Source organism: Phormidium sp. CCY1219, assembly GCF_055795085.1.
Genome location: NZ_JAYFEQ010000479.1, coordinates 1 through 57671, shown reverse-complemented (window position 1 = coordinate 57671; position 57671 = coordinate 1). Strand labels below are relative to the sequence as shown.

Below are 57671 nucleotides of genomic sequence, written 5' to 3'. Positions count from 1 at the left end.
ATTTCCGTTCCCCTTTCGAGAACTGGTCTCCTTTCCCATAAATCAAATCCGCGATCGCCCCACTGGTAAAACGAAGCTGGGCCGTACACAAACAAGCGGTATAGTAGTCCGGTTCCGACGCTTCCCAGAACCTTGCCTGAGCGCTTACCGTAGCCACAGAGCCAAATAAATCCGTAAAGCGATGCAGGCGGGAAAGCGCCCCGACGAAGGGAAAGCCAAACAGATTGAGATTGTAAGTCCACTTCAGGGGAACCGGGCGTTGCGGGGTGATGGTGGCGTAGCGGGCATAGGTGACTTCTCCGGCTTCGGGCAAGGAGGCTTTCAGGGCATTATGCAAGCCTCCCAAGAGTTCGATATGCTCCACATGCAGCAGTAATTGGCGCTGACTTGCCAGAGAAATTAATTCTTTGGCGGCGATCGCGTCGAGACAGAGGGGGTATTCCACCACCACATGCTTGCCGGCTTGCAGCGATCGCGCCACGATGTCCCCATGAGCGGAATTAACCAGGGAAATCATCACCAAATCGATATCGTTGCGTTCCACCAGTTGTTGCCAGGATCCGATCGCCTCCGCTTGGTAAGTTTGAGCGAATTGTTCGGTTTTCATGGCGGTATGACCTGCCACCGCCACCAGGGTGGCGCGATCGTCTCCTTGCAGGGTCTCCGCGCGCAATTTGGCGGCAAAACCGGTCCCCACCAACCCGACTCGAACGGGCAATGGCAGGGGTTTCACAGGAGAACTCGTTGCAGCGCTGGGATGAGAATTGGTGTTCACGGGCTTTTTCTGGGTTGGTGCTTGCAGTTGATATTCCGGGACGGGAGTGGCGATCGCCCCCCTCGCGATCGCGATCGATTTTACCACGCCCGCCGTGCCCCCCCCAGGTCCTCCCCCCAGAGGCGATCGCTGCCAAACCCTCATTTCGTAAGGGTTTTCCCCTAGGTATAAGTAATCAGGATGAAATTAGAAATTTTTATAATAAATTTTGTTGAAAATATTGGGAAAATCGGTGTTGCAAGCTTTGTTTTTTCCCGTAATATCAGAGATAGGCTTAACCTATAAGCAGTGTTGCAGGTTAATCAAGACGCAACATCTGTATTAGGAGAACTTATCTTTTAACCAGTCGATTACTTGAGAGGATCGCGAAATGGCAACTTACAAAGTTACCTTAAAAATGCCCGATGGCGAGCAGACCATTGAAGTGCCCGATGACGAGTACATTCTCGACGTGGCCGAAGAACAAGGTCTGGATCTGCCTTATTCCTGCCGTGCAGGCGCTTGCTCTACTTGCGCGGGCAAACTGGACGCTGGCACCATCGACCAGTCTGACCAGTCTTTCTTGGATGACGATCAAATCGAAGCGGGTTATGTGTTGACTTGCGTTGCCTACCCCACTTCTGATTGCACCATTACCACCCACCAAGAAGAAGAACTCTACTAGAAATTAACAATTGGAGTTCGATCCCGAGGTTTCCTCGGGATCGAACTCGTAGATCGGCTCTAGAGAGGGGAAATCAAAGCCTCTCGACTCCAGCCTGTTTCCAAGAGCGAACAAATTAATTTCCTCAAAGGGACGCGCGATCGCGCGCCCCTTTGCTGTTGCTACCTCACCCTTGGGATGCAGTGGGCGGGAGAGACTCGAGGGGGTCGCGCCAGAAGATAATGTCTTCATGGAGGGTCTCGATTTGAGTTCCGGGATAGTAAAATTCCAAAATGCGTACGCTCGACCACCCCAACTTGGCTAATTTGTGGGATCCGGTTTGACTCAATCCCACCCCATGTCCGAATCCACCACCCACAAAGGCATACCCTTTTAACGTTTTATCCGCACCGTAAACCCGTTCCACGTAAAAAAAGGTACTCAACGGCGCGTAAAATGCACGGAGAATTTCGTCTTTCCTGAGGATGATGCTTCCTTTATCGGTGGTGGCTTTCACCGCGATCGCCCGCCCGGCCCGACTGCGCTCGACTACCTCAATTCCGGTTACAGTATTAAAATTCGCCAGGGCATGTTTCTTTTCGACCAAATACTCCTTCAGGTCTTCATTGGTCTGTGCCAAGGGAGAGAATTCCCGCCAGCGAAATAAATCCCACTCCTCTTCATTAAATCCTTTTTCCAAGCTGAGAAACCGTCGGAAGTTTTGCTCGCTTGCCAAACTGTTGCGCGATAAGTCCCACAGATTGGCTACGGAGTCGATGACGGCGGTGAGGTAGGGTCGCCCTTCTCCGTCCCACATGTCGTTATAGGGGGAGGTGATTCCCCCGGTGGTGGAAGAATACAGGGCGTCTACTAATTCGTTGTTGTAGGTCAGCACTTTTCCCGCCGTGGCGGCGATCGCGATATCTGCTGGTTCCCAGGTTTGCCCCAGACCCTTATAAACCTGGCACTGGGTACTGGCGCATAGTTCGTAGTTGTCGATCGCAAATCGTCGCAGGTTCCGCAAGGCATAGGTGCGCGCGATGATCGCTTGCGCTTCTACCGCCGCATCTGGGGCATTGGCTCCAATTTCATGGGGCACCACGCCGCGCAAGTAGGTCTCCATCTTCACGTCATTCACTACGGTGAAGCTACCGTAGGCGTCGGGTTGCACCCGCAATGTCCCGCCATATAACCGGGGATTGCGATCGTCTTTCCCTTTGCTGACTTGAATTCGATTGTTGTTCGCGAAAATTTCTAGCCGATCGCGGTGGTAGCGAAATCCATCCACTACCCAGGTGGGTTGAGGCACCTGCTGCCGGATCTCGGTGTCTAAAAATGCCAGTTCGTTCCCTTGCGCTTGCAGGCTTTGCAGCAGCAACCGCCGCAGTAATGGGGTGCTGTAAACTTCCCGCTTCGCCCATACCTGCCAACGCCCGGGGTAGGCAAGTTCGACTTCGAGTCCCTGTTTGCGCCAGTCTTGGGCGCTTTGTTCGGCATTCTCAAAGCTGCGATGGGTACTCAGCACTAACCGCTCTTCGACAATGGGTTGTGCGAGGGGTTTCATCTCGATTTCTAGTTCCAGTTCGTTCACTGATTGGGTGACGGGGGTGCCGTCTCCTCCCTCAAACCGGACAAATAAGCGATCGCCGCTCATGGGTTTGAAGATCAGTTTATCCCTGGCTTCCCTGCCAAATCGCTGCACCACCCCCACTTGCAGTTCTCGGTTGGTGATGCTATTCCCCCACACTCCCTCGGTAACGACTCCCCACCAGCAAATTGCACTCAGCAGGGTGCCGGAAATTCTCCTCAACCACTTTCGGGTTGTCGGTGTCTTGGGGTCGATCTCGCGATCGCCAATCGCAATTGGTTCTCTGACGCTTGTTTTGCCAAAAGCCATAACGCTCGCTCTGTGTTTGATGGGCTGGGTTTTTTTTGCCCGGGTCTGGTGGTTCGATCCGGTTTGCTCCTACTTTACCCAATCTCGACAATTTGTATTGTAAAAAGGGGGGACTTCTATCTAACCTCTATTCTCCCCGGAACCTGCGATCGCTTCGGTAGTCCAGATGACGATTTCCCCGATCGCTCCTCCTCCCCTCCCCTCTTCCCCCTTCTCCCCTAGCTACTTCTACTCATGGCAAGTCGAAGTCATTATGAGTATGATTTAGTAAAGCACTTAAAATAGAGAAAAACCTGCTGATGAGAATCGAAGAAATTCCGATTGACAAGATTCGCCGCCCCTTACCGCGAACCAACGACCCGGAGAAAGTCGCCGCCCTGATGGAGTCGATTGGGCAAGTAGGCTTACTCGAACCGATTGACGTGCTAGAAGTGGATGGGCAATACTACGGCTTTTCCGGATGCCATCGCTACGAAGCTTGCCAACGCTTAGGCCATGAAACCATCCGGTGTAAAGTTCGCCGCGCCCCGCGATCGGTATTGAAAATGCACCTAGCGTAGCCCAGATTGGTCATCACCTCTTCATCGTTTGATGAGAAAATAAACATATTCTCGTTTTTTGGAGGCTTGCCTCATGGGCAAAGATAAAAAGAAAGCGCCGCAAATCAATCTCGGCATTGACGAAAAGGATCGCAAAGAAATCGCCGAAGGGTTATCGCGGGTGCTTGCCGATACCTACACCCTTTATTTGAAAACCCACAATTTCCACTGGAACGTCACCGGTCCGATGTTCCAGACGTTGCACCTGATGTTCGAGCAGCAGTACAACGAACTGGCATTGGCGGTGGATGGAATTGCCGAACGCATTCGCGCGTTAGGTTTCCCAGCTCCCGGGACTTACAGCGAATTTAGCAAGTTAAGCTCGATTCGAGAAACCGAAGGGGTGCCTTCCGCCACCGAGATGATTAAGCTGCTGGTGGAAGGTCAAGAAACAGTGGTCAGAACCGCGCGATCGGTGTTCCCGATCGCCGACAAAGTTAGCGACGAACCCACTGCAGACTTATTGACCCAGCGAATGCAGGTTCACGAAAAAACCGCTTGGATGTTGAGAAGCCTGCTGGAAGACTAGAGGAGGAGTAGGGTGGGCAAGTCCTTGCCCACCCTACAGCTACAGCTTTTGTCAAGTAGGTTGAGGCGATCGACCTACTTTTTTTTGCAGCCCTAACCCCGGAAACTTTATAAGGTAGAATGACCATTGAAATACAACCAACCTTGGGCTTAAAAGATGCGATCCAACAGCGTCGCGCGGCCAGAGCATTTCATCGAGATCCGATTCCCCCGGCAATTTTAGAAGCCATTTTGCGCTTGGGGGTGCGATCGCCCTCGGGGTACAATCTGCAACCGTGGCGATTTATTGCACTTCGCGATCGCGACAATCGAGAGAAACTAAAAGCCTGTGCCTTTGACCAAAGACAGGTGGGCGAGGCCCCGGTGGTCTTGATTTGCTGTGGCGATCGCCGAGTCACAGATTCCGAGTACATCGAATCGGTGATTCAACTGGGCAAACAAACCGATGCGATAAACGAACAATATGCCCAGATGATGCGAGAAGCGATTCCGCAACTGTTCGAGAGCCGCCCTTATGCATGAATCCGTCGAAGCCTGGACCAACCGCCACACCATGCTGGCTGTAGCGCATATGATGATTGTTGCCAAAAGCTTTGGTGTAGATAGCTGTCCGATGGAAGGATTTGCCAGCGATCGCGTCAAAGAGGCATTTAACATCCCCGAGGAAGTGGATGTTTGCTGCTTGCTAGCCCTTGGATTTGCGACCGAACCATACAAACAGTATGGCGGACGGTTCGATATCGATCGCGTTTGCTATAGCGAAAGTTTTGGCGAACCGTTTGTCCTCTAATTGGCGATCGCCAATGGTTGGTGATTCCCACTTTCGGGAACACTTACAATTAATTGCTAAACCGTCTGCTTCCCCCTTAACCATGATCGATCCACAACCAACCCTCAACCCTCAATTCCCCACGGAGAGTGACGCTGTAGATTACAGCCAAAAGTTGCAAGGGTTGATGCAACAAGTGGGAATTTCCAGTTTTCGCGCCCTCTCTCGCGCGGCGGAGGTTTCCCACTGGCAGGTGCGACAGCTTCGACGGGGGCAAGCGCTGCAAATTCGCGGGGAATATTTGCTCAAATTAGCGGCGGCCCTGCAAGTGTCGGTAGCGGATCTGCTGGCTAACTTTTCTCCGGGCGGCGATCGCCTCTTGGTGGAAAGCGCCGCGTCAGCAGAAGCACCCCTCCCCACTACGCACAGTGCCACCGACAGTCCCAAAGCCGCCAATTTCGCCGAATTGCAACGAGAGTACGAACAACTGCGCTTGGCCATGCAGCAGCAGCGGGAGTCTGTGATGCTCGAATTTCAGCAAGCGAGTTTGGAAACCCTGGAATCTTGGTTGCGACAATGGCCCACGGCGGCTCGTGCGGCTCAGAAAAATCCCGAGGTTCCCGCCACCCGTCTGCTACCCTTGCTCGGTCCGCTAGAACAGTTGCTCCAGCAATGGGAAGTGGTACCGATCGCCGCCGTGGGTTCCCAAGTCGCTTACGATCCGCAACACCATCAGCTCATGGAAGGCACCGCCCAACCGGGGGATCCGGTGCAGGTTCGTTACACCGGCTACCGCCACGGCGATCGCCTCCTTTTCCGCGCCCAAGTCAGTCCGCTGCCGTAGACTTACCACAAAGTTAGAAAAAAGTCAAGAGTAAAATTACTCATTTTTTGACTTTTTTCTAAACTTCAGGGTAACAGGTTAACAACAATCGATGACATTAAAGACCTGGAGGGTGGGCAACAATTTGCCCACCCTACCCGCGTGGGTTAGGTGAGGGTGTCCGGAATCGGTGAGGTTAAAGTGGATTGAGCCAGCGAAGGATTTCGCGCGTGAGGCCCTGGGGTTCGCGGTAGAGTTCTTGACGCAACCATTGAGCGATCGCATCTAAGGGAGAGAACTCAATCCCCGGTTTCCACCCCGGATCCTGACTCAAAGGCGTCAGATGGTTACCCGGGAGGGTGAGGATCGTCACCATATCCGGGAAGCGAGTTTCCAGGACCGGGAGCAACAGTAAAGTTTGGTCGATGGTATCCTCCTTAAATTTAACCACAAGATTGCGCCGGACCTGATAGCCCGAGGCAATAATTTCGTTCGTTTCTTCTGGGTCTGGGGTAAATTCCACCGCAAAAGACGAGGGAACCGTTTCTAACCACTCTAAAAATGGAATCGAACGACGTGCCGGATAATTGTTATAAGAAATCAGCACATTACCCGCGCGATCGACATCAAACAAACTCCCGATTAACAAATGCAGTTAAACTAAGCAATTTCGTCACCGAAACTGCTCGTCTTCAGAACCCTGCGTGAAAGTTTCCCTTCACAAGGCTCCTCTTTTCGATACTCCGTTTCATCGGCACTTCTCGCAGCATGGCACTCCGAAGTCGTAGGGTAAGCAATATCCAGCCTAAATTTCTTCTGGGGTTAATTGTTGTCCCGATAATGGGCCAGATTCCCTCAGTCGCGGACCCCAATAAGACAAATCCCCATCATAAGGAGAAGCATCTCCCCGGACTTTCAGATGACGGACAATGGCAGTTTCGGCATGTAACGCCAATCGGTCGTGTGGATGAGAGGCAAACACCGAGTTTTTCGACCCGATCGCCTGCCAATATTTTTGCTTCACCCAAGCATTAGACTTATGCGGATGGCGGCGTTTTGCCCATCGTTTTAGCTTCAGGTGAAGGTCGTAATCCAGGGAAGAAAAGGTTTTCTTTGAACTCACACTACAGAAATAGCCACACCAATGATTGATGAGCGGATTCAGACAAGCGATTAAAGTAGATTGACTGGCCGCTTGATGGGCTTTAATTGCCGCCTTTATCTGTTTTTTGTGAGCTTTAACCGCCGAATTAGAAGGCTGAATCAGGGTTTTGAAACCCAGCTTCGAGTGATATTTTCCCACCGGATACTGGCGGATATGAAAGCCTTGGAAATCAAACCCTGGTGGCGTTGCTTCATGGGAGTCGAGGGTATGAGCCAGACGAGTGTTTTCATCCCGCAGAGATAAACCCATTGTTTGCAACCATTCGCCAGCGATCGCCCGACACTGCAGGAGAACCGCTTTATCCGGATGAAGGAGAACCAACTGGGCCGCATAGCGCACCACAGTCAAGCCAGTTTGGGTGTCCCGATCGGGGACAAATAGAGTATTGGCCAACTGCATCAGGTGATTTTCCAGACCATCCAGGGCGATATTCAGCAGCAAAGGGGCGAGGATTTGAGAAGGGAAAAAAGCAGACTTTGAGGGATTGAATTCGAGCGGTTCACCTACAGCAGACCAAGCGATCGCCCCCGTTTTTAACCAAGCTTTCACCAGGCGTCGAATTGGGGAAACAGCGGCCATTTTCTGCGCCAGTGCTTGCGGGTCGATTTGGGGTAAATTGACAGACAAATCTGCGGTCAGCACATACTGGGGTTGAGCCTTAATGCTGGCATAAATTGCCGCGATCGCATCCTTGTAACTTCTGCCCGGACGGAAACCATAGCTATTTGGGTCAAACTTTGCCTCCCATTCCGGTTCCAGTGCAAACTTTACCAGATATTGCAAGGCGCGGTCTTTCATCGTGGGAATTTGCAAACGTATTTTTTCCCGACCATTGGGGAGAGAAACTTCCAGCGAGCGAAGCGGTTGTCCGCCCGTTAACAATTCCAGTTCCTTAACCAGGGTAAATCGTTGAGCCGCGCCCAAAGAAGTTAGGCCATCAATTGCCGGAAATTGCCCATTAGAATTATCCGCACAGACTTGAGCCACGGCAAGAGTTTTGGCCGCGCGAGACTTCAGCAAGAGCCGTTGTAAGCGGCGGAGTGATTTAAGATTGCCAGAGCGAGAAGCGTGATAGATTCCCTTTTGTAGGTGGAAGAGTTGCCGTTCCAACTGTTTCCAGGGAAGGGTTTTCCATTGTTGGCCAGCGGAGTTTTCTTCCAAACTACCGTCATCAGGTTTACTGTCCCGAGCGTTTGCGTTCATATCTACGAAATTCCGAGTCTATCGATTATCGAAAAGTCGGTACGTCAGCCTATCTCGTTCGTTACGAATCGAGCATTTGCTTCTTACCGAATCCTACACCTCTAACAACCTCCGAGATGGAGAAATTGCCTCTTGGGTGAGTACGCAATCCGAGAAAGGGATTGAGAGTCGCTAGAGGGTTTCCTCGTTCCGAATGACCTTTAATCGAGGGGTTAGGGCGGTACTTTCCACCGGGTTTATGGAAGTGCGTGATGGTCAGACAAACAACTGCCATCTCCAGATATCCAGTGCCGTTTGGCTCCAGCTTTTTTTGTGCCTAATTGAGCTGGTGATGGGTGACGATGGTTCGGACGTACCTTCGGAATCTACCCATATCCTCTTGCTTGAAGGGTACCGAGTTAGGCCCTCGGGATTGCCTCCTTTCATCCCCGCTTTCCGGAGTGATGCCCAGTCGTTACCGGAGGGGAAGTGCTGTCAGCGCTGCACCTGCGCGGCAGGATTTTCACCTGCAAGGTCATTCAGTTGTCAAGGTTCTATTGGGGAACCTTGCTAGCATTCCAATGCCCGATTTAGGGGCAAATTTCAGCTAAACGAGTCGCACGTTTGCATCCCATACTGTGTCCGATGCCGTAAATTGGAAGATAGCGCTTGGGTAATTTGCGCGATAAGCGAAGTTGTTCGATGCACCATTCAAAGCGATCGAGAACCTGGTGGGCGATCGCCGCATGATCCAGGGTATTGACAAATGGAGTGGCGACAATCGCATAGCCTTTTAGGCTAAGCTGTTCGAGTAGCCATCGGTAGGTGACTTGCGGGGCCGCCGCCACGAAAGCGCCGCCAAGAAAATGGACGATACCCTTCGGGTGGGGTGGAATATGAACCCAGTTCCCAGAAATTTCTTGCCAGTTCATGCCAAAGTCTCTTTGTTAGTTGAATCCGCGATCGAGATTTTCATTTTTTATTTTAATGGATTCGCGCACAGCAGGATATTCGGTAATTGCGTTTCCAGGCTTTTGTGTAGTTTGCAGGAGCAACCAAGCGGGGAATCTTACCTCAGAAAACAAGCCAGGGGGAGAATTGGACGGACTTTTTCCCGTCAAAGGGGATAAATGAGGGTTGGTAAGGGGTAGACTGATTGCTACAATTGAAGGATAATCAGAGAAACTATTTTTGGCAAAGGGGAGTAAGACGATGGAAGAGACAGGGAGGTGATTTGAGAAGGGAGGCGCAAACCTCCACTTAGAGCACAGAGATGGGGGTAAGGATGAGTACACTTGATTGGAGAATTTTCCCAGCGATCGCTGCTGCGGAAGCAATCCAGGGGCAATCCACCGCGCGATCGCATCGCCGACCCCGGAGTAATGGTAAATTGAGAAATTTTACCGATTCTTGGGAGTTTTAGGTAAAATCTATCGAAAAATACTCGACTGTCTATTTTATAGCCACTAACAACAAACGAGCTGTAGCTGTTGCAATGATGAGCCAATCTTTTATGGTTTCTATTAGTCAATCTTTGGCGAATAAACTTGATGTAATCCTTGAAAAATGGAAAGAAAAAGTTCGAGAGGATGCGAAAATAGAAAGTTCAAAAAATTTATCCGAACCAGCGTTACAGAACTTAATTCCTGAGGTACTTAAGGCGATGGTTTCCGCTTTGGATTATCCGGAAGACGATGATTTTGAAGTGGTGGCGCAAGCCAGTTTGGGTCATGCAGTGGAACGGGCGGAAAATGGATATGATGCGGAAGAGATTGCCCGAGAATATCGCTTTTTGCGGCAAACGATATTTTCAGCATTAGAGGAAGATTTTTTAAAACTGACGCCCCAGCAATCCTATCGGGCATTTCGGATAATCGATGCGGCGATCGACCAAGCTAGCGCCTATTGTTTTCAAAGATTCGTGAAAGAGCGCACCAAAAAGCTAGAGCAGATTCAGCAGCAACTCACCCAAACGAATGAAGAACTGACGCGGTTGCTGAATTTGAGTCAGCAGAGCTTTTCGCAACTGGCGCACGAGTTTAAAACGCCGTTGAATTCGATTATGGCTTATTCGCAAATGCTTTTGCGCCAGCAACAGGGGAAAACCGAGTCGGATGCGTTGAATATCGATCGCATCGAGCGCGTGTTGCGTTCTTCGCGACAATTACTGGAAATGGTGAATAATTCGTTAGAATTGTCCCGGGTTGAAGCGGGAACTGCCACGTTGAAACTAATCGAAGTGGACGTGCAAAGTACCCTGGTTACCGCAATTGAAACCATCGAACCCCTGGCACAAAAAAAAGGATTGGAGTTACGAATTTTTAGCGATTTGGCACCGGAACGAGTGGTAACGGATCTGTCGCGCTTGCAGCAGATTTTGATTAACCTCTTGAGCAACGCAGTGCGTTATACCGATGATGGTTCGATAAGCATTTCTTGCGAAACTTTACCCGAGAACAAATGGTTGCTCAGCATTAGGGATACGGGAATTGGAATTTCGCCAGAAGATCGAGAAAAAATCTTTCAGCCCTTTTCGCGGGTGGGAGTGAATATCGCGCCAGAAAGGGAAGGAAGTACGGGGTTGGGATTGGCGATCGTGGCGCAACTGGTGAAACTGCTGCAAGGAGAGATTCACATGATCTCGGAAGTGGGGGATGGATCGGAATTTAGCGTGGTTTTTCCCATAGAAGTTAGCGTAACCAATCCTGAAAGTTAAGCGGATGATGGAGAAAAAGTGCCCACCCCTGAGCGATCGCGCCAGGGGATTGCAGGGGAATAGCGGGGTTTGGGTTAGGCAATTTGACAGAAGCGATCGGCAATATCCACTTCTCCAGAAAGCAGTTTAGCCAGGAGTAAGGCGCGGGTGCGTTTTAGGGTAGAATTTTTGGCTTGTAAGGCTTGAATTTCCGAACACAGAGGGTCGAGGGTGTCTATAAACTGACGATGGATGTGGCGATCGGGAAGTGCGATCGGCAACTTGCGAAATCCACTCAAATTAATTTCTCGATACATCAACCCCGACGCCAAACTAAAAATCCAGTCTCGATTTTCTTTAATCCAAAAATAGAGATAATATGCCGAAAGTTGTTCGTTGGGAATGCAGGTAATAAACCCTTGATTCGTGGAAGCTTCTGTGGTATTGATTGCCACCACCCCAATAGTTGCCCGGGAAGTCATCATCACCGAATAGGGCGGAAAAACCCGAATTTTGCTGTTGCGTCGCCCCAAATCAGTAATTTTGTTGGCAGATTCGGAAATAAACATGGTGCCCGACGCGGTTAAATCCGTGGTTCGATACCACATCAGGGTGCCATTCGCCCAATATTCCGGTTTTTTCTTCGAGGGAGTATCGCCGCCGATGGTATCCACCACATCCCCGATCGCCTCCACTTTCCATCCCACGGGAAACATCTCTTTACCCGTGACTTCTCGTTCCAGATCCGTTGCCCGACGCATTTCTAAATGGGGCAAATTCAATTTAACAAACCACTCATAATAAACCGTTTGCGCCATTGTTTCCAATAACTGAATTCGGCGATCGTTATTGGCAATTAAACTATCGTAGTCCGACAGAATCTCGGTAATCTTGTACTGAGTGGGCAGATCGGGATAGTAAATTGGCAGGGATTTCAGCGACTCCAAACTAACATAAGACTGCACCACGCCAGCTTTCAACCCGTGCAAAGCATTTTGAAAAATCGGAGTTTTTACCCAGTAATAAAGATAAAGCGGCGAGATAAGATGTTGATTGGGGCGTAAAATAGCCACACTGCTAGAAATGCCAAAATAATCTTCCGGTTGCACTAAATACGGTTCGCCAATACTGCCGATAATCCCGAATAAAACATCTCCTGCTTCGGGTTTGCGGATCGCTTGAATATTTCTACAGAAATGTCTCTCAAAATCCTGGCCAGAAATATAGTCAACTTTTGACAAATTCAAGCTATTGGGCTTGAGATTTTTAGCGGTTAAATAAAGCACGCCGCTATCTTGTCGTTTAACTTTGGCGTGGATGCCATCTCCCACGAGACAACACTCGCCAATGCGTTGCACGGTCCAATTTTGATTTGGCTTGACGGGGAACTTTGAAAATGTAGTCACATTCACACCTCTAGCGCGTCGATTCGGATTCAAACGGAACCCATTAAAAAAAATGGGGAAACGAGAAGGAGAGAGAATCAAATGTTCGGGAAAGAGAAAGAGAGAAAAACGACGCCAAAAGACTGACGATGGGAAAATGTTGCCCTTCAAGCTACAGATATTACACGACTCGTTTCACCTTGTCAAAATTATCTGTTTTCCTTGCTTCAGTGGTTTGGAGTAAATGAACCACTGTTTGAGAAATGCGTTGTTCCAGTTCTCGGGATTGAGTGCTGAGGGTTTCGAATTCTTCATTGAGTTGCTGGAGTCTTTCGCTAAAATCGAAATCATCTTCCGGTTTAGGTGGAACGCCAACATAACGCCCTGGATTGAGACTGTAACCTTCTCGTTCGATTTCTGCCAAAGTCGCGATGCGGCACAATCCGGGAACGTCTCGATAGATGTTGTTGGGAAAGGTTTCTTCCCAATCGGGTAAAGTGCCGTAAGCGGGAACGGCGGGATTTTTTCGAGTGTGTTCCGGTAAAGTTTCCACCGATTCAACCGTTTGACCGCGATACATGCGGACGATGTTGGAGAGGAAGTGAATTTGTTCCGGGCTAAATTGACGATGGGAACGATAAACATGCTGGTAAAATTGACGGGCGTCGATAAACAGCACTTTATCTTTGCGCGGAGAATAGACTTTCGCGCGATCGAGAAACCATAACGTACAAGGCAATCCGACACTGTAGAAAAAGTGGGGACCGACGGCGATGATAACATCAATTGCCCCAATTGACAGGAGTTTTTGGCGGAATTCCAATTCGGAACCTCGGGCATCGCTGGCGGAATTTGCCATAACAAATCCGGCGCGACCTTTGGAATTGAGGGCGCTATAAAATAACTGAATCCACAGGTAATTGGCGTTGTCGATGCGAGGCAGACCGAAGGGGAAACGGGAGTCGTTTTTGAGTTTTTCTTTGTCTACTTTGTCTACGTTAAACGGGGGATTGGCCATGACAAAATCGAATTTGCCCAGGCAATTGTGGTCGTCTTCATAGTAGGTATTGCTTTGGCAGATATTGCCGGCGAGTCCGTGAATGGCGAGATTCATGCGACACAGACGAACCGTTTCGCCGATGCGTTCTTGTCCGTAAATGCCGATTTCGGTGTTGGGATTTTGCTGATGTTTTTCGATGAAAGCTGCACTTTGAACGAACATGCCGCCACTGCCGCAGGCGGGGTCAAAAATTTTGCCGTGAAAGGGTTGGAGAATTTCGACAATCAGTTTGACCAGGGAGGTGGGGGTAAAGAATTCGCCGCCTTTTTGTCCTTCACTCATGGCGAAGTGACTGAGAAAGTATTCGTAAATTCGGCCAAAGGCGTCGCCTTCGATGTCGAGGGCGATCGCGTTAAAGCTGGTCAGCAATTCTCGCAGGATGTCGTTGCCCAGACGATGGTAAGTTTTGGGCAAGACGTTTTTGAGCGTGGGATTTTCTGCTTCGATCGCCAGCATTGCTTGATTCATTGCTTCACCAAGATTGGCGTTTGGCGGCAGATTTAGCAAGCTATCGAACCGCGCCTCTGGGGGTAGGTACAAGAAATTCCCCGCGAAATTGAAAGGGCGATCGCTGCGGCGATATTGCTGCACTTGTTTCGCAAAATTATGGTCGGCATACCGCAAGAATATCAGTCCTAGCACGGGCAAGGAATATTCCGACGGTTTGAGTTTTGAATTTGCTCGCAATCGATCGGCGGCATCCCATAGCCGCTTTTCAAGTTCGTAATAGTCTGGCATTTGTGATTTGAGTTTCCAATTGACGTCAAGGCGATAAGTGGAACACTATCGCTCAGTCGGGTGTTGACAAAAAGTTTATTATATGCTAAGAATCATGCTGAGTAAAGTCCATTTTCTCCACCGCCGCGTCTGCATCGGGTAAAAATAGCGCGATCGAGACGCCCGCGAGATTGCCCGAGTTGAGGAGAAAATAAGCCCCTGACCAGCCCTAACCTCCGCCCCAGCAAAATCTAGGGATGGAAACGGCTGCCAGTGTCGGAAAAATCCGGAGTAAAATACCGCCTTTTCAAGGGATAACAATTTCTGTAGGCGCTATTTTTAGCGCCCATCGATGGGATGACCCGCGTCAATTGTCTGAGGACACAGATGGCAGAATCAGCAAATTTTAGCCATTCAATCAGAATGACTTAACGGTTAGATGACCCAGGCAATTGCAGCTCAACTGGGAAAAAACGCCAGGGTTGCCGATTGGCAAGGGCGGGTTGCCGAGCTGAGGCAGCAAAGTCCCGGGTAAAAAATGATAAAATTGACAGTAAATAAAGAACAGATAACCTGGAAATCCCGAGGACAGTAACAAAAATCACTCTACCCGATAGGAGAAATCGGCTAGGCTACACCTATTTTCCAGGGAAGGAGGACAACGGTGGGATCCGAAATCAAAGCAATGCCCTGCCACGGGGACTGCCAAAGCTTGCCAACTTTTTGCAAGCACTTGCGCCACCAGCGACAGCACCGTACTGTCTGGAACTCGAAGAGCGAGCGATCGCGCAGATTGGGCTTTCAACGGAGTGGCGGCGTGCAATGGTAGGCAGAAAAAGTGGCTGAACGCAACCTAACAGGACAACTGCGGCAATCAATTGTCGTGTATGCAGCAGTAGGGATGTTGGCAATTGGGGTCATCATTTCCATCGCCAGTATGGTGCCCCTATATCGGTATCTGAAACAAGATGCCCAAGAAAATCTGCTGTTGGCGGTGCAAACAAAAAGCCAAGCCGTGGAGGAGTACCTATGGCGAGTTCGAGACGTTGCCGAACAGATTGCCAGTCGCAGCAAAGCGCGCGAAGCGCTAGAAAATTATAACCAAGGGGAGGTGAAGAAGCCCGAGTTAGCGGCATTCAGCACTCCTTTGCTCGCCGACGCCTTGAACCAATCTCCCGAAATTGTCGGCATTACCCGACTCGATCGCGCCGGAAATCCGGTGGTGCAGGTGGGGAGGCCCATTGCGCGCCATCTCTGGCAAGTCCCCACAGCGGAAGGGAAAAAAGCGATCGTCTCTCAACCCATCCGCCTGCAAGAGCAATTTTACATTGTTGCCGGTGCGCCGATAATGAACAAACAATCCCAACGAGTCGGCACTGATATCGTTTTGTTTGATATTGCCAGACTGGTGGACATTCTCCAAGAGTTTACCGAATACGAAAAAAACGGAAATCTCCTGTTAGCGGCGCAGCAAAATAATCGCATCGAGCAGTTATTTCCCTTTGAGGGCGAGACCCCGGGTGTGCCGTGGCAAGATAACGTTTTAGCCGCAACACTTAGAGAAGCGATTGGGGAAGAAAAGGGATTAATGATGACCAAAAATGCGGCGGGTTCTACAGAAGCGATCGCCTACGATTGGTTGGCTAAAAACCAGTGGGTGCTGTTAGCTAAAATACCCCCCGAGCAACTCTACGCACCCCTGAGACAGCAAATTACCATCTTAGCCGCAATGATGGTAGTTTTTCTCATTTTAGCCACCGGCGGTATGGTACTGCTGCTGCGCCCCCTGACCGGCAAAGTGCTGCTGCATACCGACGAATTAGAACGACTCTTGGAAGAAAAAACCGCCCATTTGCAAAGGGAACTGCAACAGCGTCGCCGCACGGAACGGTTATTAGCCGCTCACGCCCGCGAGAGTGCTGTAGTGGCAGGGTTGGGGCAATGGGCACTAGCTGGGATGGACTTGTCGAGCCTGATTGAAGAAGCCGCACGGCAAGTGACGCAAACCTTAGAGGTAGATTTAGGCTTGATTTGGGAATGGGTCGAAAATGAGAATATTTTGCGGTTGCGTGGGACTGCCGGCGGTTGGGAAGCCGAACTGAAAAAAGCGATCGGGAATGGAGTGAGAGATTCCCAAGAGTATTATACAGTAGTCACCAACGAACCGGTGCGGGTGGAGGATTTGGGTGAAGAAATGCGCTTTTCGCCGTGGGAACTGTTGGTGCGGTGCGGAGTGGTGAGCGGCATGAGCGTGCTGGTGCCCGGACCGGCGTGCCCGTTTGGGGTTCTGTCAGCGTACAGTTTGGAAAAGCGGCAGTTTAGCAATGATGACCTGTATTTTTTGCAGTCGATCGCGAATGTGTTAGCCACGGCGATCGAGCGTCAGCAACAGGAAAAAGCCCTGCGCGAAAGTGAAGAGCGATATGCGTTGGCGGTAGCCGGTGCGAATGACGGACTGTGGGACTGGAATCTCAACCGAGATCGCCTCTATTTTTCGCCGCGCTGGAAGTCTCTGCTGGGATATGAAGATGAAGACATCGGCGATCGCCCCGGAGAATGGTTCGAGCGCGTTCATCCGGAAGACTTGGACAGCGTAAAAGCGGCGATCGCCGATCATTTGGCCGGCGTTACCCCTCACTTCAAGAGCGAACATCGCATGTTAGACGCCAACGGCGAGTATCGCTGGATGCTCAGTCGCGGACTTGCGGTACGCGACAGTGAGGGAAAACCCTACCGCATGGCCGGTTCTCAAACCGATATCAGCGATCGCAAAGCCACCGAAGAACTGAATCTGCGTCTCGCCGCTTTCCCCAAACACAACCCCAATCCCGTCCTCGCTTGCAATCCGAATGGCGAGATTATTTACGTCAATCCCGCCACCGAGCGGGTGTTAGACCAACTGGGAATTGGACTCGCCACCGGATTTTTACCCGTCAACCATCGGCAAATTGTGGCTACTTGTCTCACACAAGGCAATCGCGGTTGGCAGGTGGAACGGCAAATCCACGATCGCGTCTATTCCTGGCTCTATCACCCGCTACCTTCACTTCAGGTGGTACATATGCACGTGATGGATATCAGCGATCGCGCCTCTGCGGAAGAAAAACTGCGTCACGAAGCTCTGCACGACAATCTCACCGGCTTGCCCAACCGCGCTTTTTTTCTCAATCGACTCGGTGCTGCCCTGGAACGCGCCCAACAGGATTCGGATTGTTGGTTTGCGGTGGTATTTCTGGATTTGGATCGGTTTAAAGTGGTGAATGACAGTTTGGGGCATACTATCGGCGATCGCTTGTTGATTGCCTTCTCTCGCCGACTGCAGGAGTGCGTCAATCGTCGGGATGTTGTGGCTCGGTTTGGCGGGGATGAATTTACCCTGCTGGTGGAAAATCTGCACCACATTGACGATGCGATCGCGATTTGCGATCGGATTCACCAGGCTCTCGCGTTGCCGTTTAATGTGAGCGGCTATGAAGTGTTTACTACAGCTAGCATCGGCATCGCCCCTAGCTGGATGGGCTACGATCGCCCGGAAGACTTGCTCCGCGATGCTGATATTGCCATGTATCGCGCGAAAGCTCGGGGCAAAGCCCGCCATGAAGTGTTCGATCGCCGCATGCTCGATGGGGCAGTGGCGCTGTTGACGTTGGAAAATGACCTGCGCCGCGCGATTCTCAAGGATGTGGAACCGCGCAATAACGGACATCTCCCATCGGCGATCGCCCCGCCAACCTCTCGGGTGCGGGTTTCTTATGGCAATCCTACCAATGGCAAGGGTTGTCTGCCCTCGAGTTTGGATAGTTCGGAATTTTTGGTGTACTATCAACCGATTGTGAGTTTGGAAACCGGCTTGCTTTCCGGGTTTGAAGCCCTGGTCCGCTGGCAACACCCAGAACGCGGCTTGATTTCTCCGGCAGAGTTTATCCCGGTGGCTGAAGAAACCGGTTTGATCCTGCCTTTGGGAGAATGGGTGCTGCGCGAAGCTTGTCTGCAAATGCAACAATGGCAAGGGTTATATCCGAATCCGCAACCTTTGAGCATCAGTGTGAATCTCTCCGGGCAACAGCTCTCTCAACTGGATTTGATTGCCCGCATCGATCGCATTTTAGCGGAAACTCATTTGCCTCCGAGTCATTTGAAGTTGGAAATTACTGAAAGCGTGTTGATGGAAAATGCTGCATCCGCCGCGCAATTGCTGGAACAACTGCGATCGCGCAATATTCATTTGTGTATTGATGATTTTGGTACCGGGTATTCTTCTCTGTCTCACTTGGCTCAGTTTCCGATTAATACGTTGAAAATTGATAAGTCTTTTGTGATGGGAATGTACGGGGATAACGAAAATGCGGAAATCGTCCGGGCGATCGCGATGCTCGCCCATAACCTCGGCATGTATGTCACCGCCGAAGGGGTGGAAAAAGAGGAGCATCTGGTTAATCTCTGGGCACTGCACTGCGATTTTGGCCAGGGCTATTTCTTCTCCAAACCTCTGCCGAAAGATGCTGCCGAAGCCCTCTTGAAAAAGTGCCCTCGGTGGTGAAAATTGAGAATATGAAATTGAGAATATGAAATTGAGAATATGAAATTGAGAATTTGAGATTGAGAATGGCCTTGGGATCGATCGCAATTCTCCCGGAAATTGTGACCAATCCCATTACCACACAGCGTGCATTTTGTCAAGGATTACAGGAAATCCTCTGGTTGGGGTGGTTCTCGATTAGAGAACTCAGAGGGGGGGCGATCGCTACTCCAGGCCCACCAAACACAGCCACATTCGCCACACTCGTAAAACTCCTGCCATTTGCGACGGCGATCTTCCGTATAGACCGGCGATCGTCGATTGATCCAAACCCGCGCAGCTTCCATCGGAGTTGCTTTGCAGGAGGGGCAGCAGAACTCGTGAGCGTGAACTGCGCTCGTCGTCCATTTCGGCACAATTGGCTCAAAAGCTTCCATATTTAGAACTTGATTTAAACGCGATCGGGTCTCGCTCGAGCGCCTGAAACAGGCATTCCCAGGAAGGTGAAAACCGCCCGGGGTAAACACTAGGGGGGAATCTAGCCGATTGGGATTGAAATCGAGCAAAAACTCCACAACCCTAAGCACACAGAGCACGAGTTACCGTATTCTATTTAATTGTAGGACTCTCCCTGATTTTATGGTCGATCGCCCACCCATGAAGTCCACTGTAAAATCCAAACTCTAAACCCCCTATCATGGATCCATCCGCAGAAACCATTCGCTTGCTCGATCTGATGCCGGCTAGCGGTCGAATGATGACAAAACTCGTCAGCAAACCGCAACAATCCACGCCCATCGAGAGTCCCTTTCCCATGCCTTGGGCCACCAACCGACCCATTTACATTAATTTTGACTTGTGGCGCAGATTATCCAAGCCGCAACGAGACATGCTCCTGCTGCGAACCGTGAGCTGGGTACTCGGCGTCAAATGGTTTAAACCCGATTTATATCAAGGAGTGGCGATCGCCGGCGTAGTCGGCACCTTAGTCGAACTGGTACAAGGCGACGCCGTAGGTATTTTAGCCGCTGGAGCCTTAACCAGCCTTGCCGGTGCCCAAATCTGGCGCATCACTCGCCGCACCGAAACCGAAGTCGCCGCCGACGAAGCCGCCCTCCAAGTCGCGCAACGACGCGGCTACAGGGAAACCGAAGCCGCCAGTGCCTTAGTTCAAGCCATTGAAGCAGTGGCGAAAATAGAGCGGCGAAATTTAAACTTTAGCGAACTGATTCGCACCCAAAACTTAAAAGCGATCGCCGGAATCTCCCCAATAGGTATTCCCGAAGAAGGCATTCGGGAGTGAGGCTGTTTAGCCGCCTTCCTCGTTCCCAGATGAGGCTGGGAACGAGAAAAATGATTAACTAACGCGAATAAATCTGCAAATTAAACTCATCTAATTCCATCGTCCCGGAAAGTTGCAAAGTTTCCGAAGAAAGGCAAGATGAAAGAGTCTGACAAAACGCCTCATCCAGTAACCGTTCTACCTGTTGGTTTTGCGCTGGGGTGGCATTTGGCGACCACACGGATTTTTCTGCATCTAACCAAAGAATGCGAGAATAGGGGGAATTGTCAGCATTGAGAACCTTCTCTAAAGCCGGAGCCAAATCGGCGGGATCGCGAGCTAATAAGTCAACATTTGCTGTGGGGGGAACGTAATAAGCCAAGCGCAGAACGTGACCCCAGGCGCGGGAATTCATCGCGATTAAAGTGGGGGTATTCGGTTGAGAAGCGATCGCATCAGCAACCTGGTGAAACATGGCGCGATCGCGAACCGTGTAGTCGAGAATGCCCACCGTTAAAAAAAAGACTAACAAACCGCTCGCCGCCAGATTACGCCACCGACCCGCCGCCCGTTCTATCCAGACCGCCAGTAATAATAAAAAACCGGGTAAAATAAACAGAACCGCGCGTCCCCCGCCCCAGCCTACGGTAAATTTAGTAGTTAAACTATCGACGATAATGCCGAGGGTCAGGGGCAGAACTGACAGCAGCAGCGCCACCGTGAAGGATTGGCGTAAGCCAACTTTCCACAGATGAACGATCGCCGCCAAGAACAGCGCAATCGCGATCGCCCCAGCCACCATCACCGACGCCGGTGGGAGATTGCTCGTCCACTCTCCCAAAATGAACTGAGTGCCGAAAAATGTCAGTACGTCTTGCAGGTGCCTGAGCGCCACCGACTCTCCTTCATTGGCTCCAAACTGATCTAGAACGAAGCGAGCATTTCGCAATTGTTGGCGTACTCCCCACAGGATCCAGGGCACGGTGAGCGCTCCCGCCAGTGCCAAACGCACCCCATGCAGGAACCATCGTCGGCGATCGAGATAGAGGGATAAAACAGCCAAGCTCAGTGCCCAGTAACTAAATAAATAATTGGTCAGCAATCCCGCCGTGACCGAGCCAATTAAAATAGCACTCCAGGCTAACTCAGCGTAAAGCGATCGCCGTGGAGATAAAGCGGAAACATCTCGGTTTGTTACCTCAGAAGACAGATTTTTTCGCCCCGTCAGATTCAGCATTGCCCAACCGCTCAATGCCGCCCAAAAGGGCAAAGCACCATGCATCCTGAAATGCAGAGATTGAGCCAGGTAAAATGGATTTGTAGCGAGTAATGCAGCGACAATCAGTCCGCCGCGATGGCCCAGTAATTTGCGTCCCAACCCATAAACCGACGCGATCGCTGCAATACTCATCAAGACCACCAAAGAGCGCATGGCGATTTCGCTATTCCCAAACAGCCGCATCCAAAAATTATGAAACAGGTAAAATAAAGGAGCGTGCTGGTTGTTTGTAATGCCGCGCAGAACGTTGGCAAGATTGGCCGCCATCTCGGATAAACCGGAACCCGGGGGAATATGTAAGAGAGCGGTATAGCTGTCTAGGTTAACCGGGACTTCTCCGGGATTGCTATAGACATTTCGCTGGCCGGAAACAAAAACTATCGATAAGGCTTCATCATACCAATATTCTCGGCTGCCGAGATTGATAATTCGCAAAAAAATGCCCAGGGCGATCGCCGCGATCGACACCACATTCAACGAAAATCGCCCTAGAGCTTTAAAGCGCGGTTGGCTTTGGGTCATAATCCTTGGAAAAGTTCATCGCAGTTCAAGTGATTTTAACGGTGCAGTTTTCTTTAGCGGTTCGGGTGAATTCCCACCACTTCGCGAATCCGATAGATGGGGCGCTGTTGAGATTCGTGGTAGGTTCGCATCAGCAATTCTGCAAGCAACCCAAAGCTAAATAACTGCACCCCGCCTAACAGCAGCACCACCGACAAAATCAGCAAAGGGCGATCGCCAATATTTTGCCCAAACCCGAGTTTGATAATCGTCAAATACAATCCTAACAGAAATCCCACCGCCATCGAAAGCAAACCAAAGCTGCCAAATACATGCATCGGGCGCGTGAGAAACTTTTTCATAAAAAACACAGTAAGCAAATCCATCAACACTCGAAAGGTGCGACCCAATCCATACTTACTGCTGCCATAACGGCGTGGGTGGTGACGCACCGGCATTTCCACAATTTTTGCCCCTTCGATATAGGCTAATGCCGGCAAAAAGCGATGCAATTCCCCGTAAAGATTCATATCTGCCACAATTTCGGCGCGGTAAGCTTTTAGAGAACAGCCATAATCATGTAAAGAAACCCCGGTAACTTTTCCGATAATCCAGTTGGCAATTTTAGAAGGGAGCAAGCGAGTCAGAGCTGCATCTTGCCGATTTTTTCGCCAACCACTAACCAGATCGTATCCTTCGTTGAGTTTGGCGAGCATTTCTGGAATGTCAGCCGGATCGTTTTGCAAATCCCCATCAAGGGTAATAAAAATTTGGCCTCTGGCACACTTAAATCCCGCCGCCATTGCCGGGGTTTGACCGTAGTTGCGGCGTAGAATCACCGCTTGCAAATCATTTCGTTTGGCGGCTTCTTCTTTGAGCAGTTCGGTGGAGCCATCGGTGGAGCCATCATCGATGCAGATGATTTCGTAGCTAATTTGATTTTCGCTCAGGATATGGGCGATCGACTCGATCAGATGCGGAATGCTATCCACTTCGTTGTGAATTGGCGCCACCACGGATAAGTAAGGATGGTCTTCGGAGGTTTCATAAGCCGAGGGGCGAGAAAAGACTGTAGTATCCATTGGAGTCCTAAGAAAGAATAATGGGCTAAGGGTACGATTTAGGTATAGCTAAATTGAAACATCACTGCCAAGGTAGGGTAAAGCTTCGTTAAGGTTTTTTAATAATTCAGATGATGGGGGGATTGAGGATCTTCCCCTGGGCGATCGCAATTTGACTCCCTTGGCAATTTTGCGCTCTATCCCGCGCTTCAACGATTGCTGTAGTTGAGCCTCTTGCTTGTCCCCAGCAAGAGCTGGGAACGGAGTTGAGAGAGTGCGTCTCTTATGGCTCGATCGCTTGCCCGAAACTCCAGGTCAAAATGCGATCGGCAGTGATTTCAGGCTGTTCGAGGTGCGGCACGTGACCGCAATTGGGAATCCAAATCAGCTTTCCTTTTGCGATCGCTTTTTCAAATTTCGCCGCATCTTTCGTCCCTAAAATTTTGTCGTTCTCTCCCCATAAAATCAAAGTTTCCTTATCAATTGTGGCGATTTTATCCGCCAAAAAGTTGTAACCGCCGCTGCGGGTAAATTCAATCGTCCCTTGATTCCAACGCGGCATTTTCAGATGCAGCGCCGCACAAGTTGCCGCATCTTCCGACGCCAACCGTTTGTCGAAATAGGCTTTCAGGCTAATTTGCTGCCGCACGTTCGGATTTCGCAGAAATTCCGTAGCCAAATATCCCAACGGCGGAATCATAAATTTACCTAAAATTGGCCCTTTGGCAAATCCGGCGCTATCGATTAAGATTAATTTTTCTACCGCCTCGGGATGAGATAAGGTAAAATCAATTGCTGCCGCACCGCCCATCGAGACGCCCAGCAAAATCATCGGACGGGAAATTTGGGTTTTCCAGAAATAATAAAGATGGGTTTTAATCGCCTGGGGAGTGACGGGAATTTCCGCCAAGCGATCGCTAAATCCAAATCCCAACAAATCCACCGCCCAAGTTTCAGTTTGCGCGGCAAGTAATGGCAGCAGGCGACGAAATTCAAACAACGATCCATCAAAGCCATGTAGCAACATAATCGGCGGGTTGCCACTGCCCTGACAGGCGAAACTGCTGCCGATCGCCGTTTCGCATAACGGCGTCAAAATTTCCTGACGCTGAATGTTTTGCGCCAGAGCAATGGAAGTAGATTCGGTGAGAAAATCCACCTCAGACGGAAGAAAACTCGGAAACATGATTTTATTTTTATCCAGAACCCAGGGTGACAAACTGCCAATTGACGTTAAGCTTAAAATAACACGAGAAGGTCAAAATTAAAATCCTATGGTCTCAACGACTTCATTAACCAATCTTCCCGCTTTGGACGAAACCATCGCGGGATTGCCGAATATTTGTGGGTGGGAACGAGAAGTCCGCCTGGTGACGCAAAATGACGAGCCGGTATTTTTACCCGTAACCAATGTCCGCCTAGAAGACATCAGCGCCGCCTTTGCGATCGCCTTGCACATGCACCAACCCACCATTCCCGCTGGGGCAAATGGCGAACTGATTAGCAACCTTCAATATATGTTCGAACATCCCGGTGAAGGAGACAATCATAATGCCGGTCCGTTTGCTTGGTGCTACGCTCGTATGGGAGAATTTATTCCCGAATTGGTCAACAACGGATGCAACCCGCGCATCATGTTGGATTACTCGGGAAATTTGCTCTGGGGAGTGCGACAAATGGGTCGGGATGATATCTTAAATAACCTGAAGCGCATTACCTGCGATCGCGCCTATTATCCCTACGTAGAATGGTTGGGAACCTTCTGGAGTCATGCGGTAGTTCCCTCCACTCCCATTCCCGACCTCAAACTCCATATCCAAGCATGGCAACATCATTTTGCCGCCATTTTTGGCTGGGAAGCTTTGGGTCGCGTTAAAGGATTTTCCCCCCCAGAAATGCACCTGCCCAATCACCCAGATACCCTATTTGAATTTATCAAAGCTCTGAAAGAATGCGGCTATCGCTGGGTAATGGTGCAAGAACATTCTGTAGAAACCTTAGACGGTCAACCCCTGGGTTACAAGCACATTCCGCACCGTCTCGTAGCGCGCAATTCCCACGGCGAAACGATCGGCATCACCGCGTTAATTAAAACTCAAGGTTCCGATACGAAACTGGTGGCGCAAATGCAGCCCTATCACGAAGCCAAAGGGCAATCAAAACAGCAAATCGGTTCCCACAGCGTTCCGCCCTTAGTCACCCAAATCGGAGATGGGGAAAATGGCGGAGTGATGATGAATGAATTCCCCCGGGATTTCTTTAAAGAAACCCAGGCGATCGCCCAAGAAAATGGCGGCAAATCCGGCACTATCGCCCTGAATGGCACCGAGTATTTAGAACTCATTGAAGCCGCCGGCTGCTCTGCGGAAGATTATCCCACCTGTCAGGCGATCGGACAACACAAAATCTGGCAGCGCGTTCCCTCGGAAAAGATTACCCCAGAAACAGTGGAAGGGGCGATCGCGCAGTTGAAAGAAGAAGACCCTAACTTTCACGTCGATGGCGCATCCTGGACCAATAACCTCAGTTGGGTGCAAGGATACGAAAATGTCTTAGAACCCATGAACGCCCTCAGCGTCTTATTTCACGAGAAAATCGACCCGTTACTCGGGGAAGAAAACTTCACCCAACAACCCCGCTATCGGCAAGCATTGTTGCACAATTTGCTCTTGCAAACCAGTTGCTTTCGCTACTGGGGACAAGGAATGTGGACGGACTTCGCTCGGACGATTTACGAGCGGGCTAAAGCCCAATTAGAATCGGATTTTTAACCTCAGAATTTTAGGTAGGCGATGCCCACCTGACAGGATTCTCAACTCGCAAAAATTGCCAATCAATTATCCGTGAATTCTCCCATAATTGAGGGTAGGGTGGGCAATGCCCACCCGAGAATTATCGTTCAATGGCGTTAACCAACGGTGGCATCAATCTGCAACGTCCGAATTAAAAACGCCCATTTATCTGCCACTTCTTCGATAATTTTAGCCGTAGGTTTACCCGCACCGTGACCGGCTTTGGTTTCGATGCGAATCAGCACCGGGTCTTCGCCGGTATGAGCCGCTTGCAATGTTGCGGCAAACTTGAAACTATGTGCCGGCACCACGCGATCGTCGTGGTCTGCAGTGGTAATCATCGTCGCCGGATAAGCCGTCCCGGGTTGCAGGTTATGCAAGGGCGAGTACGCATAAAGTGCTTTAAACTCTTCCGGATTATCGGGGGAACCATAGTCCGAAGTCCAGGCCCAACCGATGGTAAACTTATGGAAGCGTAACATATCCATCACGCCCACTGCCGGGAGTGCGGCACCGAACAAGTCGGGACGTTGCGTCATACAGGCACCGACTAACAATCCGCCGTTGCTCCCACCAGCGATCGCCAGCTTTTCTCGCACGGTCCACTGGTTCTCAATTAACCACTCCGCCGCCGCAATAAAATCATCAAACACATTCTGCTTATTCAGCTTCGTGCCGGCTTGGTGCCATTTTTCCCCATATTCGCCGCCACCGCGCAAATTGGGAATGGCTAAAACCCCACCGAGTTCCATCCATACCACCAGGGACACAGAAAAACTCGGCGTCAGGGAGATATTAAATCCGCCATATCCATACAGGTAGGTGGGATTATTTCCATCCCGTTTCACCCCCTTTTTGTAGGTGATAAACATCGGTACCTGGGTGCCATCTTTGCTGGCATAAAAGACCTGCTGGGTTTCGTATTCCTCGGGGTTGAAATCCACGGTGGGTTGCCGATAAACCGTACTTTCCCCCGTGACCATATCGTAGCGGTAAATCGTCGGCGGTGTGGTAAAGCTGGTGAAACTATAAAAAGTTTCTACATCGTAGCGCTTGCCGCCAAAACCGCCCACGGAACCAATCCCGGGTAATTCCACTTCCCGCGCGAAGGAACCATCGAGTTCAAAAATTTTAATTTGACTGCGAGCGTCTTTGAGGTACTCGACGACAAAGCGATCGTTTAGCAATCCCACATCTTGCAGGGTATCTTCGCTTTCGGGAATGATTTCGCGGCGTTCTGCGCTGCGGGTGTCGATCGCAATTACTCGACCGCGCGGCGCATCTAAATCGGTTTGAAACCAGAATACTGTGCCATCGTTATCGATGAAACTATATTGCGCTTCAAATTCGTCAATCAATTCGATGACTTCTGCCTCGGGGTCGCTTAAGTCTTTGTAAAAAACCATATTTTTGGGGTCGGTGCCGCGCCACACGGAGATAATCAAATAGCGGCCATCTTCGGTGACATTGCCGCTAAATCCCCATTCTTTTTGGTCTGGGCGGTGATAGATGAGTTCGTCTTCGGACTGGGAGGTGCCCAATCGGTGGTAAAAGAGTTTTTGGTAATAGTTGACATCTTCATATTGGGTTTTTTCGTTGGGTTCGTCGTATCGACTGTAAAAAAAGCCTTGATTGTCATGGGTCCAGGATGCGCCGGAAAATTTAATCCATTTCAGATGGTCGGATAACTCTTCATAGGTATCGATATCCATGACTTTCCATTCTTGCCAGTCGGAACCGGAAGCGGATAAGCCATAGGCGATTAATTTGGCATCCTCGCTAATGGCAATTCCCGAGAGAGCCACGGTGCCATCTTCGGACAGTTTATTGGGGTCGATTAAAAGTTGGGGTTGGTCCTCGAGGTGATTTAATACATAGAGGACGCTTTGGTTTTGCAGTCCATCATTTTTGAAGTAAAAGTAGCGATCGCCTTTTTTAAAGGGAGTGCCGTATTTTTCGTAATCCCACAGTTGGGTGAGACGCTGTTTGAGCGGTTCGCGTTGGGGAATTTCCTGGAGATAACTGAAAGTGACTTGATTTTCCGCTTCGATCCAAGCTTGGGTTTCCTCGGCGTCGGGATCTTCCAGGGGTCGATAGGGATCCCGAACCTGCACGCCGTGGTAATCTTCAACTACATCGCTTTGGGGCGGTTTTGGATAGTTTAGGGAGGGTTTGGAATAATTCATACACTTTTGGTGCTAAGCAGCACTGTCTAGTGTAGCGCTTCCCTGAGAAGCGGATCCATTCGGGGGATCGAGTGGGATTTGCGATCGCCTATTCGGCAAAAAATCCGAAAAAATAGCCGCTTTGTGAAAGGTCTACTCCCCTGTGGTGGCGACAACGCCAAGAAATGCGATCGCTCCATCTATTCCCTCACGCACAGCAAGTTTTGCTACTGTGAAGCTATAACGGAGCGCCACATCCCCACTTGGGGGTAGCAACTCCATCAGAGCGTACTTTACCCTAGGGGAAGGGGGATCCCATCTGGGGCAACCGAACTCGCGACCCGCAAAGGGGAAGCCCACCTGTTATCGGTGCCAATCTGTGGAGTTTTGCCCGGGAAACTATGGGGGATGCCAAACGCCCTTTACACCGCCGGGGTCGAGTAGCAAGCCTCAAACCGCCTTGCTTTTTTAGGGGTTATGAGTTGGATAAAATGTGCTTTTTTTTGGAAAAAATCCCCAAAAATTGCCAATAATTAATGCAACCTGCTGAAAATTTCGACTTCATAACTGAATTTTAAACTGTCTGTTTTCCGATTTTTTCTACTTTACTATGGCCAAAATTTTGATTGTGGATGATGACATAACCGTTCAGTTGGTCCTGCAAGACCTGCTGGAAAGCGAAGGACATGAGGTGGCGGTTGCCCTCGATGGCGAGGAGGGGCTGCAACTCGCCCATAAACTACATCCGGATTTAATGATTTGCGACTGGATGATGCCGGGAGTTGATGGACTCGAAGTCTGCCGACAAGTGAAGGCAAATCCGGAATTAGCCGCCATGTTTTTTATTCTGCTGACTGCTCGCGAAGAAGTGACCGATCGCGTGGAAGGTCTCGATACCGGTGCGGATGATTTCCTCTCTAAACCTATCGAAACTGAGGAATTTTTGGCGCGGGTGCGCGCTGGGTTGCGATTGCACAGTTTAACCCAAAAATTAAGCCAAGGAAATCAACAATTGGAAGCCTTGGTTGAGGTGCAGCGTCGCTTATTGGCAGTGCAAGGAAATATGGCTACCGCGACAGAACCCGCAGCGCTTTATCCTCAGATTATCGCACCATTAGGACAGGCAGCCAGTGCCAGTCACGTTTATCTGTGCCAATATCATCCAGACAGACCCGAACACCCATTCCAACTTTTGGCGCAATGGTGCGAGGAAGACAATCGCATCAATACTGAACCAGATTCCCACAGTTCTGCATCTGCCATATTTAATTCCTCGGCATTGATAAAAGGATGGATTCCGCAGTTAGAATGGGGTGAAATTATTGGGGGGGTGGTGGCGGATTTTCCCGCCGCCGAACGGGAGACTTTAGAAGGGGTGGGAATTCAGTCGATTCTGGTTTTACCCTTGATGGTTCATGGGGAATTTTTTGGGTTTATTTCGTTTGATAATTGCAAGGAAGCGCGGGCCTGGTCCGAGTCGGAAGTCTCGATTCTGCGGGCAGCAGCGGCAGCAGTGTCGCTACAAAAAGAGCGCGCGATCGCGGAAGATGCCCTTCGCAAAAGCGAGGCGCGCTATCGCGCGATTGTGGAAGATCAAACGGAATTGATCTGTCGGTTTGCCCCGGATGGTACCCTGACGTTTGTCAATGACGCTTACTGTCGCTATTTTGGGGTGCAGCGATCGGATCTGATGCGCGGATCCGTGGTGCCTCTGATTCCCCAATTCCCTCGAGACCCCGCCCAGACCCCAGTGCTCAGTCGCGAATGTAAGGTCATCCTCCCGAATGGAGACTTGCGAATTCAACAATGGACCGAACGGGCTATTTTTGACCCCCAAGGAGAGCTGACGGAGTTCCAAGCGGTGGGGCGCGATATCACGGAACGCAAGCAAGCAGAAGCGGCGTTGCGATCGAGTGAGGAACGGTTTCGTCAGTTGGCGGAAAATATTCAAGAGGTGTTTTGGATCGGCGATCCGCAATACAGTAAAATTCTCTATGTGTCTCCCGCTTACGAACAAATTTGGGGGCGTCCTCGGAAGGAATTGTACGAACAGCCTTATGCCCGTTTGAATGTCATTCATCCCGACGATCGCGATCGCGTTTTGGCTGACTTGATGCCTTTAGAACAACTGGATATCGAATATCGCATTTTGCGCCCCGATGGCTCGATTCGTTGGATTCGCGATCGGGGCTTTCCCATCCGCGATGAGCAGGGCCAGGTCTACCGCATTGCCGGGATTTCTGAGGATATCACCGAACTCAAACAGGCAGAAGAACAACTGCGCCAAGCTGTGGCAAAAGAACGGGAAATTATGGAGTTTAGAACTCGGTTTGTCTCGATGGTATCTCACGAGTTTCGCACTCCTCTCACCACCATTCTTTCTTCGGCAGATTTACTGGAATTTTACCTAGAAGAATGGCCCAACGAGAAACAAGACAAAAAACAACAATCTCTCGAACGCATTCAAACTGCGGCTGTGAATATGACGCAGTTACTCGAAGATGTACTCTTCATCGGTCGCGCCGAAAATCATCGACTTCCCTTTACTCCAAAACCGATAGATTTATCCGAGTTTTGCCAAAAGATTGTGGAAGAACTACAGCTATCGGCTGGAGAAGAAACTTGGATTAATTTGACTCATAAAATCCCCTTACACGAAGCTGACACCACTGCGCTTAGCAAAGCTTGTATGGATGAAAAATTGCTGCGGCATATCCTCACGAATTTGCTCTCTAATGCCATTAAATATTCTCCCGATGGGGGCGAAGTTGATTTTGAGCTAGCTTGCCATCAATCTGAGGCAATTTTTACCATTCAAGATTCTGGCATTGGCATTCCCCCAGAAGAATTACCCCGCTTGTTTCAAACGTTCCATCGCTGTGGTAATGTGGGCAATATCCCCGGAACGGGTTTGGGTTTGGCAATGGTAAAACGCAGTGTGGATTTACACGGTGGTACTATCGATGTGGAAAGTGAAGTGGCTGTCGGAACTCGGTTTACGGTAAAACTCCCGTTGCACCATTCCCCTCAAGGGTCGAATGTCGGTTCGTCAAATGGGAATTCCTTCGCATAGTCATGCGGTTTTCTTCCCTTTCCTATGGGCGCTTACACCTGGATTTCTCTGTTTCTCGTTATCGGATTTTAGTGACAATGGGTAGAAAATACGCGATCGCCCCCCTGCGCGATCGCCGCGTTTTTCCTCCCCTTCTCGAGTTCTTTTCTTATCATTAATCGTTTATCCAAAGCCTTCTGTGACATTCCCAGAAATAGTTGGGTGGGCAATGCCCACGGTACAAATATTGCTTATTGTTAACCAGTTATAAGCTTGAAAGCGCTGTAATCTCCCACTGACAAAGGGTTTCCGATTTATTGCCCGCAGTGATTGACAAGTTTGTAGTATTGTTGTAGTATTGAGTAACATCAGCAAGCGAGAGGGGGAAACCTCTCGATGACAAACTGCGAGAAGGAGGTGGCGAGATGGATGCGAGTCAATACACATTCGGCGGATTTTTAGACCACCTGCGACGCGATCGCCTCCCGTTGCAACTGCGGCGCAATGGCCAACCGGCACAGTGGGCGGACGAAGCCCTGCACCAGTGGGCATACCAGGGAAATCCGGAACTCTATGCCCTGTTAGGGGTAGCGTCTGGGGTACAACCCGAACAGCGCTTACGCATCTTGTATCAACTGTTGCGGGTATCGCGCGCCGGAATGGCCAAAGAGCTGCGCCGCCAGCTCGATCGCCCGATCGCGGTGTTGCTAAGGATTTTGCCGCCCGATTCCGTGCTGACTGTGTTTCTGGCATTGCGCCGCGATCGGGCGAATCACAAGCACACCGCCAAAGCGATTCTCAAGTATATCCTAAATCATCCTCACTTTGAGGACATGGCGCGCTGTCGGCGTCTGGCTGTGGTGGATTCCCTGGAACATGCAATGGGCAAAAATGTTGCCCGCGCCTGTGCGAAAATGCTGTCATCTTCTGAGTGCGCCGACCCAATCTATCTGCGCCGCCACCTGCTGCGCTTTGCTCGCGAACCGGAATGGGTGAAACAAGTCTTCCCCCTGCTTTACGCATCGGGACCGCGCACCCCCGGGCAAGGCACCTATCAGCTCGTGCATACTCAGTATGCCGATCGCATGGGAGAACGGCGAGAACGCCCGAAAACCATCACCGCCACCAATCGCGGGGATATTTCCGCAACCCTGGTTCACTTATACCGGGGTGGCACATCGCCGCAATTGCAACAAGCCCTCGATCGCTATGTAGAAGTAGCCGCCCGGGAGCTTCCCGTTTTTGCCGGCAAACTGGCGATCGTGCTGGATGCTTCCGCCTCCACGCGCGGATATGGGGAACGGGAATACTGCAATATCGCCCAGTCGATGGCCCTGACATTGGTGCTGCAAAAATGCTGCGATCGCGCAGAAGTATTTACCGTCGGCGGTTCCGGGAAAATCCCGATTCCCGAAGGTAGCTCCGATCTGGCGTCAGCGACGATTTGCGCCTTGGAAACTCAACCGGATCTGGTGGCGATCGTTTCTGACGGATACGAAAATCTGTATCCCTCCGACTTGGCGCGCGTGGTGGCGACTTTACCGCAACTGAACCTTCGCACCCCGGTGGTCTTTTGTCACAGCAAATTCACCAATAACGACGACTTGAGCTTGCGCCAACCCGCGCCGAATTTACCGCAAATCGAATTCTGGCATCAAGATGATTTTGAAGAAGTTATCTTGTCGCTGTTTTCTCTCCTTTCGGGAAGTCATGTAGAAGCAGCCATGCAGAATTTTTTGCGGCAAAAACTCGAAGCGCTCGAACAGCGTTTTAGTTCCGCCACCGAGTTAGCAAAAACGGCTTAATTTCCGTCGTTTTCCTCATGAGCTGCAAATGCCTATCTGTAGAGACGCGATGAATCGCGTCTCTACCACCATTCACTCAAAACCCGCGCCATTTCCCCACATTTTTGACGGAGGAAACACATGGAATGCAAACAATTAGTTCCCCAAGCATTTGACCTAGCACCGTATCAGTTCGGGATGCCACAAAAATCCGGTTTCTTGACCGTCGTGCCCATTTTTGGCAACGATCGCAACGGGCAATTTACCAGTCCCCTTTCCGGGCTAAAATTGTCTCGCGTTACCGGATATGGTAGTGTAGAATTAGCCAACCCCGGGGACACTGGATTGGCGATCGTGCCCCTTCATATTGGCTACATCCAAGACAAAGCGCAAAACCATGCCCTCTGTCGTTCTGCATTTATTGCGGCGGGTCAAAAACTGATGTTTCAAGATGCGTGCTGCGTGCAAGAATCCCAAGGAGGCTATCTGGAAGAACGGGACCAGTGGTTCTTCATTCTCCCGGTACAACTGCGATCGCAAGCATTATCCTTGCGCGGGCAAAATGACTTCACCAAACTCTGGGAGGGGATTAGCGAATTAAACCGACAATATGGGTTGAGCGATCGCGGTCATCTCGAACAAATTATCGCCCGCAAACGCGCCTTTTTGACCCAATATCAAAGCCGTTTAGAATGTCTTCCCGGACAAACCGGGGCGCTATTCTTCTTGCAGGATAAATTAGCCGGGGTAGAAATTGCCCCCAATGCGGCATATTTCCGCGAAATGTGGATGCCCTTGGTCTGTTTCTGCTACGGGGCGGGGGCGATGTATTTCGAGCATAACGCACCGGAATCGAGCGAAACGAAGGCTATTCCTTTTGCGGCAAAAACCCTACAGGAATTGCGCGATCGCCTTCACGAAAGTCGCCTACAGGTGCAAGAAAATCTGCTCGATTCGTTAGCCAAAACCCCACCGGAAACCTTTAAAATTACCGAAGAAGAACGCTTTCTGGAATTCCAATTAAAGACGGCTGAAGGCAATAATTTTTCCGGTCAGTTTGTGGAAGAAAAGGGTGAGTTAGTCTATGCTTCCCTATTTGCCAAACCGGAATATCTGGCGGCTTAAACTTGCGATCGCGGTTTTCAATTGCACATTTTTAATGGATTGTCAACTGTCCTAGAATCGTAGGGTGGGTATTGCCCACCCTACCGCTTTTTATGGGGTTTATTTTTTTTGACAACCATGCTAAAATAGGCTTTATTATGAATCAATACTTTGCTACAGTAGCGCGGGGATTAGAATCGAGTGCCGCGCGGGAGTTAGAGCGCTTGGGGGCGCGGGAAATTCGCCCGGATTTTGCCGGGGTGCATTTTGTCGGCGATCGCCCCTTATTGTATCGGGTGAATTTGTGGGCGAGAACCCTGTTTCGCGTCTTGGTTCCCATCCGAGAATTCCCCTGCGCCAATGCCAAAATGCTTTATCGGGAAGTGCAACAAATCCAGTGGAACGAGTATCTCGAGCCGGACAATACCCTAGCCGTTCGTTGCACCGGCGGTAACAAAACGCTCAACCACACCTACTATAGCGCCTTGCAGGTCAAAAATGCCATTGTGGACCAACAGCGCCAGGAGTGGGGAAAGCGCTCCAGTGTGGATGCGAAAAATCCCGATTTGCAGTTAAACCTTCACATTCATGGCGATCGCGCCATTCTCAGTTTAGACAGTTCCGGTCACAGTTTGCATCGACGCGGATATCGCCAAGCAATGGGAAACGCCCCGTTAAAAGAAACCTTGGCGGCGGCAATTTTAGATTTGGCAGAATATGACGCCACTTTGCCCTTTTTCGATCCGCTTTGTGGGGTGGGAACGTTACCTTTAGAAGCGGGGTTAAAAGCGTTAAATATTGCCCCGGGATTGTTTCGCGATCGCTTTGCATTTATGACTTGGCGCGATTTCGACGCCCCACTGTGGGAAAACCTGGTTTTAGAGGCAAAAAATAGCCAGCGCGATGCACTTCCCGCGCCAATTTATGGCAGCGATCGCGATTCCGAGGTCATCAAACTCGCCCGCGTCAACGCCCAAAACTGCGGACTTGCCAACCGGATAAAATTGGTACAAAAGGAATTTTATCATATAGAACCGCCCAGCGATCGGGGAATTGCGATCTGCAATCCGCCCTATGGCGAACGCATCGGAGAACTGCGCGAACTCGGAGATTTTTATAAAGCGATCGGGGATATTTTAAAACAACGCTTCACCGGATGGGTGGCCTATATTTTATCGGGCAATAAACAACTCACCAAACGCATCGGATTGAGAACTTCGGCGCGGATTCCAGTTTATAATGGTTCCTTACCTTGTACGTTACTTAAATACGAATTGTATTAATAATTTCAATCCCTCGTTCCCAGGCGGAACCTGGGAACGAGTGAGTTGCGATTAATTCCGTTCGATTTTCACCGAGAGAATCTTATCTCCCTGACGAATCGCATTCACCACATCCATATCTTCGGTTTTGCCAAAGGTAGTGTGCATTCCATCTAAATGCGGTTGCGGAGAATGGCAGATAAAAAATTGACTTCCGCCAGTATTCGGTCCGCGATGCGCCATCGAGAGGGTACCGCTCAAATGCTTGTTTTTGTTAATTTCGCAGTTGATGGTGTAACCCGGTCCGCCGGTTCCCGTTCCTTGAGGACAACCGCCCTGAATCATAAAATTAGGAATGACGCGGTGAAAGGTCAAGTTATCGTAAAATCCACTTTCCGAGAGTTTGACAAAATTTTTCACCGTGTTCGGTGCATCCTCATCGAATAGTTCCAGGTTAATCGTCCCTTTTTCGGTTTCCATAATGGCGCGAGTCATGGTTTCTCCTTACTTCTCGAATGATGATTGACAAAGTTGGGTGGTGGTGGTATTAGAATCAGTCTCGATTCTAGAGTCAAGCAAAGGTGCTGCGTTCTCTGAAAACAGAGGCAAATTCCCACCGCCTAAGAATAGTAGTTTAGCTTCCCATTAGCGAAATCGCTCTTAAATCTCAAGATTTATTAATATTTTCCCGAAAAGTTCGGCATTGCGCCGAGAGCGCAACCCCGAACGAAACCTATCCCCAATCGGGTAAAGGAGTCGGATATTTTTAGACTGCTACTGTGCCGAATTAAACGCCATTTGCCAAAAATCTTTTTCCAACTTTGCCACCGTGACAAACGCTTCTTCCGCTTGCTCTTGAATGGTTTCCGAGGCAGTTTCTAGGGAAATATCGGCAAGGCGTTCTAATTGTTTCACGTACTCCGTAAACCCGGGATTGCCCCAGCGATCGGCAAATTCGCTGTAGGGTGCCGGCATTGTTCCTGGCAATTGCCATCCTTGATTGTACGCGAATTCTATCCCCCACAATGCAGTGGATTGCACTGGATAAGGTGACAGGGCGAGACTGTGCATGTAGTCGCAATATTCGGCGCAGGTGGGTTGTTTGGGGACATCCAAATAGAGCGATCGCTCCGATGCTTTGGCTTGAAACCAGTTTAGCTCATCTTTTATCGCACTCAATCCCGACAAGAGAATATCGAAATCCGACTGTGGGGCGATCGCGACAATCCGGGCCAGCATCCGGGTAAATTCTAGTACAAACTGATAATCTTGCACCAACCAAGTATTGAATTGTTCGGCTTTGATGGTTCCTTGTTGGCACTGGGTTAAAAATGGATGCACCGTCGCTTCATGCCACAGTTGACGGTGTTTTTCCAAAAGTTGATTGCAACTCAAACTCATAATCAATTGGGTAGAAACGCCCTCGTTAGGAGAAACTGATTGATTTCTATTCGATTGTAGTATAGCGCGTGCCAATCGTTTCCAGGCGGCGAAACCTGGAAACGAGTTTACCAGCCGAGAGACAGAGATTAACTCGCCGATGCGGCATCAATTTCTGCCAGTTCCATCCAGCGTTCCGTCGCCGCCTCGATCGCCTCGCCAATCGATTCCATTTGCGCGTGCAGTTTTTGCACTTCGCTCACCGATCCAGGCGGTGCATTATAAAGCGCTTTTTCCAGTTCGGCTTTTTCCGCTTCCATCTCCACAATTTTAAGTTCCAATTGCTCGTATTCCCGCTTTTCTTTGGAAGATAACTTGCGATTTTGGTTCTTATCCCAAGTCATGCGCTGGGATTTCCAGGATGTATTTTTGGATTTGGTTTCTTTTTTCTCCGGTTCAGCCGTAGCTTGTCGCGCCGCTTCCACTTCCTCGGCAGTTTTGAACTCCAGATAAACCGAATAGTTGCCGGGGTACTGGCGCAAAATTCCGCCCTCTTCTAAGGCAAAAATGGTATTGACGGTGCGATCGAGGAAATAGCGATCGTGGGAAACCACAATAACGCAGCCGTTAAATTCTTCTAGATAATCTTCCAGAATCGATAAGGTTTGCACGTCCAAATCGTTGGTGGGTTCGTCGAGAATCAGCACATTTGGGGCACTCATCAGCACGCGCAGCAAAAATAAGCGTCGTTTTTCGCCGCCAGAGAGTTTGTGAAGGGGTAAATATTGTTGATTGGGCGGAAACAGAAACCGCTCGAGCATTTGCGAAGCACTAATTTTGGTACCGTCGGCGGTAGTGACATATTCGCCTTCTTCTTTGAGATAGTCAATGACGCGCTGATTTTCGTTGAGGGCGGCTAATAAATCGTCCGAATGCTGATCGAAATAGCCGATGTGAATGGTTGCGCCAATGTCTACAGTTCCCGCGTCTGGTTCGAGGCGTGCGGTAATCAAATCGAGTAAAGTGGATTTTCCCGCCCCGTTTTTGCCAATTATACCGATGCGATCGTCGGGGTTGAATCTGTAGGTAAAGTCTTTGACGATCGCCCGATCGCCGTAGGATTTAGATAAGTTTTCCAGTTCGATAACTTTCTTGCCAATTCGCCGACTAGCGGTAGAAATTTCGACTTTTCCCAGGGCTTGTTTGAACTCCCGTTCCTGCATGTCTGCGATGCGATCGATGCGGGCTTTTTGCTTGGTACTGCGCGCTTTCGGTCCGCGTTTGAGCCATTCTAATTCCCGGCGCAATACCCCTTGATGCTTGCGCTCTTGACTGACGGCGGCGGATTCGGCTAAAGCTTTTTTCTCGAGGTAATATGCATAGTTGCCTTCGTAGGCGTAGAGATCGCCTCGGTCAATTTCAATAATTCGATTCGTAACCCGATCGAGAAAATAGCGATCGTGGGTAATTAATAAAATCGCGCCGCGAAAGCTGTTTAAATAACTTTGCAACCACTCGACAGAAATTGCATCTAGATGGTTGGTGGGTTCATCCATCAGCAACACATCCGGATCGCGAAGCAATGCCGCCGCCAGGGCAATGCGCTTGCGATATCCGCCGGAGAGACTGCGGATCGGCGCATCAAAGTCATCAATGCCCAGTTTGCTGAGAATAATTTTCGCGTTCGTTTCCAGTTCCCAGGCATTTTTTGCCTCCATTTGCTGCATCACATCGGAAAGACGCGCCAGCAGTTGACGATTCTCCGGATCGCGAGCGATTTGATGACTGAGCTGTTCGTATTCGCGCACTAATGCCATGCGATCGCCGCTATCTGCAAAAACCTGTTCTAAAACTGTGTGGTTTTCATCTAGATCCGGTTGCTGAGGTAAGTACACGATTCGGGCATTAGAATTGACTATCAGTTCCCCACCGTCGATGGGTTCTAATCCCGCAATCATTTTTAATAAAGTAGATTTCCCCGAACCATTGGTGCCGATGACGCCGACTTTATCCCGGGCATCCAGGCTAAAATTGGCATCTCGGAGAATTTCTTTTATGCCAAAGTCTTTTTTAACGGATTGTAATGTGAAGATGCTCATCGAGTTCCTAAGCGGCTGCTGATTCTTTCCGATCTAATATTATCGCTTAGAAATGGCGCGTTTGGGGGTGAGTTATTCCGAATTGGGTTTGTCCCTGGCAACCGGTTGCACTCTCCGGGGGATTTGTCTGGGTGGTTTTTGCCGTTCCTTGCTGAGATTTTCCGCCACTGCCCTCAGAGGAGAGTGGATGCAGAAGCAGTGATTTGGCAAGACAAAAAACGCGGCGATCGCGGTGTATGGGTTTTTCGAGACAGAAAATGCCTCAAGATATTGTACCACTATTTTTTTTCCTTTGAACCACAAGTTAATTCATAAAAATTATGATAAAAATCAATCAGAGTGATTAAAATTAATGCAGGTTTCTCATTCGGGAGAGTCGGCAATTGAGTACAGACTCAACCTTGGAGAGAGAAAAAAGCACTGGCAATTCTACCCCTAGGCTGGTTTTTTTGGGGGGAGAGCGCGCATACTGATGGAGAGGGATCGATTTTCCCCAGGCTCGATGGCCACCGATTATGGGAAAATAGATGGGCGTGAAAAACCTCGATTGAGGCCGCGATCGCCTTCGGAAAGCTTTCCATTGTCGTGGATGTCGTATGCTGGAAAGAGATTTCCAGGGAAAAGCGATTCGGGTCAACTCTGCGCGCGGGAATTGGGTTCGGCTTTCTCCATGAGATGCCCTGGCGCATCAACCGAATCCCTGGCCCTCGTCAGGGAGGAAACCCTCTCGAACGTCGTCAGCACTCAGTCACTCAAATGTAGCAATGAATCAGGATCAATTATTAGTAGAAGACTCTCGCATCGGTTATTCCGATACCGAGTTAATTCAGTTGTGGGTGCAGCAAAAAGCCCCCCACCAACGGCGATGGGCGTGGCGGTTGGTGAAAGAGTTTCTGCGCTTTGTGGGCAAACCGTTGGGAACCGTGACCTTAGCTGACGTGCAAAGATATGCTCAGGCGATCGCCGCGCGCGGAATTCCCCCCAAAAAGGCAGCGCGACGGTTGGGGACCTTGAAATCCTTGTTTGGATTTGCTTATCAAATCAGGGCAGTGCCGATGAACATTGCTTTACATCGTTGGCCCAAGGTAAAACGGCGGCGATCGCCCAATTCCTGGCGATCGGCGGCGGCGATTTTCCTGCAAAAGTACCTCTCCTCTTCTCCCACCGCCTGGAGGCGATCGCCTCATAAACGCTCAAACCGCCAGATTTTTGGCATGTGGTTGGGTTTCCTCCTCTGCTTGGGCGGGTTGAGTCTCACCGTTTCGCGCCATATTTCTCCAGAAGAATCCACCCCATCCAAGCGGGAAAGACGCGCATCCGATGCCCCGGGGGATGCTTTATCCCCACCACAGGGATCCGCTCGAATTGCGGCGTTAAAACAGGCGTATGTGAAGGCTTTTCTCGATACCATTGCCTGGGCAGAAGGCACCGCCGGACCCGATGCCTATCGAATGCAATTTACCGGCACCACATTTTCGAGTTTTGCGGATCATCCGCGCGAAATCAAATGTGGGTGGCGCTACGGGCAAAGACTCTGTTCCGATGCTGCCGGTCGATACCAGTTTCTCAGCACCAGTTGGGATAGACTGGCGAAAAGAATCGGTGCCAAGGATTTTTCTCCGGCAAATCAAGACCGCGCCGCGATCGCCATGCTGGAAGAATATGGGGTTTTAGCGGATATTGAAGCCGGTTTGATTCACTTTGCGGTGCTAGAACTCATGCCGGTGTGGCCTTCATTCCGGGATGTGGGAGAAGGCGATCGCACTAAGGCGATCTCCCGCGTAGAAGCAGTTTATCAAGAAAAATTAACCCAATATCACCCGGACCGATAAGTTTTTTGTCCCGAAAACTTTTGTGGTTTTGCAGGGGTGTTTTTTCCTCGCCATCTCCCCTCGCTTCGCCTCCAAACCCATCGGTTTCGCCATGCCCTTTCCGATTTTATCCCCCTCCAGTGTTAGGGTCTCTACCGGATCTGATAATATAGCGCCCAAGTGCTGTTTGGTGCTTTAAATTTACCTCCAAAGATAGAGTTGTCCGAGAATGTGTACGCCCCAAAGGACAGTTTCGGGGGTAAACTTTTTCGCCACATTATGTCATGGATCTTGCATTTTGCTTGATATCCTGGGCTGAGGAATAGATGTAAAAAAGATTGACTCCGCGTAGGCGGAGGAGGGTTCGACTCCGTTCATCCCCCGAAAAGCCTTGGCGCGATTTCAATCGCCCCCGTGTTAGGGGCGTTTGACCGGACATCAGATGAGGCTTGCTCTGAGAAAGCAGGGATTTCGAGGGCGAAATGACCGCCTTCAGAGGCTTGGATGGTGCATTTTGCTCAAAAATTACCCCTTTTCCTGCTCCTGTTATTTTACTTATTAAAATGTTACAATTTTTTATATTTGAGGGATAGCCGCGTGGGTCGAGTTTTCTACATCTCGTTCATAGTGGAACATCAATTTAATCTCTGTCTGATGAGGGATTAAAAAGCGCAAAACGCGGAACAATATAGTAAATAGCTCAATCGATTTTGATTAAATTGGCTCCCGGGGTAGAAGAGGGTCGATTTAATCGATGAAAAACTTGAGGGAAAGCCGAGCGAACCACAAGTTGCCAATATGGGCGGTCTGAGTTTCGGGAAAATATCTCCCGGTTTGAGAACTCGGGACGGAGCGCTCCTTGTGTGAGCTATGCCATGCCTTTGGCGATCGCTTCGGGGAGATTGTGGGGTGGGCAATCTCTTGTCAGGCGGCTCATGTGCCCGAGAAAGTTAGTTTTCCTGAAAAGCGATCGCACCGACACAGTGGGAAAAAATCTCCATAGGGATTGAGGGAGTCACAGTCATTTGGGCTGATTGATGCTCCACATGAGGCGAAATCAAACCGAGAACCCCACCCTCGGACTAAACCAGGCGATCGTCGAGCGTTAACTCAATCATTGTTTTTCCGCGAATAGGATTTTTTTATGAAAGCAAGTGCCATTCCCGTGAAATTAAATCCCCAACCGCCAACCCCCCGCGCATTCTCCGAACATGCAGAGGGAGTCGCTTCGTTAGAAACCCGGGCGATCGGCTGGATTTTGCTAACCCTGTTGTTGCTGCTCGCCACCTTAACGATGTGGGTTTTCTCGGTGTGGGCGGAAGTTGCCACCCCCAGTTTACTGCCCACCCTGTGGATTTTTGGAACCATGACGACTTTATTAAAAATTCTCACCGGTGTGGCGGGAATTTTGGCGGCCATTACCTTTGTCTCCTATCGAGCTAAAGTGCTTCGCTGCGGATCGTCACCGCTGGAGTCCAGGTTTTCTCATCCCGCATCTTTTGGCAGTGGATAACCTATCACAGGGGTGCGCTCTATCCCGGCAATTCCTCTCCTCCATACGGAAGGAAAGGTTGCCGGGAATTTAGTATGGGTGGTTCTTCCCGGTGAAGATTGGGGTCAGGAATGCAGAGGGTGGGCGGCGCAGGGCGGAGGTGGATTTCATCTCACATCTGCGCCCTCCAATTCATCGGGGGGTTGGGGGGAGACGAGAGCAAAACGTCACCCTCGCTTTTTCCACATGCAGGCGGACGGGAAAGTAAAACCCTTGTTGGAGGTGGCAATTCCCCTCCCGCAAAGATGCGATAAATCCAGGTCTCCATAAGAAGTCTGACGGGAGTCCCTTTGCCGCATTTCCGGTGGATCTGGGCGAGGCGGATCCCTGGAGTCTCCTAAATTTGAGACAGTTTTCACCGCAGATTGCCCTTGCCCGTTGGGCACAGAACGAAGCAATACCTGCAAGAGCAAGGCAGTGGGCGTGATGCCACGGCGAACCCGGCTAATTGGTTGGCCGTGTTCTTGGTTGGTACTCAGGCAGGAATTAAATGACGAGGCTTTAGTGTAGGGGCGCGAGGCGATCGTCAAAAAGGTTGGCAATGTCAAGATTTTTTGACAGATTCCCTGGCGGAATTCCTTCCCGGACGAGAGGCGCGTACCAGAAGCGATCGCAATTGAATCCCCTCAAGGGGGGGGTGGTGGTATCCAAAACATCACAAGCATTAATTGACCTCAATCACATCCATCTCGGTCAAATCGATTCATAATGAAGTTATTTAGACAAACTCTTAAGCTCTCTGAAACAATGCAACCATCATTGATGTTGTCAGAGAGCTGCTTAGCTCTCTGGAAACTGTCAAAAAAGAGGGGTGTGACCCACAAGTGGGGTTTCCCCTCCTCAAACCGATTGATTGACTTTCAGACTTAGCGGTTTACTGAAAGCAATTGCGGAGAGTGCTGGCTACTGTAGCTGGCAAAGAGCGGTCGAATATCGGCCAATAAACTTAAGGTTTAGGTTGACGCAAAATAGTTCAAGATGTTTAATTCCACAGCACTGCTAATTGACGCTTTCGTAGAACGTCTACAAGAAGGCTACCACCGCACCTATGGTGGTTACAAGCCCAACTATGCAGAAATTATTGCCTGGGCGGGTGGCATGGCCCTGGAAAACATTGCCAACAGCGATGCCCTTTATCATAACGTCGAACACACGATTTTAGTCACCTTAGTGGGTCAAGAAATTCTGCGCGGTAAGCATATTCGCGAAGGAGGTGTTTCTTGCGAAGATTGGTTGCATTACATCATTTCTTTGTTGTGCCATGACATCGGCTATGTTAAAGGTGTCTGTAGGCACGATATAGACAGCGAACGATTATATGCCACGGGGAAAGACGGCATGAGAGTTTCGATTGCCTTTGGAGCCACTGATGCCAGCCTGACTCCCTATCATGTGGATCGGGGCAAACTGTTTATTCAAGAACGCTTTGGCGGACACAAGCTGATTGACGCGGAAGTTATTAAGCGCAATATCGAACTCACCCGCTTTCCCGTCCCGGCGGATGAAGATCACAACGATACCTTCCACTATCCTGGCATGGTTCGCGCCGCCGACTTGATCGGACAACTCAGCGACCCGCGCTATTTGCAAAAAATTGGCGCTTTATTTTATGAGTTTGAAGAAACCGGTGCTAACCAAAAGTTAGGCTATCGCAATCCGGGAGATTTACGGAAAAATTACCCCAAATTTTATTGGAATGGTGTGTTTCCCTTTATTTCTCAAGCGACCCAGTATTTGAATTTGACCCAACAAGGTAAGCAAATTGTGGCGAATCTCTATGCGAATGTGTTTAGAGTCGAACACGAGGAGCAGCCACATTCTGAAGTCGCTTGAAGATTTTGAAGGGTAGATTGACTCCCGGAGTAGAATGAAAAGAGCAGCAGGTTTTAACTGCTGCTTTTTTGCTTTTTTCTGTAAGGTTCGGTATCCGGTTTGTAGGAATAATAGACGTAAAAAAATGAGTGGGTTTAAGCGGAGGAGTGGCTGTTCGGCGCGATTTCAATTCTCTGTTTTTATGAGCGATCGACCGGAATAATATGATATGCTGTCCCCACGATTGCCGATAAAAAGAACCTAGGTAGAGGCTTGATTGTGGGTTTACGATACCCTCCCAGGGTGCGGGGTACTATTTTACTCTAAAAAATACCAAAAGTCAAGCCTCAAGTTGTTTGCTTGAGGCTTGACTTTTTTGAATGGGATCGGATTATGCTTCGGCCTTGAGAGAGACGAGTTTTTCGCCTTTGAGCATTCGTCCGGCGGCTTCGAGCAAAGACTCTTCCAGATAGGGTTTCGTGAAATAGCCGCTTGCTCCCATTTGAACGGCCATCTGGCGATGTTTATCCGCACCGCGAGAGGTGAGCATCGCGATCGGCTTGCTTTGCAGTTGCGGATCCTTCTGCATCCGCGAAAGCAGTTCCAAACCATCCATTCGGGGCATCTCGATATCGCAGAAAACCAGATCGCAAGGCAGACCCGATCGCATTTTTTCCCAAGCCTCCTGACCGTCACGAGCTTGTTCCACGCGATACCCCGCCTTATTGAAGGTCATCGAGAGCAGTTCGCGCACCGTAATCGAATCATCCACAATCAACACCGTGGGTTCGGCGAGGGTTTCCACAACCTGTTCGTTGCTCGTGGTCATTGCTTCCTCGTCTTCATCCCACAAGGTTCCCACACCTTCTCGGCGCAGACGTCCGGCGGCCAAATCGATCAGTTCCAAAACATCCCCGATCGCCACAATGCGGCCATCCCCCATCACCGTAGCCCCGGCAATTCCCACCGGTTTGGGCACTGGACCTTCGAGCTGTTTAATCACGATTTCCTGTTCGCCCAAGACCTGATCCACCTGAAGCGCCAGGAAGTTGCCTGCCGATCGCAGCACCACCACAGAAATGATATCCTCTTCCGCATTGGTACCATAGACCCCACCGCGACCGAGATGGCGATTGTACTCCAACAGTTCGCGCAAATGACGAAACGGCAAACTCGTATCGCGCCAGGGAATAAACATTTGCCCGTCGTCCTTCACCTGAATGCGATCGCGCGGCACATCGAGCATATCTTCCACCCCATCCATCGGGAAAGCAATCCGGGCGCGATCGCTAATGCAACAAAGCGCTTTTGAAATACTCAACGTCAGGGGCAACCGAATCGTAAACGTCGTTCCCTTGCCCTGATTCGAATCGATATTGACCACACCCCGGATTTCGCTCAACTTGGTGCGAACCACATCCATGCCCACACCGCGACCCGCCAAATCGTCAGCCCGATCGCGCGTACTAAATCCCGCCATAAACAGCAGGTCATACACATCCAGACGCGACATACTCTTCGCCTGCTCTGGAGTAATCAAGCCCTTTTGCAGCGCCTTCGCCTTCACCCTCTCCGAATCAATTCCCGCCCCATCATCCGAGACCGAAATCACCGTTTGGTTTCCCTGGTGGAACGCGCGAATCGTAATTCGGCCCATCGCCGGCTTGCCCTTCTTGGTGCGCTCATTCGGTGCTTCGATGCCGTGGGCGATCGCATTGTTCACCAAATGAGTCATCGGATCGGTGAGCTGCTCGAGAATCATCTTGTCAATCAAGGTTTCGCGACCTTCCACCTTCAGCTCCACCTTTTTGCCAAACTTAATCGCATTATCGCGCACCCCCCGTGGCAGGCGATCGGCAGTATTGGAAAACGGCACCATGCGCGCTCGCGTCAGTCCTTCTTGTAGCTGGGTCGTGATCTGCCGCAGTTGTCGCGTTACCTGTTCGGTTTCATCCACCAAAAACTCGATATCCGACGACGACTCGCGCACCCGGACAATCAACTCCAAAATATCTTGCGACAAGGTATGGAACGGCGTAAACCGATCCATTTCTAACGCACTCCAATTCTCATCAGAACCGTTCCCCTGCCCTTCGCTGACCCCGGCCATAAAATGATAGTTTTGCCGCGAAGCCAACAGGGAAATTTCCAGCAGCGATCGCTCGTACAAATCCTGCATCCGCTGCCCCACATCCGTTAGCTGAGACACCTGATGCAGCAAATTATCCAAAAACTGCCGCATCCGCTCGGAATTCTGTTCGATACTGTTGCGGTTGACCACCAGTTCCCCAACCAAATTGCTCAGGTTGTCCAACTGCCGCACTGGCACCCGCATCGTCTGCTCAAAGCTACTCCGGCGCGTGGTCATCCGTCCCCCAGCAGATGGATGGCCGATATCTGCATGGGCAATCAATTCTTCCATATCGGCAAAATCATCCCCGGCTTTCCCCGGCGCAGGGCCGCCTTCTCCTTTACCATGAGAAGCACTATCCACCGAGGAGGATTTCGCCCCCTGGGCAAGCCCAGAATCAACCGGATGAACGTCCTGTTGCTGTTGCGCTTCCGCTTCTTTCCCGTCTGTGCCTTCTGGGGCAAGGCTCAACAACGCTTCGAGTTCCGCAAAACTCCCCTTCGGGCTGCCGAGTTCCAATAGGGCCTCTAACTCGAAATACTTAGGAGCACCCACATCAGCCTTGGCTGAACTCCCGTCGCTGTCCTCCCGCTCTATGGCTCCCATCGGTTCAGCAGAAGGCGACACTCCTGTAGGCTCCTCCCGTGCAGTGACCTCATCGCTTGAGGCAAACAACTCCTCGAAATCGGTGTCTGTTTCCGCAGGTTCCACCAACTCTCCACCCGCAGAATTGCCCTCATCGAACATCGTCAGCCAAGAACTATCATCCCCGTCCGCCGCGCTCTCTTCTTCACTGGGCAGCTCGAAGAGTTCCTCTAAGTTTTCATAAAAATCCGCTTTCTGTTCCATGTTTTCCATCGAGCCAGAATCGGAGAGTGTTTCTAGCTCAAACAAGTCTGACTCAGAGGCAAGATCCGAGTCTTGCTCTTCTATCTGTGCCATCCCTGTGGAATTTATGTCTTCAAATAACCCACCGAGCGCCTCAAAAACTTCATCGCCAGAATTTTCTTCTATGTCCTCTGAGTCGAAATTGAGCCAATCCTCCTCGTCCTTGGCCGGGGTTCGGGCGGCTCCAGCAGCTTCCCCTGACTGCCTTGCGGTATCCCTCGATTCTGTCTCAAATAAATCGGCAAAATCATTGTCGAGGGATGATGCAAAATCGGCACTGTCTTCTATGGACTCGGCAAACAGTTCTTCTTCTTCAGCGTTTGGCTCCGCTGGGGTTTGCGATGCCGATGGGAGGGTTCCGGCGTCCCCTTCCGTTTCGGTTGTATCCAAGGGAAATAGGTTTTCTAACTCGTCGAGAACCCCCACAGCGTCGAGTTCTAAACCAAGGTTATCCTCTGTCGCTGCATCGGAGTTGCTCTCGTCAGAGCCTGTAATTTCAAGCAGATCGCTAAAGTCCGAATCTTCTGAGTTTAGGTTGGATTGAGCTGCTCCTTTAGCTGCGGATCTGTTGCGATCGCCCGCTCCACCCGCCGATTTTTCTTTTGCCGCCATATCTGCTGCCTTCCCGGCGTTGGATTCAACCCACAAGTCTTCTCCTAAATCCGGTTCTTGCAGTTCTTCGGTAGCCTCTTCCTGGAATAAATCTCCGAGGTCATCAAGGTTATCTTCGCTCGTCTCTAAGGTTTCGAGCTGCTCCCCATTTTCGCTTTCACCCCCCCCATCGAAGGGTTCGCTCAAATCCCCAAACTCGGTGGAGCCAAACAGTAAGGCCAAATCATCGTCGGGAAGTCCCGAAACTTCTGAAGAATCGATCTCCGCAGAGTCAAACAGCAAGTCTTCAAAATCATCGCTTTGGGTCAGCTCGGCTAAATCCCAGGCGTTGGCTTCCTCGACATGGGCAGAATCATTCTCGCCTTCGGCTGATGCTTCTTGCCACTCGGTTTCCTCGAAGTAAGAGGATTCTCCTTCAAATAAGTCCGCAAGACTATTGAGTTCTGCCGCTCCCACTTCTGGTCCTGAATGTTCGCTTGACTTGGGATGCTGTTTTTCGCGAGCTGTATTTGCCGTTTTTTCCGAGAACTCAGCGGCACTGGTGGGGTGATTTAAGCTCTCGGATGTTTCTTTATTTCGATTGGCTTTGGAGGAGTGATTAGACATAGGAGAAACGTTGGAACTATAGGGGTGGTCTTCTCGGATGACTGACTCAGATGATGTCACGGGTTGCAAGGGAACAAGCGCTTCTAGTTCGGGAGCGATGGTAATTTCACTCTCCCTTCGGGATAAAATTAGTTCTCTGGCTTGTTTGATTTGCTCGAGCGCAATCGGCGCGAGGGTGTGATAGGTATGGTTGGGATTCGCGATCGCTCGCGATATTTTGTCTATTAAGTTGCACCACAAGTGCAGATCGAATTGCTCCCCCGCTTGACTCAGTTTCCGGCAAATTTCTTGCATTTGTTGCCGAATCTGCTCCGTGTCTTCACACTTGAACAAATGCAACAATTCTTGTAGTCGTCTCGGAACATCACTTTTGAAAATGAGTTGTCTGGCACTCTCTTCGTCATTATCTCTGCGCCGGGAAGCCATCGCTTGATTTGCCTCTTTTTTCTCCGGACGAGGAAGGGCTGCACTCTTGGCAGGTTGGCGTTTTCGCTGTCCTCCCTGCTTGGCGAGTTCCTTCAGGTGCTTTTCTAGGGCGATCGTTTCTGCCTCGCTCGAACAGCGGCTTTCTTCCCCATTTTCTGAGGTCAGACTCCCCGGGGCACTGCTAGCTGTTTCTAATCTTTCCTGCAGCGCTTCAAATACCTGCAAAAACAAGGATTCTAGCTGTGGATCCACTTGCACCGGGCTTTCCTGCAGCACTTTGAAGCTATCTTCTAGCTTGAGGGCTATTTTTTGAATGCTTCCAAGTCCCACCATCGCCGCCCCTCCTTTGATGGAGTGCGCCGCACGGAAAACTTCCGCCAACTCTTCTGGATTGTCCACCGTAGCTTGCAGATTTTGCAACCCTTGTTGGATCGTATTGAGGTGGTCGGCGGCCTCCTCAATAAAATAGCCCATTATTCGCTCTCGTTGTTCCGGCTGCATAGCGTCTGTCCCATTCCTCGTCCTGAGTCCGTCGTCCCTTGTCCTTTATCCCTTGTCCTGGGTTCTGGGTTCTGGGTTCTCGGTTCTGGGTTGTTGGTTCTTGCTGGTTGATGATTGGCTCTCGATCCTGAGTCCCTTGGTACCCCCTGGGAGAAGGCATAAAAGCGCAGCGACAAGGCGATCGCTTTTTCAATATCTTGATACTGCTCTATTTATAGGATAACCTTTTTGACATCCTCCTTTGCCCCATCTCTAAATTCTGGCATGGAATTCCCCATATCGTTCTCGCTTCTTAGTTCCTCGTGCCACTTTCAAACAGTAGGGTGTTCCTTATCTATCCCGCCATCCCTCTGTTCCTCAATGCCTCTCGCCCCTCAGCTTTAGAGAATCTGCCTGTGTCCTTCTATCGGCTCTCTAATACCCTTTCTCTGTACCGATTTTCTGTACCCATTGAGATTTTTTGATTCTCCCCAACCGCCCAACTCCTCGGGAGCAGCCAGAACCCTCTCTAATACGATTTTTCACGAATTCTCTAACCTGTGTTTTCCCCCTTGCGATCGTTTTTGCTAATTCCCCTCGCCGTGAGTATTTATCCCCTCTAAATTATTGAATCCCCCTTCCCAGTTCGCTCTATCATTACCCCCTAAATTAGGGTATTTTTCATACTAAAATTATATGGGGGTGGCTTTTAATTGGTTTTTAACTCGTTAACGAGGCTCGGCTCCCCCAATAAATGCGACTGCAAAGGTTTGCACCCTTGCTTATAACTTCTACGACAGCAACGCTCTAACTGTAGCCGAGGTGAAGATTTCAGGCTAGTTTTGCTCCACAAAAATGGAGAGTTTACCTATTGAATCCCTTCGTTTACTTAAGGGTTGTTCGGGGCATTTACAGCAGTTTTCGCCGATGTTTTAAGCGCCCCAACAGATTAATTTGCTTGGCAGATTGCCTTGCTTGTTGTGTAGAGATTGTTCGGGGAGGCAGTAGGTTAAAAATCAGCCGAGTTTTTGTGGCGATCGGACGGGACGGGAAAATTTTGCCCTACAGGGTTTCTGGTTGCTAAAATATCAGGGGGAAGTTAGGAGGATTCGCGAGCCAAAAGTTTGGAGGTCATTGTTCGGGAATCCTCTATTTTTACCACCAAAAAACAGGTTTCCGTGAGCTAAACTTGTCCGAAGGACTTAAAAAGTTTACCCTTCGGAGGGGTGGAGAAAATGGCAGTTTTAGGTTGCAGCATTACACAGAGCGATTTGTAATAGCTGCATGAGACGGGGAAAGTGGCGGGGGAACTTCAGGGATGGGGAGGTCTGCGATCGCCCTAGCGACGCTCTACAGTTTCGACCCGGAACCGTTCCACCGAGGTCAGCAAATCGCGAGCAACGCCGACCAAGTTTTGCAAAGAACCCGACACCCGTTGTGCTTCTTGAGAAGTTTCTTGAGCGGTCAATTCCACCGCTTGCATCACCTGAGCCACAGCACGGGAAGTTTCCGTTTGTTCCACCGTATCCGCCGTAATCGAGCGCACCAGAACGTCAATGCGATTGGTCACTTGAATGATATTTTCCAGCGCCCGCTTAGCTTGTTCGGCGCGCTTCGTCCCTTCAATCACCTGCTGGGTGCCTTCTTCCATTGCCATCATCACGCCGCCAGTTTCGCTCTGAATTTGCATCACGATTTGTTCGATGTCCTTCAAAGCTTTTGCAGAGCGGTCTGCCAGTTGGCGCACCTCATCGGCAACGATCGCAAAACCCCGACCCGCTTCACCGGCGCGAGCCGCCTCAATACTAGCATTGAGTGCCAGCAAGTTAGTTCTGCCCGCAATTTGGGCGATGAGAGCCACAATCTTAGAAATTTCCTGAGTAGATTCCGCCAATCGCTTGACTTTTCGCGTAGTTTCTGCTACGGTTTCTCGAACTTCCAGAATCCCCGCCACCGTTTGTTCTACTGCTTCACCCCCTTTCATAGCAGTGGCGGATGCAGAGCGAGCCACTTCTTCAGCCTCGCGAGCGCTATCGGCCACCCGCTGGATCGAGTCAGTCATCACCTGCACGGAGTTGAGAGTCGCCGCCAGTTCTTCAGCTTGGCGCAAAGCATCGGAAGACAAACTTCTTGCGAACGATTCGCTATCCGTAGCACCTTTCGTCACTTGTCGGGCCGCCAATTTCACTTGCAGAACGATTTCGCGCAGGTTTTGAATCGTCAGATTAAACGAGTCAGCAACAGCACCGAGCACGTCAGCCGTCACTTCAGCTTGCACCGTCAGATCCCCGCGAGCGGCACCTTCCACGTCATCGAGCAACCGAATCACTTGTCGTTGCAAGTCTTCCTTAGCTTGCTCTTGTTCTTCAGCCTTGCGCTGCGCCTCAGAGGTGGTGGTATAGATGATCCGAGCCATTTGGTTAAATTTATTGGCCAACAGGCCCAGTTCATCTTCGGAATACACCGTAGCTCGGGTAGAAAGATTGCCCTGAGACATGGCATCGAATTGTGCATGCAGATCGTCAGTGGATCGACGAATCTGTTTAGAGCTAGCCGCACCGATTCCGAGGCAGGTTGCAATACTCGCGCCGCCTGCGGCAAGAGCCATGAGCGGATCCTTGATTGGTTGAGGCCAACTTGGTTTAGCCGCAAAGGCATAAGACACGCTAGCTGCCGCGATCGCCGACACCGCTCCCGCGATCAGACTCATCCACAGTTGCTTCTTATAGAGCGAAGCATTTTCCAAAAACCCAAAAAGTCCGGGTTCGGCATTCACCGTCGATTCAACCGGGGCACTTTCAGGCTGGGTAAATACCGGAACCTGTTCGGCACTGCCGGCCATGCTGAAAATTTCATCGTCTCGAATGATCGAACCATCGGTATCCTCGCCGATGTCGTAGTTATCATCCACGTCTTGGAAAACCGCATTGCTCCCGCTCATGCCGAATCCGCCGGTGGTGGATCCGGTGGTATCTTCCGACAAGTCAAAATCTGGAATATTTCCGAAATCTTCCAAATCTTCGAGTTCATCCAAAAAATCCACCCCACCTTGCACATCAGCCGAGTCTGACATGCCGTTGGCGGTTTCATCATCAACGGATTGCAAAGCGCTATCGGAGGCCGCAACTTCGTCAAAATCCTCCATATCGAAGCTATCTGAAGCGTTGAAGCCGTTACTCGAAGGTTCGGCAACGAAAGTTTGGGTCTCGTAGCCCTCTTCAAAATCCTCTTCTTCTGCGATCCCGTTTGTCTCGGCGGATTGGTTGGAAGTAAAGGAATTGGCCGACTCTAATTCTGGGTTATTTTCTAGCTCCTGCGCTCCCATTAAGAGGGTTTCTTCTTCTTCCGAAAGCGGGTGGGGAGGGAAGTCTTCGTCAAAATCATAGGGAATATCCTCACCCGAATCTCCCTCGTCGGGATAAGCGTCGAATTGTGCGCCAACATCGTCGAATTCTTCGCTCTCGGAGGGAATGGCGTACTGGGTCTGCTCCTCCTCATCGTTTTCTGCTAAACTTTCAGGAGCGTTTGACTCATCGAAAGTTGCCTCAGTGCTGCCGTTCTCGTCGCTTGACTCTTCAAAATCAAAGGCATCATCTTCAAATGCGTCATCAAATTCGTCAAACGGTGTGGCGCTCTCCACAAAATCCATATCGGATTCTGGGTTGTCAAAAGGGGACGACTCTCCGGAAGTCGTGGATTCGCCCTCTCCGACCAGATCTGGCATTTCATCATCTGTGGGCAAAAAGTCAGGTAAGTCTGTGGCGAGCGGATCGCTCCAGTTGGCGTTTTCGACTTCTGCCAGGAGTTGCTCATCATCAATGGCAAAAGGATCTTGTTGTGAGTCTAAGGTTTGAGTATCTGACCCGAGGTCCTCATCATTATCATTAAAAGAGGTACTTGCCTCGGCAAAAGGATTGTCCTCTTCTTCCTCAAAGTCCTCTAGACTGGCGTCGAACGGATTCTCGTCAAGTTCCATGTCCCCGATCGCCATTTCGGCGTCGGGATCCTCGAGGGTTGAGGTGATGTCGCTTTCCTCCAAATCCATTTGGCTCAGCGCCAAGCTTTCGTTATAGCTTGACGCTTCCGAATCGATTGGCGCACCGGAAAGATCCTCGTCTATTTCTTCCGAGAGGTCTTCATAGTAACTGTCTGAAATTTCCTCGGATAGGTCTTCATAGAGTGCTGTATCTTCTTGGGGTTCTTCGAGTTCGAGCTGATTGTCATCTAAATCCAGGTAGTTGTCGCTAGTTTCGAGATCGGAGTCTGGGTCAAAACTAGCTGATGTAGCGTATTCCTCAGCATAGGCAATGCCTTCTGAGGCTCCCTCGATAAAAGCTGGATCTTCAGTTAAGCTCAACACCCCTTGGTACTGTTCGAGTGCCACATCATACATTTGGAGTCCATAGCAGTAGATGTGACCGGCAAGTAATCGGGCACTGGGATCTTCGGGGAAATGTTCGACTAACTGATTGACGATTGTGGCGGCTTCTTCATAATTTTTGTCGGTATAAGCCGTTAATGCTTGTTCGTACTCCTGTTGATAATCTGTGCTTGATGCCATTTGCCTCCTCCTGCCGGTGCGTGCCGGGGTGGTGCGCCCCTTCCTAGTCTGTGCTCAAAATGCTGTTGTGTTGCCCGTTAATGGGGTTTCGGAGGATGCGCTGCGGACCGTATTGCCCACCTCCCTCTATCAAGGTCCTCATGCGGCCCAGCGTGCCGATCGCACAATTGCCACCTGATCCAACAGCCGGAGAATTCGTTCTTTCTGTTCTTTCTGTTGGTTCTGTTGGTTCTGTTTGTCCTGTTCGTCGTGTTCTTTCTGTTGCTCTTTTTTGTCCGATTGCTCTTTTTTGTCTGGTAATACCCATTCACCCCGAAGAAAAGGAGCCATGCTATCTGGAACGTTGGTGGGAAGACGTACCTGCTCCACATCCAGCCAGTCCATACCGACAATTTTGTCCACTGCTAACCCTAGAATAGTTTCTTGGTCTTCCACTGCAATGACTGGAATTTCGGCGCGATCGGTGTTGAGTGGGGTTGGATCGCCGAGAAATTGACCGAGATCTGCGACCCAGATGACTCTTCCCCGAATATTGAGCGTGCCCAACAGTAACGACGAGACGTTTGGAATCGGCGTAATCCGTTCGGGAGAATGAGAAATGACCTCGCGAATTCCTGTGGCACCCAAGGCAAACTCATTTCCCGAAGGCACGTAAAACCGAAGGTGCAACTCTCCTTCAGGGCTTTCTAACTCTTGAAATTCCGGAGCCTGCTCCAGGCCCACACCTGTTAAAAAGTCCGGATTACCCACCATGATTTACAACACCCTACCTTCTTAATAGCTGTTTGACCGTGCCCACCAGTTCAGTGGGTTGGAACGGTTTGGCAATATATGCATCAGCGCCTTGTTTCATCCCCCAGTAGCGATCGAATTCTTCGCCTTTTGAAGAACACATTACGACTGGCACGTTTTGCGTTTTGGGATCCGCCTTGAGACGCCGGCAGACTTCGTACCCATTCATCCGAGGCATGACAATATCGAGGACAACCAGATCGGGGCAATTATCCTGAATTCTTTCTAATGCTTCGAGACCATCACTCGCCACGGTAACACTTATCCCACACCCTTTTAGTAGGTTTGAGATCATCTCCCGTTGCGTGACGCTGTCTTCCACAACCAGAACTGTACTCATAACTTCCGTTCGGTGAAAAGCTGGGTCAATATCTTAACCGAACCCATCGCACGCCGGCGGGCTTGGTGGATCCAATGTTGCATCAAAGTCATGCCATCCGGTATTGGGGAGGATTGTTCGCAAAATTTCACGGGTGTTAAACACAGTTGACGCCGATCGGTTTTCAAACGCAAAGTCGGTGCGGGACGCGGGTCAAATCCCCACAGGCCATTCTCCCAACCATTGCGGTTGGCGTCACGCACCTTTAGATGCTTGACCTGGATTGAATTCCTACGGGCCATTTTGCCACCCCTTGCGGTGTCGCGTCACGCACTACTCTTATTTAAGATTGACACCTTCTCCCCCTAAAAATAACACCTTCCCCACCCATGCATGCCAAAGGTCTTAATTTTTTGAGCTGAGAGAGGGGTGCTGTTCGGGGAGGTGGGGCTAGCCAGAGACCCTTCTTCAAAAGAAGTGGTTGGGGTTCTCAAGCGGCATTTGGGTTGGGGACTCAACCAAGTTGGGTTCATCGGGATGAGCTCAAGGCAGTCTTGAACGTACCGACTGTTTTGTTTTGCGCTAATTATAGTTTATCTCGTCAACCGCGCGATCGTCTGTTAAGTCACCGAAGATTTAATGGAACTACCCTGTGGTGGAAAATGCAACCTGGAAAAACCGGATCGATTTCCTCGCCCACTAGAGTTCTCCGTCGAGAGCGTCGGCTAATAAACTATCCGGTTCTGGATGCTCTGGATCGCCCGGACCGATATATTTTTCCACGAGCATTAATAGTTCACTCTCGCCGAAGGGTTTGGTCAAGTAATCAGTGGATCCTACCATCCGGGCTTTCACGCGATCGATAAACCCATCTTTCCCGGTGAGCATCACGATTGGTGTTTGGCGAAAGGCGCTGCTGCGACGCAGCATGGCGCAAATTTCATACCCATCCAGTTCCGGCATGGTAATATCGCACAGAATTAAGTCGGGTTTGAGTTGGAAGACCAAACTAAGGGCTTTGAGTGGATTCATCAGGGCGGTGGCTTCGTAACCATGTTGGGCGAGGATCGATTCTACGGCTTTGCCAACACTGAGATCGTCTTCAATACAAACGACTCGCGGAATGTTTGCGATCGAATCTAATCCCAATTCTGGGTTAGACCCTCCCCCTTCCTGGGATTCTGGATAGAATAATTGCACTAATCCAAGCTGAACGAAGGGGTAGATGGCTCGGGCAACGGTTAAGATGTCTCGGTTTAAATAGCGCGACATTTGACGCAGGTTGGTTTTGCCGTCGGCCCACCGATTGAGATTGTTAAAGGTATTTTCGGGCAAGGCTTCGCGCATCTGCGCGGCGTCGGAGATGATGGGGCACTGGGAAGGAGACTGAATGTGGGGATGAAACTGCTTCCACTCTTGCACCTGCTTCATAATTTTGGTGACTAATGGCCCTATTTCTAAGGTGGTTAATTGCGGCGCTAGTGCTGGCCCCATCTCGAAAATAAAGGATCCTTGGTGCAGGCTGAGCAGATCGAATAGGGTTTCGCCCACCATCCCTTGGATAATACTGCGCCCTTGCGCGGGGGTGAGGATGTGGTTTTCTAATAATGCCCACAGATACCCATACTCTAAGGCGTTGGTGGCGGAAATCGCTGGGTTTTCAATCGAATCTAATGCTTCTTCGAGGTTGTAGCGACGCAGATAGTCGCGCAGACGCAACAAACTGGTATCGGTGTCGGCGGCATAAATAATTTGCCCGTTGGCGAAAAATACAAACCAGGATTGCTCGCCACTGCGCGATCGCTCTCGGTAGGGTTGGCGATAGGCTAAGCTGTCACGCACGCTCTCGCGCAAGCCCCCTGCGCCAGTGGGCTGGCTCCCATATGCCTCTACGAACAGTTCGCCGGTTCGCTGCCCCAACTCAACGAGTTGCAGGATGCTACGGATGTCGATTTCATTCAAATTTCCCTGCATGCCACTCAAATAATCTCCTTAAAATCGTTTGAATCTCACCGGGGTTAAGGCCCACAAGCGTTGCGGCGTTTTGCCACATTTTCTACTCCGGGGGAGTCTCAGTTGTTTTTGTCTCAATCGATTCGCCTTGCCCCACGATTTTAACGATGCTGCAATCTCACTCTACCGTCTTATCTGGCGGCTCTGTCTCGAGGAAGGATTTTAATCTGGCGATTCTGTTTTACTCGCGATCCTCCAACGGCGCGATCGCATCCCCGCTCTTTTGTCTGTGTGCTGTTTTCTGAACCCATCGCTCGGGTTCAATCCGCCTTCGAGCGGCTTGTTTCCCCCAGCGATCGCCTCCCTCGCTCTGTTTTCCCTTTTGTCTCTAGTCCCCTAGATCGATCCCGCTGTGCCTCCCCACTTCCAGTTTTCGCCCCCTTCCCCTAGGGGGATTTTGCACCTAGCTCCACAGCAAGATGGCTCCAATGACGAGCGCGATCGCCGATTTCGCGAAGGGGTATTTTTATTTTTCCCTCCCCCTACCCCGCTGCATATCTCTTCTCCTCATCTCCCCCAACCCTGACGGACAATTTTGACCCTCCTGGCAAAGCGCTTTCATGGAAGATGCTGTTGGAGTGGGCTGCTCGGGGACATTCTTCGGCGTTTTCTTTTGTTATCTCCTAAGCGCATCAACCTGTCAAAGGTATCCATTTGAATGGCGGAGCGTTTGTTGGCGAAGCAACACGGCTCGGTGCTTTTAGCCCCGCGAGGATTCTGGGGTTCGCCACTGAGGGAGGTTCTCGCCCCTTTTAGATCCATATCAGCCGGATTTGGTATGATGCAGAAACTCCCATTATCCCCGGGCAATTGGGATCGGGCGCACTCGCGGGGTTCTAGTTTTCCAGATCTTTCCCCGCCACTGCCTGTTCCCATCCAATTCTCCACGGGGATTTTCCGGCGGTGCCTTGACTTTAGTCGTCGCCAATTTCTGTGGAAATATTGGGCAGCCATCGGGATTTCTGTGCTTTCAACGCGGTTCGGCGCTGGAGTTGGACTCTCCTCTGAATGGCGTCTCTATAAAACGGCGATCGCTGTGCATTTCCCCATCCTTTTGTCTGGGAAAATCTCTGTTCTGTCAGGGACTCCGTAGAAACCAACCCCATGTCTAAAGCCAGGGGCTTGTACTTCTAACCACCTGACCAGCCTA

The 57671-nt window shown here is 50.4% G+C and carries 39 protein-coding genes and 2 pseudogenes (1 of these 41 running past the window's edge); 18 read left to right on the top strand and 23 right to left on the bottom strand.

The window, feature by feature from the left end; genetic code table 11:
• Positions 1 to 733, bottom strand: partial view of a Gfo/Idh/MocA family protein gene (locus AC0QH1_RS12350; RefSeq protein ID WP_324631435.1) — the 5' portion only. It extends 257 nt beyond the left edge of the window; only the first 733 of its 990 coding nucleotides appear in the window; its start codon is at positions 731 to 733; the stop codon falls past the left edge of the window.
• A 412-nt stretch (positions 734 to 1145) separates the two neighbouring features.
• Here AC0QH1_RS12350 and AC0QH1_RS12345 point away from each other — a divergent pair, with 412 nt between their 5' ends.
• Positions 1146 to 1439, top strand: a complete 294-nt coding sequence (locus tag AC0QH1_RS12345) for a ferredoxin (RefSeq protein ID WP_324631431.1) — start codon at positions 1146 to 1148, stop codon at positions 1437 to 1439.
• 166 nt (positions 1440 to 1605) lie between these two features.
• On the opposite strand, the gene AC0QH1_RS12340 is transcribed toward AC0QH1_RS12345, so the two are convergent.
• Complete coding sequence (locus AC0QH1_RS12340) at positions 1606 to 3315, bottom strand: SpoIID/LytB domain-containing protein (RefSeq protein WP_324631430.1); 1710 nt, start codon at positions 3313 to 3315, stop codon at positions 1606 to 1608.
• A gap of 299 nt (positions 3316 to 3614) precedes the next feature.
• On the opposite strand from AC0QH1_RS12340, the gene AC0QH1_RS12335 reads away from it, so the two are divergent.
• The 5 genes from AC0QH1_RS12335 (at position 3615) to AC0QH1_RS12315 (ending at position 6055) form a co-directional block, all read left to right on the top strand.
• Positions 3615 to 3875 (top strand): sulfiredoxin, encoded by a 261-nt coding sequence (locus tag AC0QH1_RS12335; RefSeq protein WP_324631429.1) that lies wholly within the window; start codon positions 3615 to 3617, stop codon positions 3873 to 3875.
• Between the two features lie 73 nt (positions 3876 to 3948).
• Positions 3949 to 4443, top strand: a complete 495-nt coding sequence (locus tag AC0QH1_RS12330) for a Dps family protein (RefSeq protein WP_324631427.1) — start codon at positions 3949 to 3951, stop codon at positions 4441 to 4443.
• A 119-nt stretch (positions 4444 to 4562) separates the two neighbouring features.
• Positions 4563 to 4964, top strand: coding sequence for a nitroreductase family protein (locus tag AC0QH1_RS12325; RefSeq protein WP_324631426.1), 402 nt, complete (start codon positions 4563 to 4565; stop codon positions 4962 to 4964).
• On the top strand, positions 4957 to 5232 hold the full coding sequence (locus tag AC0QH1_RS12320; protein ID WP_324631425.1) for a nitroreductase family protein: 276 nt from the start codon (positions 4957 to 4959) through the stop codon (positions 5230 to 5232). Before AC0QH1_RS12325 ends, AC0QH1_RS12320 begins: the two co-directional genes overlap by 8 nt.
• Positions 5233 to 5245: 13 nt before the next feature.
• Positions 5246 to 6055 (top strand): helix-turn-helix domain-containing protein, encoded by an 810-nt coding sequence (locus AC0QH1_RS12315; RefSeq protein ID WP_324631423.1) that lies wholly within the window; start codon positions 5246 to 5248, stop codon positions 6053 to 6055.
• Between the two features lie 175 nt (positions 6056 to 6230).
• Here AC0QH1_RS12315 and AC0QH1_RS12310 read toward each other — a convergent pair whose 3' ends face one another.
• The 3 genes and pseudogenes from AC0QH1_RS12310 to AC0QH1_RS12300 form a co-directional block, all read right to left on the bottom strand.
• Complete coding sequence (locus AC0QH1_RS12310) at positions 6231 to 6683, bottom strand: DUF1350 family protein (protein ID WP_324631421.1); 453 nt, start codon at positions 6681 to 6683, stop codon at positions 6231 to 6233.
• A gap of 156 nt (positions 6684 to 6839) precedes the next feature.
• Positions 6840 to 8402, bottom strand: coding sequence for a reverse transcriptase N-terminal domain-containing protein (locus AC0QH1_RS12305; RefSeq protein WP_324631419.1), 1563 nt, complete (start codon positions 8400 to 8402; stop codon positions 6840 to 6842).
• A gap of 602 nt (positions 8403 to 9004) precedes the next feature.
• Positions 9005 to 9313 (bottom strand): annotated as a pseudogene (locus AC0QH1_RS12300) (DUF1350 family protein); the annotation flags it as partial.
• 563 nt (positions 9314 to 9876) lie between these two features.
• Between AC0QH1_RS12300 and AC0QH1_RS12295 the strand changes: the two are divergent.
• Entirely contained in the window at positions 9877 to 11097 is a 1221-nt protein-coding gene (locus AC0QH1_RS12295) for a sensor histidine kinase (protein ID WP_324631418.1), read from the top strand.
• Positions 11098 to 11171: 74 nt separating this feature from the next.
• On the opposite strand, the gene AC0QH1_RS12290 is transcribed toward AC0QH1_RS12295, so the two are convergent.
• Both AC0QH1_RS12290 and AC0QH1_RS12285 read right to left on the bottom strand, forming a co-directional pair.
• Positions 11172 to 12482 carry a restriction endonuclease subunit S gene (locus AC0QH1_RS12290; protein ID WP_324631417.1) on the bottom strand — a complete coding sequence of 437 codons (1311 nt, stop codon included), beginning with the start codon at positions 12480 to 12482 and terminating at the stop codon, positions 11172 to 11174.
• Between the two features lie 160 nt (positions 12483 to 12642).
• The gene (locus AC0QH1_RS12285) at positions 12643 to 14259 is read right to left on the bottom strand and encodes a type I restriction-modification system subunit M (RefSeq protein ID WP_324631416.1); all 1617 of its coding nucleotides are present in this window, start codon (positions 14257 to 14259) and stop codon (positions 12643 to 12645) included.
• A gap of 817 nt (positions 14260 to 15076) precedes the next feature.
• Between AC0QH1_RS12285 and AC0QH1_RS12280 the strand changes: the two genes are divergently transcribed.
• Positions 15077 to 18778 (top strand): EAL domain-containing protein, encoded by a 3702-nt coding sequence (locus AC0QH1_RS12280; protein WP_324631415.1) that lies wholly within the window; start codon positions 15077 to 15079, stop codon positions 18776 to 18778.
• A gap of 143 nt (positions 18779 to 18921) precedes the next feature.
• Here the strand turns inward: AC0QH1_RS12280 and AC0QH1_RS12275 are convergent, their stop codons facing one another.
• Positions 18922 to 19194: a hypothetical protein gene (locus tag AC0QH1_RS12275; RefSeq protein WP_324631414.1), complete on the bottom strand. Its 273-nt coding sequence runs from the start codon at positions 19192 to 19194 to the stop codon at positions 18922 to 18924.
• Positions 19195 to 19454: 260 nt separating this feature from the next.
• Between AC0QH1_RS12275 and AC0QH1_RS12270 the strand changes: the two genes are divergently transcribed.
• Entirely contained in the window at positions 19455 to 20060 is a 606-nt protein-coding gene (locus AC0QH1_RS12270; protein WP_324631413.1) for a DUF3318 domain-containing protein, read from the top strand.
• A 58-nt stretch (positions 20061 to 20118) separates the two neighbouring features.
• On the opposite strand, the gene AC0QH1_RS12265 is transcribed toward AC0QH1_RS12270, so the two are convergent.
• The 3 genes from AC0QH1_RS12265 to AC0QH1_RS12255 all read right to left on the bottom strand — a co-directional run bounded on the left by AC0QH1_RS12265 (position 20119) and on the right by AC0QH1_RS12255 (position 24066).
• Positions 20119 to 21840 carry a glycosyltransferase family 39 protein gene (locus tag AC0QH1_RS12265; protein ID WP_324631412.1) on the bottom strand — a complete coding sequence of 574 codons (1722 nt, stop codon included), beginning with the start codon at positions 21838 to 21840 and terminating at the stop codon, positions 20119 to 20121.
• A 53-nt stretch (positions 21841 to 21893) separates the two neighbouring features.
• Positions 21894 to 22901 (bottom strand): glycosyltransferase family 2 protein, encoded by a 1008-nt coding sequence (locus AC0QH1_RS12260; RefSeq protein WP_324631411.1) that lies wholly within the window; start codon positions 22899 to 22901, stop codon positions 21894 to 21896.
• 262 nt (positions 22902 to 23163) lie between these two features.
• Entirely contained in the window at positions 23164 to 24066 is a 903-nt protein-coding gene (locus AC0QH1_RS12255) for an alpha/beta fold hydrolase (RefSeq protein ID WP_324631410.1), read from the bottom strand.
• Positions 24067 to 24154: 88 nt separating this feature from the next.
• Between AC0QH1_RS12255 and AC0QH1_RS12250 the strand changes: the two genes are divergently transcribed.
• Entirely contained in the window at positions 24155 to 25651 is a 1497-nt protein-coding gene (locus AC0QH1_RS12250) for a glycosyl hydrolase family 57 (protein ID WP_324631409.1), read from the top strand.
• Positions 25652 to 25788: 137 nt separating this feature from the next.
• Here AC0QH1_RS12250 and AC0QH1_RS12245 read toward each other — a convergent pair whose 3' ends face one another.
• Positions 25789 to 27858: a prolyl oligopeptidase family serine peptidase gene (locus AC0QH1_RS12245; protein WP_324631407.1), complete on the bottom strand. Its 2070-nt coding sequence runs from the start codon at positions 27856 to 27858 to the stop codon at positions 25789 to 25791.
• A 589-nt stretch (positions 27859 to 28447) separates the two neighbouring features.
• Here AC0QH1_RS12245 and AC0QH1_RS12240 point away from each other — a divergent pair.
• From AC0QH1_RS12240 to AC0QH1_RS12220, 5 genes are all read left to right on the top strand, one after another.
• Positions 28448 to 30910, top strand: a complete 2463-nt coding sequence (locus AC0QH1_RS12240) for a PAS domain S-box protein (RefSeq protein ID WP_324631406.1) — start codon at positions 28448 to 28450, stop codon at positions 30908 to 30910.
• Between the two features lie 2 nt (positions 30911 to 30912).
• Positions 30913 to 31068 carry a hypothetical protein gene (locus AC0QH1_RS12235; protein WP_324631404.1) on the top strand — a complete coding sequence of 52 codons (156 nt, stop codon included), beginning with the start codon at positions 30913 to 30915 and terminating at the stop codon, positions 31066 to 31068.
• 246 nt (positions 31069 to 31314) lie between these two features.
• Positions 31315 to 32694 carry a VWA domain-containing protein gene (locus tag AC0QH1_RS12230; protein WP_324631403.1) on the top strand — a complete coding sequence of 460 codons (1380 nt, stop codon included), beginning with the start codon at positions 31315 to 31317 and terminating at the stop codon, positions 32692 to 32694.
• Between the two features lie 120 nt (positions 32695 to 32814).
• Positions 32815 to 33798 (top strand): ARPP-1 family domain-containing protein, encoded by a 984-nt coding sequence (locus tag AC0QH1_RS12225; protein WP_324631402.1) that lies wholly within the window; start codon positions 32815 to 32817, stop codon positions 33796 to 33798.
• Between the two features lie 137 nt (positions 33799 to 33935).
• On the top strand, positions 33936 to 35060 hold the full coding sequence (locus tag AC0QH1_RS12220; protein WP_324631401.1) for a THUMP domain-containing class I SAM-dependent RNA methyltransferase: 1125 nt from the start codon (positions 33936 to 33938) through the stop codon (positions 35058 to 35060).
• A 51-nt stretch (positions 35061 to 35111) separates the two neighbouring features.
• Here the strand turns inward: AC0QH1_RS12220 and AC0QH1_RS12215 are convergent, their stop codons facing one another.
• The 4 genes from AC0QH1_RS12215 to AC0QH1_RS12200 form a co-directional block, all read right to left on the bottom strand.
• Entirely contained in the window at positions 35112 to 35534 is a 423-nt protein-coding gene (locus AC0QH1_RS12215; RefSeq protein WP_324631400.1) for a peptidylprolyl isomerase, read from the bottom strand.
• A gap of 279 nt (positions 35535 to 35813) precedes the next feature.
• Entirely contained in the window at positions 35814 to 36440 is a 627-nt protein-coding gene (locus tag AC0QH1_RS12210) for a thiaminase II/PqqC family protein (protein WP_324631399.1), read from the bottom strand.
• Between the two features lie 128 nt (positions 36441 to 36568).
• Positions 36569 to 38518, bottom strand: a complete 1950-nt coding sequence (locus AC0QH1_RS12205) for an ABC-F family ATP-binding cassette domain-containing protein (protein WP_324631398.1) — start codon at positions 38516 to 38518, stop codon at positions 36569 to 36571.
• 72 nt (positions 38519 to 38590) lie between these two features.
• A complete protein-coding gene (locus AC0QH1_RS12200) occupies positions 38591 to 38797 on the bottom strand; it encodes a hypothetical protein (RefSeq protein WP_324631396.1) in 207 nt (68 codons plus the stop codon).
• A gap of 485 nt (positions 38798 to 39282) precedes the next feature.
• Here AC0QH1_RS12200 and AC0QH1_RS12195 point away from each other — a divergent pair, with 485 nt between their 5' ends.
• The 3 genes from AC0QH1_RS12195 to AC0QH1_RS12185 all read left to right on the top strand — a co-directional run bounded on the left by AC0QH1_RS12195 (position 39283) and on the right by AC0QH1_RS12185 (position 43714).
• Positions 39283 to 40350, top strand: a complete 1068-nt coding sequence (locus tag AC0QH1_RS12195) for a glycoside hydrolase family 24 (protein WP_324631395.1) — start codon at positions 39283 to 39285, stop codon at positions 40348 to 40350.
• Positions 40351 to 41473: 1123 nt separating this feature from the next.
• Positions 41474 to 41842, top strand: a complete 369-nt coding sequence (locus tag AC0QH1_RS12190; RefSeq protein WP_324631394.1) for a hypothetical protein — start codon at positions 41474 to 41476, stop codon at positions 41840 to 41842.
• Positions 41843 to 42859: 1017 nt separating this feature from the next.
• Complete coding sequence (locus tag AC0QH1_RS12185; RefSeq protein WP_324631393.1) at positions 42860 to 43714, top strand: Npun_R2479 family HD domain-containing metalloprotein; 855 nt, start codon at positions 42860 to 42862, stop codon at positions 43712 to 43714.
• Between the two features lie 370 nt (positions 43715 to 44084).
• On the opposite strand, the pseudogene AC0QH1_RS12180 reads toward AC0QH1_RS12185, so the two are convergent.
• The 7 genes and pseudogenes from AC0QH1_RS12180 to AC0QH1_RS12150 all read right to left on the bottom strand — a co-directional run.
• Positions 44085 to 48821: pseudogene (locus AC0QH1_RS12180) on the bottom strand (hybrid sensor histidine kinase/response regulator); the annotation flags it as partial.
• 1354 nt (positions 48822 to 50175) lie between these two features.
• Entirely contained in the window at positions 50176 to 53397 is a 3222-nt protein-coding gene (locus tag AC0QH1_RS12175; RefSeq protein WP_324631390.1) for a methyl-accepting chemotaxis protein, read from the bottom strand.
• Between the two features lie 138 nt (positions 53398 to 53535).
• Complete coding sequence (locus AC0QH1_RS12170) at positions 53536 to 54150, bottom strand: chemotaxis protein CheW (RefSeq protein ID WP_324631389.1); 615 nt, start codon at positions 54148 to 54150, stop codon at positions 53536 to 53538.
• Between the two features lie 13 nt (positions 54151 to 54163).
• Positions 54164 to 54529 (bottom strand): response regulator transcription factor, encoded by a 366-nt coding sequence (locus AC0QH1_RS12165; RefSeq protein WP_324631388.1) that lies wholly within the window; start codon positions 54527 to 54529, stop codon positions 54164 to 54166.
• Positions 54526 to 54771 carry a hypothetical protein gene (locus AC0QH1_RS12160; RefSeq protein WP_324631387.1) on the bottom strand — a complete coding sequence of 82 codons (246 nt, stop codon included), beginning with the start codon at positions 54769 to 54771 and terminating at the stop codon, positions 54526 to 54528. The genes AC0QH1_RS12165 and AC0QH1_RS12160 overlap by 4 nt, the downstream gene beginning before the upstream one ends.
• Positions 54772 to 55207: 436 nt before the next feature.
• Positions 55208 to 56482 carry a response regulator gene (locus AC0QH1_RS12155; protein ID WP_324631434.1) on the bottom strand — a complete coding sequence of 425 codons (1275 nt, stop codon included), beginning with the start codon at positions 56480 to 56482 and terminating at the stop codon, positions 55208 to 55210.
• Positions 56483 to 57435: 953 nt separating this feature from the next.
• Entirely contained in the window at positions 57436 to 57627 is a 192-nt protein-coding gene (locus AC0QH1_RS12150) for a hypothetical protein (protein ID WP_324631386.1), read from the bottom strand.
• Positions 57628 to 57671 lie beyond the last annotated feature (44 nt).

Coding starts and splice junctions, on each gene's coding strand:
- AC0QH1_RS12345 (WP_324631431.1), top strand. CDS start 1,146: ATGGCAACTTACAAAGTTACCTTAAAAATGCCCGATGGCGAGCAGACC.
- AC0QH1_RS12340 (WP_324631430.1), bottom strand. CDS start 3,315: ATGGCTTTTGGCAAAACAAGCGTCAGAGAACCAATTGCGATTGGCGAT.
- AC0QH1_RS12335 (WP_324631429.1), top strand. CDS start 3,615: ATGAGAATCGAAGAAATTCCGATTGACAAGATTCGCCGCCCCTTACCG.
- AC0QH1_RS12330 (WP_324631427.1), top strand. CDS start 3,949: ATGGGCAAAGATAAAAAGAAAGCGCCGCAAATCAATCTCGGCATTGAC.
- AC0QH1_RS12325 (WP_324631426.1), top strand. CDS start 4,563: ATGACCATTGAAATACAACCAACCTTGGGCTTAAAAGATGCGATCCAA.
- AC0QH1_RS12320 (WP_324631425.1), top strand. CDS start 4,957: ATGCATGAATCCGTCGAAGCCTGGACCAACCGCCACACCATGCTGGCT.
- AC0QH1_RS12315 (WP_324631423.1), top strand. CDS start 5,246: ATGGTTGGTGATTCCCACTTTCGGGAACACTTACAATTAATTGCTAAA.
- AC0QH1_RS12305 (WP_324631419.1), bottom strand. CDS start 8,402: ATGAACGCAAACGCTCGGGACAGTAAACCTGATGACGGTAGTTTGGAA.
- AC0QH1_RS12295 (WP_324631418.1), top strand. CDS start 9,877: ATGATGAGCCAATCTTTTATGGTTTCTATTAGTCAATCTTTGGCGAAT.
- AC0QH1_RS12285 (WP_324631416.1), bottom strand. CDS start 14,259: ATGCCAGACTATTACGAACTTGAAAAGCGGCTATGGGATGCCGCCGAT.
- AC0QH1_RS12275 (WP_324631414.1), bottom strand. CDS start 19,194: ATGGAAGCTTTTGAGCCAATTGTGCCGAAATGGACGACGAGCGCAGTT.
- AC0QH1_RS12270 (WP_324631413.1), top strand. CDS start 19,455: ATGGATCCATCCGCAGAAACCATTCGCTTGCTCGATCTGATGCCGGCT.
- AC0QH1_RS12265 (WP_324631412.1), bottom strand. CDS start 21,840: ATGACCCAAAGCCAACCGCGCTTTAAAGCTCTAGGGCGATTTTCGTTG.
- AC0QH1_RS12260 (WP_324631411.1), bottom strand. CDS start 22,901: ATGGATACTACAGTCTTTTCTCGCCCCTCGGCTTATGAAACCTCCGAA.
- AC0QH1_RS12255 (WP_324631410.1), bottom strand. CDS start 24,066: ATGTTTCCGAGTTTTCTTCCGTCTGAGGTGGATTTTCTCACCGAATCT.
- AC0QH1_RS12250 (WP_324631409.1), top strand. CDS start 24,155: ATGGTCTCAACGACTTCATTAACCAATCTTCCCGCTTTGGACGAAACC.
- AC0QH1_RS12245 (WP_324631407.1), bottom strand. CDS start 27,858: ATGAATTATTCCAAACCCTCCCTAAACTATCCAAAACCGCCCCAAAGC.
- AC0QH1_RS12240 (WP_324631406.1), top strand. CDS start 28,448: ATGGCCAAAATTTTGATTGTGGATGATGACATAACCGTTCAGTTGGTC.
- AC0QH1_RS12235 (WP_324631404.1), top strand. CDS start 30,913: ATGCGGTTTTCTTCCCTTTCCTATGGGCGCTTACACCTGGATTTCTCT.
- AC0QH1_RS12230 (WP_324631403.1), top strand. CDS start 31,315: ATGGATGCGAGTCAATACACATTCGGCGGATTTTTAGACCACCTGCGA.
- AC0QH1_RS12225 (WP_324631402.1), top strand. CDS start 32,815: ATGGAATGCAAACAATTAGTTCCCCAAGCATTTGACCTAGCACCGTAT.
- AC0QH1_RS12220 (WP_324631401.1), top strand. CDS start 33,936: ATGAATCAATACTTTGCTACAGTAGCGCGGGGATTAGAATCGAGTGCC.
- AC0QH1_RS12215 (WP_324631400.1), bottom strand. CDS start 35,534: ATGACTCGCGCCATTATGGAAACCGAAAAAGGGACGATTAACCTGGAA.
- AC0QH1_RS12210 (WP_324631399.1), bottom strand. CDS start 36,440: ATGAGTTTGAGTTGCAATCAACTTTTGGAAAAACACCGTCAACTGTGG.
- AC0QH1_RS12205 (WP_324631398.1), bottom strand. CDS start 38,518: ATGAGCATCTTCACATTACAATCCGTTAAAAAAGACTTTGGCATAAAA.
- AC0QH1_RS12195 (WP_324631395.1), top strand. CDS start 39,283: ATGAATCAGGATCAATTATTAGTAGAAGACTCTCGCATCGGTTATTCC.
- AC0QH1_RS12190 (WP_324631394.1), top strand. CDS start 41,474: ATGAAAGCAAGTGCCATTCCCGTGAAATTAAATCCCCAACCGCCAACC.
- AC0QH1_RS12185 (WP_324631393.1), top strand. CDS start 42,860: ATGTTTAATTCCACAGCACTGCTAATTGACGCTTTCGTAGAACGTCTA.
- AC0QH1_RS12175 (WP_324631390.1), bottom strand. CDS start 53,397: ATGGCATCAAGCACAGATTATCAACAGGAGTACGAACAAGCATTAACG.
- AC0QH1_RS12170 (WP_324631389.1), bottom strand. CDS start 54,150: ATGGTGGGTAATCCGGACTTTTTAACAGGTGTGGGCCTGGAGCAGGCT.
- AC0QH1_RS12165 (WP_324631388.1), bottom strand. CDS start 54,529: ATGAGTACAGTTCTGGTTGTGGAAGACAGCGTCACGCAACGGGAGATG.
- AC0QH1_RS12155 (WP_324631434.1), bottom strand. CDS start 56,482: ATGCAGGGAAATTTGAATGAAATCGACATCCGTAGCATCCTGCAACTC.
- AC0QH1_RS12150 (WP_324631386.1), bottom strand. CDS start 57,627: ATGGGGTTGGTTTCTACGGAGTCCCTGACAGAACAGAGATTTTCCCAG.